The 56750-nt window shown below is 69.6% G+C and carries 53 protein-coding genes, 3 pseudogenes and 1 riboswitch (1 of these 57 running past the window's edge); of the genes and pseudogenes, 38 read left to right on the forward strand and 18 right to left on the reverse strand.

Going from position 1 to position 56750, the window contains the following annotated elements:
* Window positions 1-172 precede the first annotated feature (172 nt).
* The 10 genes from clsA to GFH49_RS16505 all read left to right on the forward strand — a co-directional run bounded on the left by clsA (window position 173) and on the right by GFH49_RS16505 (window position 10480).
* Window positions 173-784: a cardiolipin synthase ClsA gene (gene clsA / locus GFH49_RS16460; RefSeq protein ID WP_155056640.1), complete on the forward strand. Its 612-nt coding sequence runs from the start codon at window positions 173-175 to the stop codon at window positions 782-784.
* A gap of 115 nt (window positions 785-899) precedes the next feature.
* Window positions 900-3395 carry a mannose-1-phosphate guanyltransferase gene (locus GFH49_RS16465; protein ID WP_155056641.1) on the forward strand — a complete coding sequence of 832 codons (2496 nt, stop codon included), beginning with the start codon at window positions 900-902 and terminating at the stop codon, window positions 3393-3395.
* Between the two features lie 167 nt (window positions 3396-3562).
* On the forward strand, window positions 3563-4393 hold the full coding sequence (locus GFH49_RS16470) for a DUF881 domain-containing protein (protein WP_230396333.1): 831 nt from the start codon (window positions 3563-3565) through the stop codon (window positions 4391-4393).
* The gene (locus GFH49_RS16475) at window positions 4390-4722 is read left to right on the forward strand and encodes a small basic family protein (protein ID WP_003988855.1); all 333 of its coding nucleotides are present in this window, start codon (window positions 4390-4392) and stop codon (window positions 4720-4722) included. Before GFH49_RS16470 ends, GFH49_RS16475 begins: the two co-directional genes overlap by 4 nt.
* Before the next feature lie 5 nt (window positions 4723-4727).
* Entirely contained in the window at window positions 4728-5591 is an 864-nt protein-coding gene (locus GFH49_RS16480; protein ID WP_155056643.1) for a DUF881 domain-containing protein, read from the forward strand.
* Window positions 5592-5721: 130 nt separating this feature from the next.
* A complete protein-coding gene (locus GFH49_RS41500) occupies window positions 5722-6612 on the forward strand; it encodes a zinc-ribbon and FHA domain-containing protein (protein ID WP_408055913.1) in 891 nt (296 codons plus the stop codon).
* Window positions 6613-6654: 42 nt separating this feature from the next.
* The gene (ftsR, locus tag GFH49_RS16490; protein ID WP_155056645.1) at window positions 6655-7392 is read left to right on the forward strand and encodes a transcriptional regulator FtsR; all 738 of its coding nucleotides are present in this window, start codon (window positions 6655-6657) and stop codon (window positions 7390-7392) included.
* A gap of 85 nt (window positions 7393-7477) precedes the next feature.
* Window positions 7478-7951, forward strand: coding sequence for a bifunctional nuclease family protein (locus GFH49_RS16495; RefSeq protein ID WP_004002801.1), 474 nt, complete (start codon window positions 7478-7480; stop codon window positions 7949-7951).
* Between the two features lie 258 nt (window positions 7952-8209).
* Window positions 8210-8893, forward strand: a complete 684-nt coding sequence (locus GFH49_RS16500; protein WP_196218018.1) for a MerR family transcriptional regulator — start codon at window positions 8210-8212, stop codon at window positions 8891-8893.
* A 57-nt stretch (window positions 8894-8950) separates the two neighbouring features.
* Window positions 8951-10480, forward strand: a complete 1530-nt coding sequence (locus GFH49_RS16505) for a DNA polymerase IV (protein ID WP_155056646.1) — start codon at window positions 8951-8953, stop codon at window positions 10478-10480.
* Here GFH49_RS16505 and GFH49_RS16510 read toward each other — a convergent pair.
* On the reverse strand, window positions 10402-10773 hold the full coding sequence (locus tag GFH49_RS16510; RefSeq protein ID WP_196218019.1) for a PRC-barrel domain-containing protein: 372 nt from the start codon (window positions 10771-10773) through the stop codon (window positions 10402-10404). The two genes, GFH49_RS16505 and GFH49_RS16510, sit on opposite strands and share 79 nt — an antisense overlap.
* Before the next feature lie 113 nt (window positions 10774-10886).
* Window positions 10887-10982, forward strand: a riboswitch (glycine riboswitch).
* 175 nt (window positions 10983-11157) lie between these two features.
* On the opposite strand from GFH49_RS16510, the gene gcvP reads away from it, so the two are divergent.
* The gene (gene gcvP, locus GFH49_RS16515; protein ID WP_155056648.1) at window positions 11158-14043 is read left to right on the forward strand and encodes an aminomethyl-transferring glycine dehydrogenase; all 2886 of its coding nucleotides are present in this window, start codon (window positions 11158-11160) and stop codon (window positions 14041-14043) included.
* 51 nt (window positions 14044-14094) lie between these two features.
* Here the strand turns inward: gcvP and GFH49_RS16520 are convergent, their stop codons facing one another.
* The 7 genes from GFH49_RS16520 to GFH49_RS16550 form a co-directional block, all read right to left on the reverse strand.
* Window positions 14095-14514: a TOBE domain-containing protein gene (locus GFH49_RS16520; RefSeq protein WP_155056649.1), complete on the reverse strand. Its 420-nt coding sequence runs from the start codon at window positions 14512-14514 to the stop codon at window positions 14095-14097.
* A gap of 27 nt (window positions 14515-14541) precedes the next feature.
* On the reverse strand, window positions 14542-15633 hold the full coding sequence (locus tag GFH49_RS16525; protein WP_155056752.1) for an ABC transporter ATP-binding protein: 1092 nt from the start codon (window positions 15631-15633) through the stop codon (window positions 14542-14544).
* A gap of 176 nt (window positions 15634-15809) precedes the next feature.
* The gene (gene modB, locus GFH49_RS16530; protein WP_230396337.1) at window positions 15810-16583 is read right to left on the reverse strand and encodes a molybdate ABC transporter permease subunit; all 774 of its coding nucleotides are present in this window, start codon (window positions 16581-16583) and stop codon (window positions 15810-15812) included.
* 56 nt (window positions 16584-16639) lie between these two features.
* Window positions 16640-17458, reverse strand: a complete 819-nt coding sequence (gene modA, locus GFH49_RS16535; RefSeq protein ID WP_155056651.1) for a molybdate ABC transporter substrate-binding protein — start codon at window positions 17456-17458, stop codon at window positions 16640-16642.
* Between the two features lie 177 nt (window positions 17459-17635).
* Window positions 17636-18031: a TOBE domain-containing protein gene (locus tag GFH49_RS16540; RefSeq protein ID WP_196218020.1), complete on the reverse strand. Its 396-nt coding sequence runs from the start codon at window positions 18029-18031 to the stop codon at window positions 17636-17638.
* Window positions 18032-18189: 158 nt separating this feature from the next.
* Complete coding sequence (locus GFH49_RS16545; protein ID WP_155056653.1) at window positions 18190-18717, reverse strand: hypothetical protein; 528 nt, start codon at window positions 18715-18717, stop codon at window positions 18190-18192.
* Window positions 18718-18893: 176 nt separating this feature from the next.
* Entirely contained in the window at window positions 18894-20843 is a 1950-nt protein-coding gene (locus GFH49_RS16550; protein WP_155056654.1) for an APC family permease, read from the reverse strand.
* A 396-nt stretch (window positions 20844-21239) separates the two neighbouring features.
* Between GFH49_RS16550 and GFH49_RS41505 the strand changes: the two are divergent.
* The 14 genes and pseudogenes from GFH49_RS41505 to GFH49_RS16615 form a co-directional block, all read left to right on the forward strand.
* A pseudogene (locus GFH49_RS41505) lies at window positions 21240-21350 on the forward strand (hypothetical protein); the annotation flags it as partial.
* 59 nt (window positions 21351-21409) lie between these two features.
* Window positions 21410-22176: pseudogene (locus tag GFH49_RS41825) on the forward strand (DUF4118 domain-containing protein); the annotation flags it as partial.
* Window positions 22177-22446: 270 nt separating this feature from the next.
* Window positions 22447-22536: a K(+)-transporting ATPase subunit F gene (gene kdpF / locus GFH49_RS16560; RefSeq protein ID WP_016434100.1), complete on the forward strand. Its 90-nt coding sequence runs from the start codon at window positions 22447-22449 to the stop codon at window positions 22534-22536.
* Between the two features lie 8 nt (window positions 22537-22544).
* Window positions 22545-24209, forward strand: coding sequence for a potassium-transporting ATPase subunit KdpA (gene kdpA, locus GFH49_RS16565; protein ID WP_155056655.1), 1665 nt, complete (start codon window positions 22545-22547; stop codon window positions 24207-24209).
* On the forward strand, window positions 24206-26335 hold the full coding sequence (kdpB, locus tag GFH49_RS16570; protein WP_155056656.1) for a potassium-transporting ATPase subunit KdpB: 2130 nt from the start codon (window positions 24206-24208) through the stop codon (window positions 26333-26335). Before kdpA ends, kdpB begins: the two co-directional genes overlap by 4 nt.
* Before the next feature lie 24 nt (window positions 26336-26359).
* Entirely contained in the window at window positions 26360-27028 is a 669-nt protein-coding gene (locus GFH49_RS16575; protein ID WP_155056657.1) for a potassium-transporting ATPase subunit C, read from the forward strand.
* A 45-nt stretch (window positions 27029-27073) separates the two neighbouring features.
* Window positions 27074-27757: a response regulator gene (locus tag GFH49_RS16580; RefSeq protein ID WP_155056658.1), complete on the forward strand. Its 684-nt coding sequence runs from the start codon at window positions 27074-27076 to the stop codon at window positions 27755-27757.
* A 350-nt stretch (window positions 27758-28107) separates the two neighbouring features.
* Entirely contained in the window at window positions 28108-28320 is a 213-nt protein-coding gene (locus tag GFH49_RS41520) for an SAV_915 family protein (RefSeq protein ID WP_408055915.1), read from the forward strand.
* 28 nt (window positions 28321-28348) lie between these two features.
* Window positions 28349-28784, forward strand: a pseudogene (locus GFH49_RS41730) (diaminopimelate decarboxylase); the annotation flags it as partial.
* 537 nt (window positions 28785-29321) lie between these two features.
* A complete protein-coding gene (locus GFH49_RS16595; RefSeq protein WP_155056753.1) occupies window positions 29322-30842 on the forward strand; it encodes a glycoside hydrolase family 43 protein in 1521 nt (506 codons plus the stop codon).
* Between the two features lie 146 nt (window positions 30843-30988).
* The gene (locus tag GFH49_RS16600; RefSeq protein ID WP_155056659.1) at window positions 30989-32281 is read left to right on the forward strand and encodes an extracellular solute-binding protein; all 1293 of its coding nucleotides are present in this window, start codon (window positions 30989-30991) and stop codon (window positions 32279-32281) included.
* Window positions 32282-32287: 6 nt separating this feature from the next.
* The gene (locus GFH49_RS16605) at window positions 32288-33286 is read left to right on the forward strand and encodes a carbohydrate ABC transporter permease (RefSeq protein ID WP_155056660.1); all 999 of its coding nucleotides are present in this window, start codon (window positions 32288-32290) and stop codon (window positions 33284-33286) included.
* Between the two features lie 56 nt (window positions 33287-33342).
* Window positions 33343-34107: a carbohydrate ABC transporter permease gene (locus tag GFH49_RS16610; protein WP_230396338.1), complete on the forward strand. Its 765-nt coding sequence runs from the start codon at window positions 33343-33345 to the stop codon at window positions 34105-34107.
* 64 nt (window positions 34108-34171) lie between these two features.
* A complete protein-coding gene (locus GFH49_RS16615) occupies window positions 34172-35212 on the forward strand; it encodes an endo-1,4-beta-xylanase (RefSeq protein WP_155056662.1) in 1041 nt (346 codons plus the stop codon).
* A 117-nt stretch (window positions 35213-35329) separates the two neighbouring features.
* On the opposite strand, the gene GFH49_RS16620 is transcribed toward GFH49_RS16615, so the two are convergent.
* The 3 genes from GFH49_RS16620 to GFH49_RS16630 form a co-directional block, all read right to left on the reverse strand.
* Window positions 35330-36373: a LacI family DNA-binding transcriptional regulator gene (locus GFH49_RS16620; protein ID WP_155056663.1), complete on the reverse strand. Its 1044-nt coding sequence runs from the start codon at window positions 36371-36373 to the stop codon at window positions 35330-35332.
* 244 nt (window positions 36374-36617) lie between these two features.
* The gene (locus GFH49_RS16625) at window positions 36618-36812 is read right to left on the reverse strand and encodes a DUF5999 family protein (protein ID WP_155056664.1); all 195 of its coding nucleotides are present in this window, start codon (window positions 36810-36812) and stop codon (window positions 36618-36620) included.
* A gap of 445 nt (window positions 36813-37257) precedes the next feature.
* On the reverse strand, window positions 37258-37842 hold the full coding sequence (locus tag GFH49_RS16630; protein ID WP_155056665.1) for a hypothetical protein: 585 nt from the start codon (window positions 37840-37842) through the stop codon (window positions 37258-37260).
* A 565-nt stretch (window positions 37843-38407) separates the two neighbouring features.
* Here GFH49_RS16630 and GFH49_RS16635 point away from each other — a divergent pair.
* Window positions 38408-39925, forward strand: a complete 1518-nt coding sequence (locus GFH49_RS16635; RefSeq protein WP_155056666.1) for a glutamate-cysteine ligase family protein — start codon at window positions 38408-38410, stop codon at window positions 39923-39925.
* A gap of 302 nt (window positions 39926-40227) precedes the next feature.
* Complete coding sequence (locus tag GFH49_RS16640; protein ID WP_155056667.1) at window positions 40228-41028, forward strand: CPBP family intramembrane glutamic endopeptidase; 801 nt, start codon at window positions 40228-40230, stop codon at window positions 41026-41028.
* A 24-nt stretch (window positions 41029-41052) separates the two neighbouring features.
* Here the strand turns inward: GFH49_RS16640 and GFH49_RS16645 are convergent, their stop codons facing one another.
* Entirely contained in the window at window positions 41053-41862 is an 810-nt protein-coding gene (locus GFH49_RS16645) for a PhzF family protein (protein ID WP_155056668.1), read from the reverse strand.
* 223 nt (window positions 41863-42085) lie between these two features.
* On the opposite strand from GFH49_RS16645, the gene GFH49_RS16650 reads away from it, so the two are divergent.
* Window positions 42086-42703, forward strand: a complete 618-nt coding sequence (locus GFH49_RS16650) for a PadR family transcriptional regulator (protein ID WP_155056669.1) — start codon at window positions 42086-42088, stop codon at window positions 42701-42703.
* A 66-nt stretch (window positions 42704-42769) separates the two neighbouring features.
* Here the strand turns inward: GFH49_RS16650 and GFH49_RS16655 are convergent, their stop codons facing one another.
* The gene (locus tag GFH49_RS16655; protein WP_155056670.1) at window positions 42770-43198 is read right to left on the reverse strand and encodes a type II toxin-antitoxin system Rv0910 family toxin; all 429 of its coding nucleotides are present in this window, start codon (window positions 43196-43198) and stop codon (window positions 42770-42772) included.
* Between the two features lie 124 nt (window positions 43199-43322).
* Window positions 43323-43511: a hypothetical protein gene (locus tag GFH49_RS16660; RefSeq protein ID WP_155056671.1), complete on the reverse strand. Its 189-nt coding sequence runs from the start codon at window positions 43509-43511 to the stop codon at window positions 43323-43325.
* Between the two features lie 188 nt (window positions 43512-43699).
* On the opposite strand from GFH49_RS16660, the gene GFH49_RS16665 reads away from it, so the two are divergent.
* Both GFH49_RS16665 and GFH49_RS16670 read left to right on the forward strand, forming a co-directional pair.
* Window positions 43700-44230 carry a Clp protease N-terminal domain-containing protein gene (locus tag GFH49_RS16665; protein WP_155056672.1) on the forward strand — a complete coding sequence of 177 codons (531 nt, stop codon included), beginning with the start codon at window positions 43700-43702 and terminating at the stop codon, window positions 44228-44230.
* Window positions 44231-44311: 81 nt separating this feature from the next.
* Window positions 44312-45313 carry an EamA family transporter gene (locus GFH49_RS16670; RefSeq protein ID WP_155056754.1) on the forward strand — a complete coding sequence of 334 codons (1002 nt, stop codon included), beginning with the start codon at window positions 44312-44314 and terminating at the stop codon, window positions 45311-45313.
* 439 nt (window positions 45314-45752) lie between these two features.
* Here the strand turns inward: GFH49_RS16670 and GFH49_RS16675 are convergent, their stop codons facing one another.
* A complete protein-coding gene (locus tag GFH49_RS16675; RefSeq protein ID WP_155056673.1) occupies window positions 45753-46460 on the reverse strand; it encodes a pyridoxamine 5'-phosphate oxidase family protein in 708 nt (235 codons plus the stop codon).
* A 35-nt stretch (window positions 46461-46495) separates the two neighbouring features.
* Between GFH49_RS16675 and GFH49_RS16680 the strand changes: the two genes are divergently transcribed.
* The gene (locus GFH49_RS16680; RefSeq protein ID WP_155056674.1) at window positions 46496-47827 is read left to right on the forward strand and encodes an aminotransferase class I/II-fold pyridoxal phosphate-dependent enzyme; all 1332 of its coding nucleotides are present in this window, start codon (window positions 46496-46498) and stop codon (window positions 47825-47827) included.
* Window positions 47828-48162: 335 nt separating this feature from the next.
* On the opposite strand, the gene GFH49_RS16685 is transcribed toward GFH49_RS16680, so the two are convergent.
* A complete protein-coding gene (locus tag GFH49_RS16685) occupies window positions 48163-48630 on the reverse strand; it encodes a pyridoxamine 5'-phosphate oxidase family protein (protein WP_155056675.1) in 468 nt (155 codons plus the stop codon).
* A 142-nt stretch (window positions 48631-48772) separates the two neighbouring features.
* Here GFH49_RS16685 and GFH49_RS16690 point away from each other — a divergent pair, with 142 nt between their 5' ends.
* On the forward strand, window positions 48773-49423 hold the full coding sequence (locus tag GFH49_RS16690) for a cysteine hydrolase family protein (protein WP_155056676.1): 651 nt from the start codon (window positions 48773-48775) through the stop codon (window positions 49421-49423).
* On the opposite strand, the gene GFH49_RS16695 is transcribed toward GFH49_RS16690, so the two are convergent.
* A complete protein-coding gene (locus GFH49_RS16695; RefSeq protein ID WP_155056677.1) occupies window positions 49410-49844 on the reverse strand; it encodes a Rieske (2Fe-2S) protein in 435 nt (144 codons plus the stop codon). The genes GFH49_RS16690 and GFH49_RS16695 overlap by 14 nt on opposite strands.
* A gap of 711 nt (window positions 49845-50555) precedes the next feature.
* Window positions 50556-50933, reverse strand: coding sequence for a hypothetical protein (locus tag GFH49_RS16700; RefSeq protein WP_155056678.1), 378 nt, complete (start codon window positions 50931-50933; stop codon window positions 50556-50558).
* Window positions 50934-51680: 747 nt separating this feature from the next.
* Between GFH49_RS16700 and GFH49_RS16705 the strand changes: the two genes are divergently transcribed.
* From GFH49_RS16705 to GFH49_RS16730, 6 genes are all read left to right on the forward strand, one after another.
* Window positions 51681-53498: a bifunctional metallophosphatase/5'-nucleotidase gene (locus tag GFH49_RS16705; RefSeq protein WP_155056679.1), complete on the forward strand. Its 1818-nt coding sequence runs from the start codon at window positions 51681-51683 to the stop codon at window positions 53496-53498.
* A gap of 236 nt (window positions 53499-53734) precedes the next feature.
* Window positions 53735-54490, forward strand: a complete 756-nt coding sequence (locus GFH49_RS16710) for a HipA family kinase (RefSeq protein ID WP_155056680.1) — start codon at window positions 53735-53737, stop codon at window positions 54488-54490.
* Complete coding sequence (locus tag GFH49_RS16715; RefSeq protein WP_155056681.1) at window positions 54487-54900, forward strand: DUF3037 domain-containing protein; 414 nt, start codon at window positions 54487-54489, stop codon at window positions 54898-54900. The genes GFH49_RS16710 and GFH49_RS16715 overlap by 4 nt, the downstream gene beginning before the upstream one ends.
* Window positions 54901-55003: 103 nt before the next feature.
* A complete protein-coding gene (gene fabG, locus GFH49_RS16720; protein WP_155056682.1) occupies window positions 55004-55765 on the forward strand; it encodes a 3-oxoacyl-ACP reductase FabG in 762 nt (253 codons plus the stop codon).
* Window positions 55766-55776: 11 nt separating this feature from the next.
* Window positions 55777-56541 carry an SDR family oxidoreductase gene (locus GFH49_RS16725; protein WP_155056683.1) on the forward strand — a complete coding sequence of 255 codons (765 nt, stop codon included), beginning with the start codon at window positions 55777-55779 and terminating at the stop codon, window positions 56539-56541.
* Window positions 56542-56733: 192 nt separating this feature from the next.
* Window positions 56734-56750, forward strand: partial view of an ABC transporter substrate-binding protein gene (locus GFH49_RS16730; RefSeq protein WP_155056684.1) — the start only. It continues 1567 nt past the right edge of the window; 17 of the gene's 1584 nt are visible here — the first part of the coding sequence; it begins with the start codon at window positions 56734-56736; the stop codon falls past the right edge of the window.

Consider the following 56750-nt stretch of genomic DNA (forward strand, 5'->3'; position numbering starts at 1 on the left):
AAGCCTTACAGCGCCGATGGTACTGCAGGGGGGACCCTGTGGGAGAGTAGGACACCGCCGAACTTCCTTTAGAGCTCTGGCTCTTGGGCAATGAGCCCAAGAGCCAGAGCTTTTTTGCGTTGAGGTAAGGTCAGGGGGCATCATCGGCACGTTTCCCACAGGAGGCCCCCGGGTGGAGGTCCAGGAGACTCGCATCCAGACGGAGCGGGTCCTCACCATCCCCAACATCCTCAGCATGTCGCGGCTCGTCGGTGTGCCGCTCTTCCTGTGGCTGATCCTCAGGCCTGAGTTCGGTGGGCCGAAGAGCGATGGTTGGGCATTGTTGGTGCTGGCGCTGAGCGGCATCAGTGACTACCTGGACGGCAAGCTCGCCCGCCGGTGGAACCAGATCAGCAGCCTCGGCCGGCTTCTTGATCCCGCTGCGGACCGGCTCTACATTCTCTCGACGCTCGTCGGACTCACCTGGCGGGAGATTCTGCCTATCTGGTTGACCGCTGTACTTCTGGCGCGAGAGTTGATCCTGCTGGTCATGGTGGGCGTCCTCAGGCGCCATGGCTATCCGCCCCCGCAGGTGAACTTCCTGGGCAAGGCGGCGACGTTCAACTTGATGTATGCCTTCCCTCTGCTGTTGCTCAGTGACGGAAGTGGATGGATCGCGTCACTCGCTGCTATTTTCGGCTGGGCGTTCGCTGGATGGGGTACAACGCTGTACTGGTGGGCAGGAGTCCTCTACGTGGTACAAGTCCGCCGTCTGGTCCGTGCGGACGCAGCCATGGCCGATTGAACTCGCGGATTGAGGCGGGCGTAGCGCCGCGATGGCCCGCGACGGAAATGTGCGGGACAATCTGGACGGGTGAAGTCGGCTAGACCGTCGTCTCTTAGAGGAGGACGCTTCCGACATGAAGGCCGTCGTGATGGCCGGAGGCGAAGGCACGCGCCTTCGTCCCATGACCTCAAGCATGCCCAAGCCGCTCCTGCCTGTGGCCAACCGCCCGATCATGGAGCATGTTCTGCGGCTGCTCAAAAGGCATGGGCTCACCGAAACCGTCGTCACCGTCCAGTTTTTGGCTTCGCTGGTCAAGAACTATTTCGGCGATGGTGAGGAGCTCGGAATGGAGCTCACCTATGCCAACGAGGAGAAGCCACTCGGTACTGCCGGAAGCGTCAAGAACGCCGAAGAGGCGTTGAAGGACGATGCTTTCCTTGTCATCTCCGGCGATGCACTGACCGACTTCGACCTCACCGAACTGATTCGTTTCCACAAGGAGAAGGGCGCGCTGGTCACCGTATGTCTGACACGGGTGCCCAATCCGCTGGAATTCGGTATCACCATCGTCGACGAAGAGGGCCGGGTCGAGCGGTTCCTTGAGAAGCCGACCTGGGGTCAGGTCTTCTCGGACACCGTGAACACCGGCATCTATGTCATGGAGCCCGAGGTTTTCGACTATGTCGAGCCCGATGTGCCCGTCGACTGGTCCGGCGATGTCTTCCCCCAGTTGATGAAGGAGGGCAAGCCTGTCTTCGGCTATGTCGCCGAAGGGTACTGGGAGGACGTCGGCACCCATGAGAGTTATGTGAAGGCGCAGGCCGACGTGCTGGAGGGCAAGGTCGACGTCGAGCTGGACGGCTTCGAGATCTCTCCTGGCGTGTGGGTGGCGGAGGGCGCCGAGGTGCATTCCGACGCCGTGCTGCGCGGTCCTCTTTATATCGGGGACTATGCCAAAGTCGAGGCCGACGCCGAAATTCGAGAGCACACGGTCGTGGGCTCGAACGTGGTCGTCAAGAGTGGGGCCTTTCTCCACAAAGCCGTTGTGCACGACAACGTGTACGTGGGGCAGCACAGCAATTTGCGTGGCTGTGTCGTCGGCAAGAACACCGACATCATGCGTGCGGCCCGGATCGAGGACGGCGCCGTGATCGGCGATGAGTGCCTGATCGGTGAAGAATCGATTGTTCAGGGCAATGTTCGCGTCTACCCCTTCAAGACGATCGAGGCCGGTGCCTTCGTCAACACCTCGGTGATCTGGGAGTCGAGAGGCCAGGCACATCTCTTCGGTGCTCGTGGGGTCTCCGGAATCCTGAACGTGGAGATCACACCCGAACTCGCAGTGCGTCTCGCCGGCGCCTATGCAACGACCCTCAAGAAGGGGTCCACGGTCACCACGGCCCGCGATCACTCCCGTGGTGCCCGGGCGCTGAAACGGGCGGTCATCTCCGCGTTGCAGGCCAGCGCCATCGACGTACGAGACCTGGAGAACGTCCCGCTGCCCGTGGCACGGCAGCAGACCGCGCGGGGCAGTGCCGGTGGAATCATGATCCGGACCACTCCGGGGGTGCCGGACTCCGTGGACATCATGTTCTTCGACGGGCAGGGCGCCGATCTTTCGCAGGGCAGCCAGCGGAAGTTGGACCGGGTGTTCGCGCGGCAGGAGTACCGGCGGGCGTTCCCGGGTGAGATCGGTGATCTGCACTTTCCGGCCAGCGTGTTCGACTCATACACCGGGTCGCTGTTGCGGAATGTCGACACGACCGGGATCACCGAGTCCGGGCTCAAGGTCGTCGTGGACGCGTCGAACGGCAGTGCCGGGCTCGTCCTGCCGAGTCTGCTCGGAAAGTTGGGCGTGGACTCGCTGACCATCAATCCCGGTCTGGACGAGTCCAGGCCCACGGAGACGGCGGATGCACGGCGGTCGGGGCTGGTGCGGCTGGGAGAGATCGTGGCGTCCGCCCGGGCCGCGTTCGGGGTGCGGTTCGATCCCGTCGGCGAGCGGCTTTCGCTGGTCGACGAGAAGGGGCGGATCGTCGAGGACGACCGGGCATTGCTCGTCATGCTCGACCTGGTGGCCGCGGAGCGACGCAGCGGGCGGGTGGCGCTGCCGGTGACGACCACGAGGATCGCCGAACAGGTGGCGGCGTACCACGGGACGCAGGTCGAGTGGACGACCACCTCGCCCGACGATCTGACCCGGGTCGGACACGACGACTCGACGATCTTCGGCGGGGACGGCCGAGGTGGGTTCATCGTGCCGGAGTTCAGCAGTGTCTTCGACGGTACGGCGGCCTTCGTGCGCCTGATCGGACTGGTCGCACGAACGCAGCTCACGCTCAGCCAGATCGATGCGCGAATTCCGCGGGCGCATGTCCTCAAGCGGGATCTGGCGACTCCCTGGGCAGTCAAGGGCCTGGTGATGCGGCGGGTCGTGGAGGCGGCCGGAGACCGCTTCGTGGACACCACGGACGGTGTGCGGGTGGTGGAGACAGACGGGCGCTGGGTGATGGTCCTGCCAGCCCCGGCCGAGGCAGTCACGCATCTGTGGGCGGAGGGCCCCGACGACGCCTCCGCGCAGGCCCTGCTCGACGAGTGGTCGGCGGTCGTGGACAGCGCCGGGCGCTGAAAAGCTCAGCACGCGCGCGTGCCGGACAAGTCTCCCCGAGGGGGCCTGTCCGGCACGCCGGTGGGGCCATTCGGAGGTAGTGGCCGCGACATGCGACGATGTGCGGCATGCCGCAGCAGCCCCCCGTTCGGAGCACACCCACGCGCCCTGCGCGTCCGGATGCCTCCATGTCGCTGCTCACCAACGTGATGGACCACAGCCTCGATGAGGGGTACGCCGAAGCGGCAGCCCGGAAAGAGGCCGCGGGCGGCATGCCCAAGACCCTGCGGGCGAAGCTCGGACTTGCCGTCGGACTGGTGCTGGCGGCTCTGGTGGTGACCGTCGGAGCGGTACAGGCGCGCGTCGCGGCTCCTGTCGTGGCGAAGGAGCGCGAGGAACTGATCGACCGCATTGACCGGGAGACCACGGCCGCGGACGAACTTGAGGGCAGTGTCGACGAGCTGCGCGCCGAAGTGAGTGCGCGGCAACGGGAGGCTCTGAAGCAGAGCGGCGGCAGTGATCGGGCGGAGTTGGTGGGTTTGCTGTCCGGGGCCACGGACGTGCACGGTCCCGGTGTGAAGCTGGTCGTCGACGACGCCGAGGAATCGTCGAGCGGCGGTGACGGCGACCCGCGCGAGACCTCCGGGTTCTCCGATACCGGGCGGGTGCGCGACCGCGACATGCAGCGTGTGGTGAACGGGCTGTGGGAGTCGGGGGCCGAGGCCGTCTCCATCAACGGGCAGCGGCTGACGGCGCTGTCGGCGATCAGGGCCGCCGGCGACGCGATACTGGTGGACAACAAGCCGCTGGTGCCGCCGTACACGGTACTCGCGGTCGGGGACGGGGACCGGCTGAGCAGCAGGTTTCAGAACAGCGCCGACGGGCTGTATCTGGATGCCTTGCAGGAGAACTACGGCATCCGGACGTCCATCTCCGTGGAGGACGACCTCCGGCTGGCTGCCGCGCCGCGCGTGACCGTACGAACAGCACAGCCGAAAACCGAGAAGGGCACATCGTGATCGCCGTACTGGGCCTCGTCGTGGGCGTCGTGGCCGGCCTGTTGGTCCGGCCGGAGGTTCCGGCGGTCGTCGAGCCTTACCTGCCGATCGCCGTCGTGGCGGCGCTCGACGCCGTCTTCGGGGGTCTGCGGGCCATGCTCGACGGCATCTTCGACGACAAGGTCTTCGTCGTGTCGTTCCTGTCCAACGTCGTCGTGGCCGCGTTGATCGTCTTCCTGGGCGACAAGCTGGGCGTCGGGGCCCAGCTGTCCACCGGCGTTGTCGTGGTCCTCGGCATCCGCATCTTCTCCAACGCCGCCGCGATCCGTCGGCATGTGTTCCGGGCGTGAGGTCGATGAGCGACAAGGACGAGGCGGCGGAGAACAGGCTGCGCAAGGAACTCCCCGAAGAACTTCCCGCGGTGGCCGTGCAGACCGAGGAAAAACCCGCTGAGACGGTGACGGCTGAGGACACCCCCGCTGAGGCGCGGCGCGAGTTGACCGGACGGCAGCGGCTGGTGCAAGGGATCTGGCCGCCGCGCGTCACCCGGGCCCAACTCATCGTCGCTCTGCTGCTGTTCGGCCTCGGCTTCGGCCTGGCGGTGCAGGTCGCCTCCAACAGCGACAGCGACAGTGCCCTGCGCGGTGCCCGTCAGGAAGATCTGGTTCGCATCCTCGATGAACTGGACGACCGTACACAGCGTCTTGAGGACGAGAAGCAGGGGCTTGAGAAGCAGCGCGACGAGTTGGAGAACAGCTCGGACCAAGCCGAGGAGGCCCGTAAGCAGACACTTGAGAAGGAGCGGCAACTCGGAATCCTGGCGGGCACGGTAGCCGCGCAGGGACCCGGGATCACGATGACCATCGACGACACGAAGGGGACGGTCGAGGCGGACATGCTGCTCGACGCGATCCAGGAGCTGCGCGCGGCCGGCGCGGAGGCGATCCAGGTGAACGGCGTACGGGTCGTCGCCGGCACCTATCTGACGGACTCCGGCAACAGCGTGAGCGTCGAGGGGAACAAGATCAACGCTCCCTATCGTTTCAAGGTCATCGGCAAGCCGCAGGACCTCGAACCGGCGCTCAACATTCCAGGAGGCGTGGTGCAGAAGCTGGAGAAGGAGCAGGCCACCGTGACGGTCGAGCGTTCCAGCGAGATCGTTGTGGACGCCTTGCGAGCGGCGAATCGGCCTGACTACGCTCGGTCGTCCTCCCGGTGAACCGGCGGTGCATGGGGGGCGTCCGGCGAGGGCAAGAGGTTGCGGGGGGTCGGCGCACCGAATGGGTGGTGCGTGGTGGAAACTGTCTGGTGGTTACGGACGTTGTGAGGATGTCCGGATCGACCGGTGAGTGCAATCAGGGTTCGTCCTGCCCCACGGGCGGGTCTGTTTCGGTCAAGGGGAATCGCCCGTGAAGTTGTTTGCAAAGTTGTTCGGCAAGAGTGCGCGAGAGGGTCGTGAAAACGCCACGGCTCGCCATCGTGCGCAGCCTGACGCGGAAGGTCAGCGCCCGCTGTTCCGGGACCAGGTAGCTGGTCCGGGAGGTGACATTTCGGGAGGTCAGGGCGTGCCGTCTGTTGACCCTGCGCAGTCTGGCGGCATAGGTTTCGGGCAACCGTCAACCTCAGGTGCGGGTGGTGGATTCTCCGCCGGCCCGTACGCGTCCAACGCCCCGGCGGGGCAGCCGCGGCAGGAGGATCCGTCCATGTCGGCCCTGGTATGTACGAGGTGCGGTAACCGCAATGCGGAGAACAGCCGGTTCTGCTCCAACTGCGGCGCCCCGTTGCGCCCCGGGGCCGTAGCCGAGCGTCCGTCCGAGACGACCTCCACGATCTCCATCTCCGGCCTTGAGGCGTACGACGCCGAGGTCACCGGCCAGACTCAGATGCCGATGCTCTCCCCGGAGGCGCAGGCGGCTGTGGACGCCCTGCCGCTGGGCTCGGCGCTGCTGGTGGTGCGCCGTGGGCCGAACTCCGGCAGCCGCTTCCTCCTGGACAGCGACCTGACCACCGCCGGGCGGCACCCGCAGAGCGACATCTTCCTGGACGACGTGACGGTCTCCCGGCGGCATGTGGAGTTCCGGCGCAGCCACGACGGCTCGTTCACGGTGGCCGACGTGGGCAGTCTGAACGGCACGTATGTCAACCGGGAGCGCATCGACCAGGTCGCCCTGTCGAACGGTGACGAGGTGCAGATCGGCAAGTACCGGCTGGTCTTCTACGCGAGCCAGCGGGGTTACTGACCCTCCCCCGGGCGCCGTCCGGGGGGACCCCAGGGAAGGTCCATGCTTCAAACACCGAGCGGCGGTGCCGGAGCCGGTACCGCCGCCACGGACAGTGGGCTGATGAGCATCGGCACGGTGCTGACTGTGCTGCGCGACGAGTTTCCGGAAGTCACCATCTCCAAGATCCGTTTCCTGGAGTCGGAGGGGCTGATCGAGCCGCAGCGGACCCCCTCGGGGTATCGCAAGTTCAGTGCCGAGGACGTCGACCGCCTCGGCCATGTGCTGAGGATGCAGCGGGACCACTATCTGCCCCTCAAGGTGATCCGCGAGCACCTGGACGCGATAGCCCGCGGAGAGGCCGTACAACCGCCTGCGCTGAGCCGCCAGCACGACGGTGAAGCCGTGGCCGAGGCCTGCGATGCTCCCACGGCGGCCCGGATCGGCCGGGCCGAGCTGCTTGCCGCCGCGGAGATCTGTGAGCGGGATCTGGCGGAGTGGGAGGCGTACGGCCTGATCGCGCCGCTGCCGGACGGGGCGTACGACGCGGAGGCGGTCACCGTCGCGTCGCTCGTCTGCGAGCTGGGGCGGTTCGGGATCGAGCCGCGCCATCTGCGGGTCATGAAGGCCGCCGCGGACCGTGAGGCGGGGCTGGTGGACCAGGTGGTGGCCCCACTGAAGCGGCATCGCAATCCGCAGACCAGGGCACATGCGGAGGCTCGTACGAAGGAACTGGTGGGGCTCACGGTGAGGCTGCACGCCGCGCTGGTGAAGACCGCGCTGGGAGTGCGGTTGCCCTGAGACGTCCGGGCCGCGGGCGTTCGGATGCGGCACCCGTTTTCGGCCCGACTACCCAAACGTCCCGGGCACGGCCTAGGGTTACTGTGTGAACGAGCTCGATGTCGTAGGTGTCCGGGTGGAAATGCCCTCCAACCAACCGATCGTGCTCCTGCGCGAAGTGGGAGGCGACCGTTACCTCCCCATCTGGATCGGGCCGGGGGAGGCGACGGCCATCGCTTTCGCCCAGCAGGGCATGGCCCCGGCACGACCGCTGACCCACGACCTGTTCAAGGACGTGCTGGAGGCCGTCGGCCAGGAGCTCACCGAAGTGCGCATCACGGATCTGCGTGAGGGCGTCTTCTACGCCGAGCTGGTCTTCGCCAGCGGCGTCGAGGTGAGCGCCCGCCCGTCCGATGCCATAGCGCTGGCCCTGCGCACCGGGACGCCGATCTACGGCAGCGACGGCGTGCTCGACGACGCGGGCATCGCGATCCCGGACGAGCAGGAGGACGAGGTGGAGAAGTTCCGCGAGTTCCTCGACCAGATCTCGCCCGAGGACTTCGGCACCAGCAGCCAGTGAGGCGCGGCCGTCCTGCGGACGCAGCCCCCTGCCGGGTCGGTCGAACTCAGACGGTGGCGCGAAATGCCGGCATGTGCCATGGGCGCATGAGAGCGTCGGGCGCCCCCTCAGAGCACATTCGGCTAGCCTTTCCCCGCGGTGGGGTACGGGAAACCACTCCTAGGGTGATTATCACTCGGCGTGCCGAGTGTGGCGATCGTTGACGCACCCCTGGTGACTGCCTACCGTCGAGAGGGCAGGTCAAGGACGGAGGTCGGCGTGAGAAGCAGCGGCGACGGTACGGCTGGGGGTGCTCCCGGACGCGGTCCGGGGGCGAGCGGTCCGTACCCTCCCCCAAGCTCTCAACTGCGTTCGAGTTGGGGGGACCCCCATCACGGCAGCGCGGCCGATCACGTTCCGCAGCGACCGGCGGCCGTGCCGAGCAGCGGAGGGGCGACGTCCATGGCGTCGGAGCAGATCGGCTACCGCGGTCCGACGGCCTGTGCGGCCGCGGGCATCACCTACCGGCAACTCGACTACTGGGCGCGTACCGGGTTGGTCGAGCCGAGTGTGCGGCCCGCGCACGGGTCCGGGACACAGCGTCTGTACAGCTTTCGGGACGTTGTCGTCCTGAAGATCGTCAAGCGCTTCCTCGACACCGGAGTGTCGCTGCAGAACATCCGCACCGCCGTCCTGCACCTCAGGGAACGCGGCTTCCGCGACCTGGAGCGCATGACGCTGATGAGCGACGGCGCCACGGTCTACGAGTGCACCTCGCCCGACGAGGTGCACGCGCTGCTCCAGGGTGGCCAGGGCATCTTCGGAATCGCCGTGGGCGTCGTGTGGCGGGACGTCGAGAGCGCGCTCTCGCAGCTGCACGGGGAGCGGATCGACACCGGCGAGACGCTCGTCGGGCTCAATCCCGCCGACGAGCTGGCGCGGCGGCGGAACCGGGCGGTCTGAGCTCCGCTCCACAGCGGTTCGGGGGCATTGTCAGTGGCGTAGGGCAGCATCGGACATGTGAGAAAAGCGCCCACGATCCTGCATCTCGACATGGATGCCTTCTTCGCCTCGGCGGAGCAGGCGTCCAAGCCGAGCCTGCGCGGGAAGGCCGTCATCGTGGGCGGGCTCGGGCCTCGCGGTGTGGTGGCGACGTGTTCGTACGAGGCGCGCGTCTTCGGGGTTCACTCGGCGATGCCCATGGCGCAGGCCCGCCGCCTCGCGCCGAACGCCGCGTATCTCGTGCCGCGGTTCGGGTTCTATCGGTCGATCAGTGAGCAGGTGATGGGGTTGCTGCGGGCCTTGTCGCCGCTGGTGGAGCCGCTGAGCCTGGATGAGGCGTTCGTCGATCTGGAGGCCGGTGGAGCGGCTTGGGACGAGGCGTCGGCGCGGCTGGCCGGCGGGAAGCTGCGGGCCGACATACGGGCCGTCACCGGGCTCACCGGGTCGGTCGGACTCGCCGCCTCCAAGATGCTCGCGAAGATCGCCTCGGAGCAGGCCAAGCCCGACGGTCTGGTGCTGATCGAGCCGGGGACCGAGCGGGCGCTGCTCGGGCCCATGTCGGTGCGGACGCTGCCGGGGGTCGGACCGGCGACGGGCGACCATCTGCGGCGGGCCGGGATCACCACGGTCGGCGAGATCGCCGAGGCGGGTGAGGACGAGCTCGTAAGACTGCTGGGCAACGCTCATGGCCACGCGCTGTACGCCATGGCGCTGGCGCACGACGACCGGCCTGTGGTCGCCGAGCGGGAGACCAAGTCGGTGTCGGTCGAGGACACCTATGACGTGGACATCCACGACCGGATTCGGGTGGGTCTGGAGGTGCAGCGGCTCGCCGACCGGTGTGTGCGGCGGTTGCGCGGGGCGGGGCTGTCCGGGCGGACCATCGTGCTGAAGGTGCGGAGGTACGACTTCTCCACACTGACGCGGTCGGAGACGCTGCGCGGGCCCACGGACGATCCGGCGGTGGTGCGGGAGGCGGCGGCCCGGCTGCTGGAGTCCGTGGACACCACGGGTGGGGTGCGGCTGCTGGGGGTGGGCGTCAGCGGGCTCGCCGACTACACGCAGGAGGACCTGTTCGCGCAGGCGGCGGGGGAGCACGCGGAGAGCGAGGTGGAGGAGCCTTCGCCCGGCGAACCGGCCGAGGCGCAGTCGGCGCCCGTGGAGCGGCGGTGGCCGGCGGGGCACGACGTACGGCATGCCGGGTACGGGCACGGATGGGTGCAGGGCAGTGGGCTCGGGCGGGTCACCGTGCGGTTTGAGACGCCCGACTCCGAGCCCGGGAGGGTCCGGACCTTCCGGGTCGACGATCCCGAGCTGGAGCCGGCGGATGCGCTGCCGCTTGTGCCACTCCTGCCGCTTGTGCCGCGAAGACCCGAAGAGTCCGAGGCGTCCAACGAGCCCGAGGCGTCCAACGAGCCCGAGGCGTCCGACGGACCCGGGGTGCCGGAAGAGCCCGTGGTGACACCGGTTCAGGCGTCGTCCGTGCCGGCCAGTTTGCCGAAGTCGCGGTCCGGGAGCGAGGGCGGTGGGGCAACGTCGAGGCCGTAGTGGTGGTAGAGCTGGAGTTCCTGCTCCGGTGAGAGGTGGCGGCCGACGCCGAAGTCGGGGGCGTCCTTGATCAGGGCGCGCTCGAAGGGCACGTGCAGGGCCCCCTCGACCAGTTCGCTGGGCTCCAGTGGGACGAAGGCGTCCCTGCTGAACAGGCCGGTGCGTATGGCCGCCCACTCCGGCACTCCGGTGGCGTCGTCGAGGTAGACCTCGTCGATGGTGCCGATCTTGGTGCCACTGCGGTCGAACGCCTTGCGGCCGATCAGGTTGCGCGGATCGATGTCGGTCTGCACGGGCCCTCCAAATGGTGGCAACTCATCCGTAAGCACTACAAAAGAGCAGATTCACCAAGGTGGCCACTCGAAGGTTCCGGCGCTGACCTCGCTGGTACGCTGGCAGCGGCTGCTGACCCCGTGCGGGAGAGTCCTCCGGACACCACCGGAGGCGCCGAAGGAGCAAATCCTCCCCGGAATCTCTCAGGCTCACGTACCGCACGGACGAGGTCACTCTGGAAAGCAGGGCGGGTGTCGACGGCTTCCGCTCTCACCGACGGTGAAAGCCGGAAGCCCGCGGGCGGCCGGTGAAGCTCTCAGGTTGAGATGACAGAGGGGGAGGCCGTCCGGGCACCAGCGCCTTGGTGCCCCTCGAAGGTCGCGTCAGACCAGGAGGCCTCCGCAATGACCGCCCATCGCATTCCGCTCTCCGAGCTCGAACAGGGCACCCCCTTCGAGCAGCGCCACATCGGGCCCGACCAGGAGGCGCGGGCCAAGATGCTCGCGCAGGTGGGCTACGGCTCCCTCGACGAGCTGACCGCCGCCGCGGTGCCGGATGTGATCAAGAACACCGACGACCTTGAGCTGCCGGGCGCGCGCACCGAGGCCGAGGTGCTGGCCGAGCTGCGCACGCTGGCCGACCGTAACCAGGTGCTCGGCTCCATGATCGGACTCGGGTACTACGGGACCTTCACGCCGCCCGTGATCCTGCGCAACGTGATGGAGAACCCGGCCTGGTACACGGCCTACACGCCGTACCAGCCGGAGATCTCCCAGGGGCGGCTGGAGGCGCTGCTGAACTTCCAGACCATGGTCGCCGACCTCACCGGGCTGCCGACCTCCGGTGCCTCGCTGCTCGACGAGGGCACGGCCGCCGCCGAGGCGATGGCCCTGTCCCGGCGGATGGGCAAGAACAAGAAGGGCCTGTTCCTGGTCGACGCGGACACGCTGCCGCAGACCGTCGCCGTGATCGAGACCCGGGCCGAGCCGGTCGGCGTCGACGTCGTCGTCGCCGACCTCAGCGAGGGCATCCCGGCCGGGCTGGCCGAGCGTGAGATCAACGGCGTGCTGATCCAGTATCCGGGCGCCTCCGGTGCCGTACGCGACATCAAGCCGGTCATCGACCAGGCGCACGAGCTGGGCGTGCTCGTCACCGTCGCCGCCGATCTGCTCGCGCTGACGCTGCTGAAGTCGCCGGGTGAGCTGGGCGCCGACATCGCGATCGGTACGACGCAGCGGTTCGGTGTGCCGATGGGCTTCGGCGGGCCGCACGCCGGATACATGGCCGTACACGAGAAGTTCGCGCGCAGCCTGCCCGGACGGCTGGTGGGCGTGTCCGTCGACGCGGACGGGCACAAGGCCTACCGGCTCGCGCTGCAGACGCGTGAGCAGCACATCCGGCGTGAGAAGGCGACCAGCAACATCTGCACCGCGCAGGTGCTGCTCGCCGTGATGGCCGGGATGTACGCCGTCTATCACGGTCCCGAGGGGCTGAAGGTCATCGCCCGCCGGACGCACCGGTACGCCTCGATCCTCGCCGAGGGGCTCAGGAGCGGCGGTGCCGAGGTCGTCCACGGCGCGTACTTCGACACCGTCAGCGTGCGGGTTCCGGGCCGGGCCGCCGAGGTCGTCGCCGCCGCGCGCGAACACGGGGTCAATCTGCGGCTCGTGGACGCCGACCTCGTGTCGATCGCCTGCGACGAGACCACGAACCGGGCCCAACTGGCCGCCGTATGGACCACGTTCGGGGTCGAGGCCGATATCGAGGCGCTGGACTCCGCGACGGATGACTCGCTGCCGGAGGCGCTGCTGCGCGCCGACGAGTATCTGACCCACCCGGTCTTCCACCAGCACCGCTCCGAGACCGCGATGCTGCGCTATCTGCGCCGGCTCGCCGACCGGGACTACGCGCTGGACCGCGGCATGATCCCGCTGGGTTCCTGCACCATGAAGCTCAACGCAACGACCGAGATGGAGCCGGTCACCTGGCCCGAGTTCGGGCAGCTGCACCCCTTCGCGCCCGCCGAGCAGGCGCAGGGCTACCTCACGCTCATCCGTGAGCTGGAGGAGCGGCTCGCCGAGGTCACCGGGTACGACAAGGTGTCGCTGCAGCCCAACGCCGGTTCGCAGGGCGAGTTCGCCGGGCTGCTCGCCGTACGCGGATACCACCGGGCCAACGGGGACGAGCAGCGGACCGTGTGCCTCATTCCGTCCTCGGCACACGGGACCAACGCCGCCAGCGCCGTCATGGCCGGGATGAGGGTCGTCGTCGTGAAGACCGCCGAGGACGGCGAGATCGACGTGGCGGATCTGCGGGCGAAGATCGAGCGGTACCGCGACGAGCTGTCGGTGCTGATGATCACGTACCCGTCGACGCATGGTGTGTTCGAGGAGCACGTCGCCGACATCTGCGCGCAGGTGCATGAGGCGGGCGGCCAGGTGTACGTCGACGGCGCCAACCTCAACGCCCTTGTGGGGCTTGCCAAGCCGGGGCACTTCGGCGGTGACGTCTCGCATCTGAATCTGCACAAGACCTTCTGCATTCCGCACGGTGGTGGCGGTCCGGGCGTCGGTCCCGTCGGTGTGCGTGCGCACCTGGCGCCGTATCTGCCGAACCACCCGCTGCAGCCTGCCGCCGGTCCGGAGACGGGTGTCGGGCCGATCTCGGCCGCGCCCTGGGGTTCCGCGGGGATCCTGCCGATCTCGTGGGCGTACGTCCGGCTCATGGGCGGCGAAGGGCTCAAGCGGGCCACGCAGGTGGCGGTGCTCAGCGCCAACTACATCGCCAAGCGGCTCGAACCGCACTACCCGGTGCTCTACACCGGTCCCGGCGGGCTGGTCGCGCACGAGTGCATCATCGATCTGCGGCCGCTGACCAAGGCGACCGGGGTGACGGTCGACGATGTCGCCAAGCGGCTGATCGACTACGGATTCCACGCGCCGACGATGTCGTTCCCGGTGGCCGGGACGCTGATGATCGAGCCGACCGAGTCCGAGGACCTGACCGAACTCGACCGGTTCTGCGAGGCGATGATCGCCATACGGGCGGAGATCGAGAAGGTCGGTTCGGGCGAGTGGCCCGCCGACGACAACCCGCTGCGGAACGCGCCGCACACCGCCAGCGCGCTGGGCGGGGAGTGGAAGCACGCGTACACGCGCGAGGAGGCCGTCTTCCCGGAGGGCGTCTCGGCGTCCGGGAAGTACTGGCCGCCGGTGCGCCGGATCGACCAGGCCTTCGGTGACCGGAACCTGGTGTGCTCCTGCCCGCCGCTGGACGCGTACGAGGACTGAGCCGTACGTCGTCGGGGGGCTCCGCCGGTCGTGGCGGCGCCCCCCGATTCGTCATGCGGTCGCCAGTGAGACCTCGGTCGACTTGATCAAGGCGACCACCGGCGTGCCGGGTGACAGGGCCAGTTCCGCGGCGGCGTCCTTGGTGATCGCGGCGGTCAGTTCGCCGCCCTCGACGCCGATCTTCACGGTGGCCATCGCGTTGCCGGTGGCGATGTCGGTGACCATGCCGGGGAGCTGGTTGCGGATGGACAGGCCCTCGACCGGGGCGGTGGCCAGGGAGACTTCCGTCGACTTCGCGAGGGCGTGTACGGCGGAGCCCGGGGCGAGGCCGAGGTCGGTCACGGCTTCCAGGGTGATCGCCGCGGTGAGGGTGTGGCCGCCGGTGAGGCGGACGCCGACGGTGGCCATCACCTCGCCTGGCGTGACGGTGACGACGGTGCCGGGGAGCTGGTTGCGGATGCTCAGGGTCATGGGCATCAACCTAGGGCCCCGGGGGGCTTATGCCGGGTATGCATGTGTCTGCGTCGCCTTGACCGTTGCCCACACGGCGGCGCCCGGGTGCAGATCGAGTTCGGCGGCGGCGACCGTGGTGAGATCGGCGGCGAGCGGGAGTTCGCCGGTGAGGTCCGCGCGGATCTGGTCGGCGTGGGTTTCCAGGCCGGCCACCTCGCAGCGCCACAGGTTGCGGGCGCTGGAGCCGGTGGGGCGGTCGCGGTGCAGCGTGACCGCGCTGGGCGGGAAGGCGACGAAGACCGGGCCGGCCAGGTCTTCCGTCGTGGTGATGGCGGGGCCGCTGTCGAGCTGGACCGTGTGGCCCGCCGCCTGTCCCTTGTAGAGGTTCAGGCCGACCAGTTGCGCGATGTAGTCCGTACGGGGGCGGCGGGCGATGTCGGACGGGGTCCCCTCCTGGACGATTCGGCCGTGCTCGATCACGACCAGCCGGTCGGCCAGCACCATGGCGTCCAGCGGGTCATGGGTGACCAGGACGGCGACTGCCTCGAAGTCGGCCAGGTGGCGGCGGAGTTGGGCACGGACTTCGAGGCGGGTACGGGCGTCCAGGGCGGCGAGGGGTTCGTCGAGGAGCAGCAGGCGGGGGCGGGTGGCGAGGGCCCGGGCGAGGGCGACGCGCTGGGCCTGGCCGCCGGAGAGGTTGCGGGGCTTGGCGGTGGCGTGTGCGGTGAGGCCCATGCGGTCCAGCCACTCGGCCGCCTGTGCGCGGGCCGCGGGCTTCGTGGCGCCTTGGCAGCGGGGGCCAAAGGCGACGTTGTCCAGGGCGGTGAGGTGGGGGAAGAGGAGGTAGTCCTGGAAGACGACGCCGACCGGGCGGGATTCCGGGGGCGTGTGGTGCAACTCGGTGCCGTCCAGGTGGAGATGGCCGGCGGTGAGGGGGGTGAGGCCGGCGAGGGCGCGGAGGGCGGTGGTCTTGCCTGCGCCGTTCGGGCCGAGCAGGGCGACTACCTCGCCGGGGGCGGCGGTGAGGGTGATGTCCAGGTGGAAGGGGCCGCGGGTGACGACGAGGTGGGCGTCAAGGCCGTCGGTGTGCGTGCGATGGGTGAGCTGGTCGGGGGGTGTGCTGTCGAGGTCGGTCATGGGGTGCACGTCCGAGGGGTGGGTGTGGTGCGGGGAGTTTTCGTGATGGTGCGGGTGCGGGTGCGGGTGCGGGTGCCGGGGGGTGGGGGGTGGGTTTTGCTTGCCCGCGCCGGCGGGGTGCCGCTGCGCCCACCCGTGCCGCCCCAGCGGCACGACTGCCCGCAGCTGCGGCGGGGTCATGATGGTGTCATCCAGCGGTCCCGTAGGCCGGCCAGGACTGCGATGGAGACGGTGAGGAGGACCAGGCTGAGGGCGATTGCCGCTGCTGGGTCGTTTTGGAGGGCCAGGTAGACCGCGAGGGGCATGGTCTGGGTGCGGCCGGGAAAGTTGCCCGCGAAGGTGATGGTCGCGCCGAACTCGCCGAGTGCCCGGGCCCAGGCCAGCACGGAACCCGCCGCGATGCCCGGGGCGATGAGGGGCAGGGTGACCCTGCGGAACGCCGTGAAGCGGGAGGCGCCGAGTGTGGTGGCTGCCTCCTCGTAGCGGGGGTCGGCCGCCCTGAGGGTGCCCTCGACGCTGATCACCAGGAACGGCATCGCCACGAAGGTCTCCGCCAGGACCACGCCGGTGGTGGTGAAGGGGAGCGTGATGCCGAACCACTCGTCCAGCCATTGACCGGCCACGCCGTTGCGGCCGAGCGCCATCAGCAGGGCCACGCCGCCCACCACCGGGGGCAGGACGAGCGGCAGGGTGACCAGCGCGCGGACCAGGCCGCGGCCGGGGAAGTCCGTGCGGGCCAGCAGCCAGGCCAGTGGAACGCCGATGACCAGGCTCAGCGCCGTCGCCGCCGTGGCGCACACCAGCGACAGGCGCAGCGCCTCCCACACCTCGGCGCTGGTCAGCTGCTCGGGCAGGGTGCGCCAGGGCGCCCGTATGAGCAGGGCGACGAGGGGGAGCAGCAGGAACGCCAGACCGAGGAGGGCCGGGACCAGCAGGGGAAGCGGCACCATGCGGGTGCGGGTGCGCGTACGGTCGCGCCCGCCCTTGATCGTCTCGGCCTGTCCGCTCACGGCTTGAGGAACCCGGCCTCGGTCAGGACACGCTGGCCCGCGGCGGACTTCACCAGCTCCATGAACGCCCTCGCCGCGTCGGGGTTGGGGGCGTCCTTGAGGCGGGTGATCGGGTAGTCGTTGACGGCCTCGGCCGACTCGGGGAAGTCCACGCCCTCCACCTTGTCACCCGCCGCCTTCACATCGGTCTTGTAGACGACGGCGGCGTCCGCCTCCTTCAGCTCGACCTTCGTCAGGGCGCTCTTCACGTCCTGCTCGTACGAAACGGGGGTGAGCTTCAGATCGCTGGCCTGCAGGGCCTTCTCCGCGGCGGCGCCGCACGGCACCGACTTGTCGCACAGGACCACCTTCAGGCCGGACTTGGTGAGGTCCTTGAGCGAGGCGATCTTGTCGGGGTTGCCCGGCAAAGTGGCGATCTCCAGCTGGTTGCGGACGAAGGTGGACGGGCTGCCGACCGCGGCCTTCGCGTCCGTGACGATCGCCATCGTCTTGGGGCTGGCCGCGGCGAAGACGTCGGCCGGTGCGCCGCCCGTGATGCTCGCGGCGAGGCTGTCGCTGCCGCCGAAGCTGAAGGTGACCTTCGTGCCCGGGTGCTCCTTCTCGAACTCCTTGCCCAGGGCCGTGAAGCTCTCCTGGAGGGAGGCGGCGGCGAAGACGGTGACGGTGCCGGACAGCTTCGGCGACCCCGATGACGAGGGGCCGGAATCGGCTTCCGAATCGGACGAGGAGGAACACGCGGTCAGAGCCAGCAGCAAGGCGGCTCCTGCGACGGCCACCTGCGGGGTACGGCGGGTCCGGCGCGCGGAACGGGTCATCACGGGTCCACTCCCTCTGTCTCCCGGGGAAGGGTTCGGGGTTCCGAAGGGCCCCCGGGCTCTTCCGATGCGTCGATCATCATACTGGCGCATATGCGAGGCGTAAGTCCCCTGTCGCATGGCATGAGCGGGGAAGAGTGGGTGTTGATGTTCGTATGTGCGGAGGTCCGGCTGTGCTCAGGCGCGGTCGATGTGCACGTTCGTCGACTTCACGCGGGCCGTGGCCTCCATGCCGACCTCCAGGCCCAGTTCCTCGACGGCCTCGCGGGTGAGCAGGGAGACGAGTCGGTGCGGGCCGGCCTGGATCTCGACCTGGGCGGCGACGTCGCCGAGTTTGATCGCGGTGACGATGCCGGGGAACGCGTTGCGGACCGAGGTGTACGGGGTCTCCTCGTCGCCGGTCCCCGCCTTCGCGAGTTCGACCGAGAACGCTGCCAGATCCCGTCCGTCGATGAGCCTCCGCCCGCTGTCGTCGCGATGGGTCGCCATCCGGCCCGCGTCCGCCCAGCGGCGTGCGGTGTCCGGGCTCACGCCGAGCAGCCGAGCCGCCTGGCCGATCGTGTAGGACTGCATGCCGGTCACGATAGGGCGGGGAGCGGGTGGTGGTGGACGTGGGGTTGGAGGATGTCGTGCGGATCGGGCGGCGGGGGAGGCGGGCACCCGGCGCGACGACGGGTGGGGCGTACCGCGTCGGATGGAGTGCGTGGTGCGTCCGCCGCGGCGGGGGATCCTCAGGAAATCCCCGAAGCCCTGAGTACGGCCTGCGCCGTCTCGTCGTCGATACGGTGCCGGAGTCGGCCCAGGACGTCCGAGTCCTTGGAGTTCCGGGACAGCGTGCCGCATTCGAGGGAGCGCCGGACGCCGGTGTCGAGTTCGTGCCAGATGAGCGGGTTGGCGATCAGGACGCGGGGATCGAGTTCCAGGCGGTGACCGTGGGCGTCGCGCAGGATCAGGTGCGCGGAGACGTCGCCGTACTGCCGTACGGCCACCAGCGCGTCCGTGTGGACCGTGTGCCTTGTCAAGGGGCCGCGGGCCGTGAGCCAGCCGGGGCCCGCTGTGACGCGCTGGGGGAGCAGGACCGCGAAGACCGTGGCCGCCAGCGTGAGCCACAGCAGGGTGCGCGGCGGGTTGAGCGTGTGCGCGTCCCAGTCGACAGCCACGGCCATCGCGCCGAAGGCGAGGGCACACGCTGCCGCGAACCGGACGTTTCCGCGCCAGTGGCGGTCGGCGGCCGGGCTGGGCGGTCCGTTCGGTCGCATGGGGCTGACGGTAGGTCCCCGGTCGTACGGCCGCGGTGTCGTTGACGTGGTCCTGGCGCCGTACGACCGCATTTTGACGCGATCGCAGCGCCCGGCAGCGCGATGGCGACGCCCGCGGTTCCGTCCCGCCGTCCGTAATTCGGTCCCGGCGCCCGCGTCGCGAACCGGGCGTGCCCTCAGCCCGTGTGCACGCGCGGTCGGCGGGCGCGGTCCGGTTCTGCCTCGCGCAGGACCTCGCGGGTGACCGGGGCGACCTCGCCCTGGCCGAAGAGGAAGAAGCGGAGGAAGTTGGCGAAGGGGTTGCCCTCGGTCCACTCGAAGTAGATGTGGGGGAGGCAGCCGGTGGTGTCGCGGACGTGGAGGAGCAGGGCGGCCAGGGCGTTGGAGACGGAGGAGGACTCCAGGGTCAGGACGCGGTAGCGGTTGTGCATGACCTCGCCGCGCACGGTCAGGCCGGACTCGAACTCGGAGGGGTCGGTGACCGTGACCTCGACGAAGACGAAGTCCTCCTGGTCGGGGACGTCGTTGTCCTGCCGGATCTGCTCGATCTTGTCCCGGTACTCGGTGATGTCGCGTGCGTCGGGCTCGTTGGCGATGAACCGGATCTTGCGGCTGGCGATGTCCCGGACGAATCGTTCCGCCATGTCGTCCATCGTCACGCTGGTCACGCGGAGTTCGAAGGCGCGGGCCAGCCGGGAGGCCAGGGAGAGGATGATGATGCCCGCGATGAAGCAGGCGCCGATCTTCACGCCGTCCGGGCGCTCGAAGACGTTGACGACGGTCGTGTAGAGGAAGACCGCGGAGATCACCGCGAAGGCGATGGTCCAGTTCCGCTGTCCGGCCTTGCGGGCGGCGATCGTCACGGCGATCGCGGCGGAGCTGATCAGTACCAGCACACCGGTGGCGTAGGCGCCGCCCTGCGCGTCGACGTCGGCGTCGAAGATCCAGGTCACCAGGAAGGCGATCAGGGTGAAGACGATGACCATCGGGCGGACCGCGCGGGCCCAGTGCGGGGCCATGCCGTAGCGGGGCAGGTAGCGGGGCATCAGGTTGAGCAGGCCGGCCATGGCGGAGGCGCCGGCGAACCAGAGGATGGCGATGGTCGAGACGTCGTAGACCGTGCCGAAGGCGCCGCCGAGGTAGTCGTGCGCGAGGAACGCGAGGGCGCGGCCATTGGCCTGGCCGCCCGCCTCGAACTCCTTCTCGGGGATCAGCAGCGTGGTGATGAAGCTGGTGCAGATCAGGAAGCAGCTCATGATCAGGGCGGCCACGGTGAGCAGCTTCTTGGTGCCCCGGATCCTGCCCTTCGGGTCCTCCTCGGTGTCCCCCGCGTCGCCCCTGACGTGCGGCATCACGGCGACGCCGGTCTCGAAGCCGGACAGGCCCAGGGCGAGCTTCGGGAAGACGATCAGGGCCATGCCGATCATGACGAAGACGTTCCCGTGCTCGGCGGTCAGGGCGCTCGACCAGTCGGTGACGACATGTCCCTCGGTGATGACGTGCCAGAGGCCGACGATCACGACGACGACGTTCAGCGCGAGGTAGAGCCCGACCAGGGCGACGGCGACACCGATCGCCTCCAGGAAGCCCTTGAGGAACACCGCGCCGAGCAGGGCGACGAGCACGAGGGTGATCAGCATCTGCCTGTCGTGCAGGGCGCTGTGCAGATGGGGGTTCTCCACCAGGTGGGTGGAGGCGTCCGCGGCGGAGAGCGTGATGGTGATCAGGAAGTCGGTGGCGGCGAAGCCGAGCAGGGTCAGGACGAAGAGCTTGCCCCTCCAGAAGGGAAGCAGCCGCTCCAGCATCGAGATCGAGCCCTGCCCGTGCGGGCTCTCCTCGGCCACCCGTCGGTAGACCGGCAGCGCGCCCGCCAACGTGACGATCACGAGCACGATGGTCGCGATGGGCGAGAGCAGGCCGGCCGCGAGCGCGGCGATGCCTGGCTGATAGCCGAGGGTCGAGAAGTAGTCGACGCCCGTCAGGCACATCACGCGGTACCAGGGCTGGCCCTCCTGCGCCTTCGGCTCGGCGAGCGAAGGGTGCTGGGTGCCGCCCTTGCCCATGTCGGACAGGCCCTCCAGCATCCAGACCCGCAGGCGACTGGGCGGCTGTTCCGTGGTGGCCATCGGCGTTGCTCCTGGTGTGCTGCTCAGCGTGCGATTTCAGCCATCACGCGGACGGCCGCACCAGCGTAAGCGGAGAGTGACGCCCGGGCCCACGGATGAGGGGGCAGGGGGCGTCAAGCTTGCGTTAAAGCCGGCCGTGTCGGCGGGGGCGGCGCATCAAGAAACGAGCTTCAGGCGCCCATTCGCCGCTCTTGCGCTGTATGGGGGGGCGCGGGCCCGGTGATCAGATACGGACACCCGGTGTCGTACACCGTGACGAGGTAGCGCAGCGTAAAGGAGTCGTCCGCGCTGTCCGCAGGGTGCCGGCCCGGCACTTCGCCTTGCGATGAGTGACGTACGGCCCGGACGACTGAAGGTCTACCTCGGGGCCGCCCCGGCGTCGGCAGGACCTACCGGATGCTCGACGAGGGGCGGCGGCGCGCTGCCTGCGGGGCGGATGTGGTGGGGTTCGTGGAGTGCCACGGGCGCCCGCGCACGGAGCGGATGCCGGACGGGCTGGAGGGCATCGCCCCGGCCCGGTGCGAGCACCGAAGTGGCGTGTTCGCCGAGATGGACGTGGACGCAATGGCTCCAGCCGGCGCGGGCGTCTGGAGCGGTTCCTCGCGGGCTCGGCACAGGCGAGACCGTCGTCGCACTCTCCGGCGACATCGACGTGCACCGGGTCACACACGAGCGCGCCGGGCGGGGCACGCCGCTGCCCTCGCGCCGCCGCACGCTGTCGAAGTCCCGGCCGATCGCGGGGCCCGTGGCCGGACTGGTGTTGCCCGTGCTGCCCACCCTCGGTCCGGCTCAGGTGCGCGACACCGTGAACCTCACCGGCGACGCCCTGCTGTTCCTGCTCGCGGTCGTGGGCGTGCCTGCACAGGGGGTGTGGTATCGGCGGTGATCGCGTCGGTCACGGCGTCCCTGCTGCTGAACCACTGGTTCATCCCGCCCATCGGCGGCTTCTCCCTCGACGACCTCAACGCGCTGCCGGCGTCGGGAGTCTTCGCGGTGGTGGCCGCCGGCGTCGTCGACCGGTCCCTGCGCCTTGTCGCGCCGGGCGGCGCGCGCCGCCGCCGAGGCGGAGACGATGTCCTCGCTCGCGGGCAGCATCGTGCGCGGCGCGGAGGCCGCCCTCGGTGCCGTGCTCGGCGTGCCGCTCATCGGCCTGTCGGTGCTGATTTCCCGCTTCCACTTCCAGCCGGCCGACGGCGTCACCGTCCTCGCCCGGCTCGCGGACGCGTCACTCGGCCACAACTGGGCTTTATACGTCATCCAGTTCGCGACGATGATCCTGCTGGCCCTCTCCGCGAACACCTCCTTCGGCGGCCTCCCGGTGCTGCTGAAGCTGCCGGGCTGTCGCAGAACCAGCGGGGGCCGTCGCCGCGCATGCCGTACGGCGCACCGCAAGCGCCGTAAGAGTCACGTCAAAGGCGTGTGCGTCGCCGTATGGGATCCGTCAACGACGGCCGGATCCGGCGAGGAAGACGGTTTCCTCTAACTGTCCCAGTCCAATCCGAACCTCATTCCAGGAGCTCACGATGGCCGATCTGGCCTTCGTCGTCACCACGATCGCGCTCTTCGCGCTGGTGGCCCTTGCCGCCAAGGGGGTGACGAAGCTGTGACTGCCGAGAACATCGTCGGTCTGGTCGTGGCCGTCGCCCTGCTGGGCTATCTCGTCCTCGCCCTGATCTTCCCGGAGAGGTTCTGAGAGAGGCTATGGGTCCCGTACTCGCCGGCATCCTCCAGCTGCTCGCCCTGATGGCGGCGCTGGCGCTCGCCTACGTCCCCCTTGGCACCTACATGGCCAAGGTCTACTCCTCCGACCAGCACTGGCGCGTCGAGAAGTGGATCTACAAGGGGATCGGAGCCGACCCCGACACCGAGATGCGCTGGCCCGCGTACCTGCGCGGATTGCTCGCCTTCTCCGCGGTCGGCGTTCTCTTCCTCTACGCGCTCCAGCGGCTCCAGGGCGTTCTGCCCGGCTCGCTCGGCTTCTCGTCGATCGACCCGGACCAGGCGTTCAACACCGCCGTGTCCTTCGTGACCAACACCAACTGGCAGTCGTACTACGGCGAGCAGGCCATGGGCCACGTCGTGCAGACCGCCGGCCTGGCCGTGCAGAACTTCGTATCGGCCGCGGTCGGTATCGCCGTCGCCGTCGCGCTGGTCCGTGGCTTCGCCCGGTCCCGCACCGGTGAGCTGGGCAACTTCTGGTCCGACCTGGTGCGCGGTGTCGTGCGCATCCTGCTGCCGGGAGCCGCCGTCGCCGCGGTCGTCCTGGTCGCCTGCGGCGCCATTCAGAACTTCTCCGGCATCCACGAGGTCGGCCAGTTCTTGGGCGGCCCGCAGCAGTGGAACGGCGGCGCGGTCGCCTCTCAGGAGGCCATCAAGGAGCTGGGCACCAACGGCGGTGGCTACTTCAACGCCAACAGCACCCACCCGTTCGAGAACCCCACCCCGTTCACCAACCTCTTCGAGATCTTCCTGCTCCTGGTGATCCCGTTCTCCCTGACCCGGACCTTCGGCGTCATGGTCGGCTCGGTCAGGCAGGGTTACGCGATCCTCGCCACCATGGCCGGCATCTGGGCCGGCTTCGTCGCCCTGATGATGTGGACCGAGTTCGCCCACCACGGCCCGGCGTTCGAACTCGCCAACGGGGCGCTGGAAGGGAAGGAGACCCGCTTCGGGGTCGGCGCCTCGTCGATCTTCGCCGTGTCGACCACCCTGACCTCGACGGGCGCGGTGGACTCCTTCCACTCCTCCTACACCGGCCTCGGCGGCGGTATCACCATGCTCGGCATGATGCTCGGCGAGATCGCGCCCGGCGGCACCGGCTCCGGCCTCTACGGCATGCTGATCATGGCGGTCATCGCGGTGTTCATCGCCGGACTGATGGTCGGCCGTACACCCGAGTACCTGGGCAAGAAGATCGGCACCCGCGAGATCAAGTTCGCGGCCTGCTACATCCTCATCACCCCGGCGCTGGTGCTGATCTTCACCGCGTTCGCCATGGCCCTGCCGCCCCCGGGCAACTCGATGACCAACAGCGGGGCGCACGGATTCTCCGAGATCCTCTACGCCTACACGTCCGCCGCGAACAACAACGGCTCGGCCTTCGCCGGTCTGAACGCGGACACGCAGTGGTTCAACACCACGCTGGGTCTGGCCATGGTGCTCGGCCGCTTCCTGCCGATGGTGTTCGTGCTGGCCCTGGCCGGCTCGCTCGCCGAGCAGAAGCCGATCCCGGCCACCGCAGGAACCCTGCGCACCGAGAAGCCGCTGTTCACCGGCCTGCTGGTGGGCGCGATCCTGATCATCGCCGGTCTGACCTACTTCCCGGCCCTCGCGCTGGGGCCGCTGGCCGAGGGGCTGGCGTCATGACCGCTCGTACAGAGAAGCAAGAGGACTCCATGTCCACAGCCACCCCGACCCGGGCGCCGCACAGCGACGTACCCAGTGGGCACAAGGCCGCAGAAGGACGTGTCGGCGCGGGTCTCTTCGACCCCGGGCAACTGCTGAGGTCGCTGCCGGACGCCGTCCGCAAGCTCGATCCGCGGGTGATGATCAAGTCCCCCGTGATGTTCGTGGTGCTCGTCGGCTCGGTACTCACGACGATCTTCTCCTTCGAGGACCCGGGCGACTGGTTCGGCTGGACGATCAGCGCCTGGCTGTGGCTGACGGTGATCTTCGCGAACCTCGCGGAGGCCGTCGCCGAGGGCCGCGGCAAGGCGCAGGCGGACACCCTGCGCAAGGCCAAGACCGGCACGGTGGCGCGGCGGCTCGACGACTCCGTCGAGGAGCAGGTGCCCGGCACCGAGCTGAAAGTCGGCGACCTGGTGGTCTGCGAGGCGGGCGACACCATCCCCGGCGACGGGGACGTCGTCGAGGGCGTGGCCAGCGTCGACGAGTCGGCCGTCACCGGTGAGTCGGCTCCGGTCATCCGTGAGTCCGGCGGCGACCGCTCGGCCGTCACCGGCGGTACGAAGGTGCTCTCCGACCGCATCGTCATCAAGATCACGACAAAGCCGGGCGAGACCTTCATCGACCGCATGATCAACCTGGTGGAGGGCGCCGCGCGCCAGAAGACCCCCAACGAGATCGCGCTGAACATCCTCCTCGCGTCTTTGACCATCGTCTTCCTGCTCGCCGTGGCCACCCTGCCGCCGCTCGCCGACTATGCGGGCACCGACCTGACCATGGTCGTCCTGGTGGCCCTCCTGGTCTGCCTGATCCCGACCACCATCGGCGCCCTGCTGTCCGCGATCGGCATCGCGGGCATGGACCGTCTGGTGCAGCGCAACGTCCTGGCGATGTCCGGCCGTGCGGTCGAGGCCGCCGGTGACGTCTCCACGCTGCTGCTCGACAAGACCGGCACCATCACCCTCGGCAACCGGCAGGCCGCCGAGTTCGTGCCGGTCAGCGGCGTCACCGAGGCCGAGGTCGCCGACGCGGCCCAGCTCTCCTCGCTGGCCGACGAGACGCCCGAGGGCCGCTCCGTCGTCGTACTCGCCAAGGAGAAGTACGGGCTGCGCGAGCGGCACCGGGGCGAGCTGGCGCAGGCCGAGTGGATCGCCTTCACCGCCCAGACCCGGATGTCGGGTGTGGACGTCGACGGGCGCAGGATCCGCAAGGGCGCGGCCGGTTCGGTCATCAGCTGGGTCCAGGATCAGGGCGGCGGTGTCGCGGACGACGCGGACACCCTCGCCAACCGGATCTCCGAGGCTGGCGGTACTCCGCTGCTCGTCGCCGTCGAGGACGACAGGGGCGCCCGAATCCTGGGCGTCATCCACCTCAAGGACGTCGTCAAGGAGGGGATGCGCGAGCGGTTCGACGAGCTGCGCCGCATGGGCATCAAGACCGTCATGATCACCGGCGACAACCCGCTCACCGCCAAGGCGATCGCCGAGGAGGCGGGCGTCGACGACTTCCTCGCGGAGGCCACGCCCGAGGACAAGATGGCGCTCATCAAGCGGGAGCAGGCCGGGGGCAAGCTGGTCGCGATGACCGGCGACGGCACGAACGACGCCCCGGCCCTCGCCCAGGCGGACGTCGGCGTGGCGATGAACACGGGCACGTCGGCCGCCAAGGAGGCCGGCAACATGGTCGACCTCGACTCGAACCCGACGAAGCTCATCGAGATCGTCGAGATCGGCAAACAGCTGCTGATCACGCGTGGCGCGCTGACGACGTTCTCCATCGCCAACGACGTCGCGAAGTACTTCGCGATCATCCCGGCCCTGTTCGCGGCGGTCTACCCGGGCCTGGACAAGCTCAACATCATGGACCTGTCCTCACCCGACTCGGCCATCCTGTCCGCGGTCGTCTTCAACGCGCTGATCATCATCGCGCTGGTCCCGCTCGCCCTGCGGGGTGTGCAGTACCGGCCGGTGAGCGCCGACAAGATGCTCCGCCGCAACCTCGGGATCTACGGCCTCGGCGGACTGGTCGCGCCCTTCGTCGGCATCAAGGTCATCGACCTGCTCATCTCCCTCATCCCTGGGCTGTAACTCTCTGAAGGCGTGCTGATCGTCATGAACAACTCGGTTACGAACACTGCCCGGTTGCTCGGGGCGGGCCTGCGTGCCCTCCTCGTGCTGACCGTGGTGACGGGCATCATCTACCCGCTGGTGATCACCGGTATCGCCCAGGGGCTGTTCGGCAACAAGGCGAACGGCTCCGAGATCAAGGCGGACGGCAAGGTCGTCGGCTCCTCCCTGATCGGGCAGTCCTACAACCTGCCGCTGAAGGAGGGCCAGGAGACCCCGGCGCCCGACCTGAAGTGGTTCCAGGGACGTCCGCAGAACGGCCTCGGCACCAACAGCGTCAACACCCAGTACTCGATCATCCTCTCCGGCGCGACCAACCGGTCGGGCGACAACAAAGAGCTGATCCAGTGGGTGAACGACGCCAAGGCCGCGGTCATCAAGGACAACTCGACCGCCGACTACAAGGTCAAGGCCTCCGAGGTACCCGCCGACGCGGTGACCTCCTCCGGTTCCGGCCTGGATCCGGACATCTCTCCCCAGTACGCGGACATCCAGGTCCACCGGATCGCCGAGCGCAACGGCCTGCCGGTCGACCAGGTCCAGAAGCTCGTCGACGAGCACACCGAGGGCCGCACCCTCGGCTTCATCGGCGAGCCCCGCGTGAACGTCCTCGAACTCAACGTCGCCCTCAAGGAACTCGTGGCGAAGAGCTGATGGTCTGTGCCCAAGCCCGATGTACGACCGGAAAGGCGCACACCGATGACCCGCGTACTGGTGGTGGAGGACGACCCACAGCTCGTCCGGGCCCTCGTGATCAACATGCGGGCACGCCGGTACGGAGTGGACGCGGCACCCGATGGCGCCACCGCGCTCCGGCTGGCCGCCGCCCGCCAGCCCGATGTCGTGATGCTCGACCTCGGACTGCCTGACATGGACGGCGTCGATGTGATCAAGGCCCTGCGCGGCTGGACCCGCGTGCCGATCCTCGTGCTGTCCGCCCGTCAGGCGTCCGACGAGAAGGTCGCCGCCCTGGACGCGGGGGCCGACGACTATGTCACCAAGCCGTTCAGCATGGACGAGCTGATGGCCAGGCTGCGGGCGGCCGTCCGTCGCACCGAGGACACTCCGGCGACGTCCGGGACGACTCTGGTGGAGACGGCGGAGTTCACCATCGACCTGCTGGCCAAGAAGGCCGTCCGCGGCGGACGCGATGTGCGCCTGACGCCCACCGAATGGCACCTGCTGGAGATCCTGGTCACCAATCCCGGCCGGCTCATCACCCAGAAGTACCTCCTTCAGGAGGTCTGGGGGGTGTCCCGGCGCGACAAGACCAACTACCTGAGGGTCTACATGGCCCAGCTGCGCCGCAAACTCGAAGCGGACCCCTCGCACCCCTGTTACCTGATCACCGAACCCGGCATGGGTTACCGCTTCGAAGGATGACTGCGGCTCGCGGCACACTTCGCATCGGAGGTGTCAACGATCCGTCAGCGTCGGCCCGATCGCCGTCAGCATCCCGTCACGGGACGCGCCGATCACGAGGCCGGCGGCATGGCGTCGGCGATTGCCCCGGTTCGCCTCCCCGCGTCCGGGGCCGCCGACCCTCAGGAGACATCCCATGACAGACCTCTTGTCCAGCGAGGACCCGGAGCCTTCCGATCGGTTCCCGGCCGGACCACTGTTCGTCCCGGTCCGATCGGTTCCCGGCCGGACCACTGTTCGTCCCGGTCCGGCCGGGCCCGGCACGATGCACGATCCGGATCTTCCGCACCCCGCTCGGTGACCGCACGGCCGTGGGTTTCACGTCGGCGAGCAGGCTCACCGACGCACTCGGCGCCGGTCAGCCCTGGATCAGGCTCGCCGAGCCCGCCCTGCGCGCCCTGATCGCGCCGCTCGGCGTCACCACCGTCACGATCGACCCCCGGATCTCCGCACCGGCCCCCGAGACGCTCCACCACCGGGCACCCGAAGTCGCCCTCGTCCCGGCCGAAGGGACCGCACGATGACGACCCGCCACGACCCGTACGCACCGACCTGTCGGGCGTGGCCGGCTTCCGTCGCGAAGCACCGCGCCGGCGACCTCGCCGTGGCCGGCGTACCCCTCACCGAGATCGCGGACCGCTTCGGCACCCGTCTGCGTCCTCGACGAGGGCGAGGTGCGTGAAGGCCGCCGCACCCACCGGCACGCCTTCGGGGACGCCGAGTGCCGTACGCCGCCAAGGCATTCCTCTGCCGGGCGATGGTCCACTGGATGGCCAGGAAGGGCCGCGGGCTCGACGTCTGCTCCGCCGGCGAACTGGAGGCGGCGGTCACCACCGGATTCCCGCCCGAGCGGATCGTGCTGCACCGCAACGCCAAGTCCCCGCGCGACCTTGACACCGCGCTGCGCCCGGCCGTCGGACGCGACGTCATCGACAGCCCGTCGGAGATCGCGCGGCTCGCGGCGGCGGTCGGACCGCAGGGCCACCGGGCGGGCCGTGCGGCGTCAGGTGCGTGCGCTCGGCGTACCCGGCTCTGACGTGGGGGAGCCGCGCGTGGTACCGCGCGGGCGGTGGGCGGGAATTCGACGACCGGGCCAGCGCGCCCCGCATGATCGGCCGACGCGGCACGGCGGACCCGGCTCGGGTCACTGTCGTGGGCCGGCACGGCGAGGCGGGCGACATCCTCGCCGCCGATGTCCAACTCGCGTCCGTCACACGCCCCGGAGACCTGCTGGCCGTGCCCCCCCGCCGACGCCTGCCGCCTGCCACCTGCCCATGGCCTCCGGCCGCAGCCTGGTCGCCGTCCGCTCGTGGTCGCCGTGGTGGCGGGAGTCGTACGGCTTCTCGTGTGCCGTGGGTCTTTGGGCGGCTTTCGTGGCCGCGATGTGCGCCTGTGGACGGTCTCGGGGATGTGGGGCAGGCCCCAGGCTCCCTTCACAGCCGTTGTCTGCCGCTTACAGTGCCGCTCCGTAATGTTCGTCACGGAGGTCGAAAGTTTCGTTCGACCTGTGGGAGGGCTGACGCGTATGCGGACGTACGACAACCCGGTGATCGGTGGCTTTCATCCCGACCCGAGTGTGTGCCGGGTCGGCGAGGACTACTACGTCGTCTGCTCCAGCTTCGAGTACTTTCCCGGCGTGCCGCTCTTCCACAGCCGGGACCTCGTGCACTGGCGGCAGATCGGCAACGTACTCGACCGGCCGGGGCAGTTGGAGATCCCGGACGGTGCGCCGGCCTCGGACGGCGTCTACGCGCCGACCCTTCGGTATCACGACGGTCGGTTCTACATGATCACCACCAACGTCAGCGCCGGCGGCAACTTCCTGGTCACGAGCGACCGTCCCGGGGGGCCGTGGTCCGACCCGGTGTGGGTGGATGTGCCCGGCATCGATCCCGACCTGGCCTGGGACGAGGACGGCAACTGCTGGTGTGCCGTCGCGGGCGTGGCGGTGGCGCGTATCGACACGGAGAGCGGGAAGGTGCTGGAAGGGCCGTTCCGGGTGTGGTCCGGGACGGGGCTGCGGGACCCGGAGGCGCCGCACCTCTACCGCGTCGGCGAGTGGTGGTACCTGATGCTGGCCGAGGGCGGCACCGCAGACGCCCACTCCGTCTCCGTCGCCCGCGCCCGCTCGCCCCGCGGCCCCTTCGAACCGGCGCCCGCCAACCCGCTCCTGTCCCACCGCGGCACCGGCCTGCCGATCCAGTGCACCGGCCACGCCGACCTGGTCCAGGCGCCCGACGGGACCTGGTGGATGCTGCTCCTCGGCACGCGCCCGCGCGGCCACTTCCCTGCCTTCCACGTCCTCGGCCGGGAGACCTTCCTGACGCCCGTGGAGTGGGCGCACGGCTGGCCGCGGGTCGGCCCGGTGCGCGAATCCCATCCGGCGCCGTCGTCCCTGAGTCCCCTCCAACCCGAGCCCACACGGGACGACTTCGACACCGCCGACCTGGCACCGCACTGGATCTCGCCCCGTCGCAGGCCGCAGGGCTCCTGGTCGCTGGGCGAGCGCCCGGGATGGCTGACGCTCAACGCGACCGGCGACAGCCTGGACCGCCCCGGCCACACCTTCGTCGGGCGCCGCCAGCAGCATCACGACTGCCGGGCCGCGGCCCGTCTGGATGCCAGAACGGGCCGCGCGGGACTCTCCGTACGCATGGACGAGGCCCACCACTACGACCTTGAGGTCTCCGGGGGAGAGGCGAGCGTGATCGCCCGGATCGGCCCGCTGCGGCAGCGAGTCGCCGTGCACGCGCTGCCGTCGGGACCGGTCACGCTCGTCGCCCGGACCCGCACTTCGGACCTCGTACCGCCGACCGGCCGGGACGCGCTCGGCGTCCGGGCCGGCGGCCCCGACACGGTCGCCTTCTCGCTCGAAAGCCCGGACGGCACGGTCCCGTTGGCCGAACTGGACGGCCGCTATCTGTCCACCCAGGTCGCGGGCGGCTTCACGGGACGGGTGATCGGTATGTACGTCACGGAGGGCAGCGCGGCCTTCGACTGGTTCGAGTACGTCCCCGCAGGCGGCCCCGGACGCTCCGGCTCCTGACCGCAGATTCGCCGTGTACGAGGGGTTGCCACGCTTTGGCAGCGGTCTCTAGGGTGCGGCAACAGCGAAGCTTTCTGGAATGGTTCCGAAACTTTCGGTCCAGCGGACGGACGCGGGTGCGCCGTCCCGTACCCAAGGAGCGCATGATGGGCGACCGGGCACTGTCCCGCCGCGGCTTCCTGACGGCCTCGGCCGCGGCCGGTCTGGGCATGACGGCACTGAGCGGCTGCGGCGGCGACTCGGACGGAGGATCCTCGGGGACGACCACGGTCGAGTGGTGGAACATCTCCACCGCTCAGCCGACCAAGGATGTCTGGGCCGGCCTCGCGAAGAAGTTCGAGGCCCAGAACCCCAAGGTCAAGATAAAGATCGTCCAGCTGGAGAACGACGCCTACAAGTCGAAGATGACGGCGCTGACCGCCTCCGGGGAGCTGCCGGACATCTTCCACACCTGGGGCGGCGGCGTCCTGAAGCAGCAGGTCGACGCCGGGCTCGTCGAGGACCTCACGGACCGGACGAAGCCGTGGGCCGACGGTCTGCTGGCGGTCGCGAAGGAGCCGTATCTGCTCGACGACCGGGTGTACGGCATCCCGTTCGACATCGGCATGGTCGGCTTCTGGTACAACAAGGCGCTGTTCAAGCAGGCCGGCATCGCCACGCCGCCCACCACCTGGAGCGACTTCCTCGACGCCGTCGGCAGGCTGAAGTCCGCCGGCACCACCCCCCTCGCCCTCGCGGGCAAGGAGACGTGGACCGGCATGTACTACTGGGCGTACCTGGCGATGCGCACCGCGGGCGCCGACGCGCTGGAGAAGGCAGGCGACGACAAGGACTTCACCGGCGCCGAGTTCGTCCAGGCCGGACGGCACCTCAAGGATCTCGTCGATCTCCAGCCGTTCCAGAAGGGCTTCCTCGGCGCCGCCTACTCCAGCCCCACCGGCCAGGCCGCAGCCGTCGGCAACGGCAAGGCGGCGATGGAACTCATGGGCCAGTGGGCGCCGTTGGTGCAGGCGGACGCGGGCAAGGGCCTCGGCGACGACCTCGGGTTCTTCCCGTTCCCGGCGGTCGAGGGCGGCAAGGGCGCCATCACCGAGGTGTTCGGCGGGGGTGGCGGACACGCCCTGCGGCAGGGCGCCCCGCAGGCCGCCGTCGACTTCCTGAAGTTCTTCGCCTCCGAGACGACGGACCTGGAACTGGTCCGGAAGACCGGCGTCCTTCCGGTGGTGCCCGGAGCCGAGAGCGCCATCACCGACCCCAACATCGAGGCCGTACAAGCGCAGTTGAAGGGCTCGACCGGCTTCCAGCTCTACCTCGACCAGGCGTACGCGCCCGCCCTCGGCCAGGAGGTCAACGACAGCGTGGCCGGGCTGATCGCCGGGTCCAAGTCGCCCGAGCAGGTCACCGAGTCGATCACACAGACCGCGAAGGAAGAGCAGTAGGCCCCGATGACCTCCACGTTCCTTCCGGACAAGCGGACCGGCCCCGAAGCCGGTCCTCCGCCCCCGGCCCTCAGGGTGGGCCGGGGGCGGTCCCGGCGGCGGATCCGCAACTGGCTCACCGCGGTCGGCTTCCAGTTGCCCGCGCTGGTGCTGTTCCTGGTGCTGGTCCTGCTGCCGATCCTGTTCGCCCTGTACGCGGCCTTCTTCCGCTGGGGCGGCTTCGGCATGCCCTCCGACTACATCGGCGCCGACAACTTCACCCGCCTCTTCGACGACCCGGTCTTCCTGGGCGACCTGTGGCGCTGTCTCGTCCTGGTCGGGCTGTCGCTCGCCATCCAGCTGCCGTTCGCGCTCGCCATGGCCGTCCTGCTCAACCAGCGGATCCGCGGCCGGGCCGTCTACCGGACGCTGTTCTTCGCGCCGTACGTGCTGTCCGAGGCCATCACCGGCATCCTGTTCGCGATGATCTTCGCCCCGGACAGCGGTCTCGCCGACCAGGTCCTGGGCAGCGTGGGCCTGGACGGGCTCGGCGGGACCTGGTTCGCGGATCCGTCCACCGTCATGGCGACCCTGTTCCTCGTCATGACCTGGAAGTACTTCGGCTTCCACATGATGCTCTACCTGGCCGGCCTGCAGTCCATCCCGGCCGAGTTGACGGAGGCGGCGCTCATCGACGGGGCCAGTCCCTGGCAGCGCTTCCGCCATGTCACCCTGCCGCTGCTCGCGCCCACCCTGCGCATCAGTGTGTTCCTGTCCGTCATCGGCTCCATCCAGCTCTTCGACCTGGTGTGGGTGACGACGGCGGGCGGCCCCGACCATCACTCCGAGACCATGGCCGTGACCATGTTCCAGTACGGGTTCAAGCGCTATCAGGTCGGCTATGCCAGCGCGATCAGCGTGGTCATGTTCGGCATCAGCCTCGTCTTCGCCCTCGCCTACCAGCGGTTCGTGCTCCGCCGCGACCTCGAAGGGGCGACCACGACCATGCGGGGAGGCCAGAAGTGAAGACACGTGCGCGGAATCTCCCGGTCCACGTCGTCCTCGTCCTCGTCGGCGCGGTGATGGCCGTACCGCTGGTCTATGCGGTCATCTCCGGCTTCAAGTCCACCGACGAGCTCTCCCGTAACCCGATCGGGCTGCCCGAGTCATGGGTGACCTCCAACTACACCGACATCCTCGGCTCCGGTTCCTTCTGGCGGCTGGTCGGCAGCAGCACGTTCATCGCCATCGGTACGACCGTTCTCGTCGTCGCGGTGTCCGCGCTCGCCGCCTTCTCCTTCGCGCGGTTCGCATTCCGCGGACGCGAGTTCTTCTTCACCCTGTTCACGATGGGGCTGATGTTCCCCTTCGCGGTGGCGGCCCTGCCGCTGTTCCTGCTGCTGCGCTACCTGGGCCTGCTGGACAACCCGCTGGGCGTGATCCTGCCGCAGGCCGCGTTCGGGCTGCCGATGACCATCATCATCCTGCGCGGCTTCTTCCGGGAGATCCCCGGCGAACTGGAGGAGGCGGCCACCCTCGACGGGTGCAGCCCGCTCGGCTTCTTCTGGCGGGTCCTGCTGCCGATGGCGCGGCCCGCGCTCGGCACCGTCTCCGTGCTCGCCGTCGTCACCAGCTGGAACAACTTCTTCCTTCCGCTGCTGGTCTTCACCGACTCCACGTGGTGGACCGTCCCGATCGGCGTCCAGCAGTTCCAGGGCCAGTACTCCGCGGAGTACGCCAGGGTCTTCGCCTACCTCGTGCTGGCCATGGTCCCCGCACTCGCCTTCTACTCGGTCGCCGAGCGCCAGCTCGTCGGCGGCCTCACCGCCGGTGCCACCAAGGGATGACACGCGCCGGAGGACGTACACCGCGTCTGCCGTATCCACCGTATCCACCGTGAGGAGTCGCACCATGCGCAGTACCCGCACACGGCTCAGACTCACCGGCGCCCTCGTCGCCCTGCTCCTGTCCGCCGGCGTACCGGCCGCCCAGGCAGTGGACGACCAGCCGACGCTCGCCGAACTCGCCCAGCGCCACGGCCGCTACTTCGGCAGCGCCACCGACAACCCCGAGCTGACCGACGAGCCGTACAAGGCGATCCTCGGCACCGAGTTCGACATGATCACCCCCGGCAACGGCATGAAGTGGTACGCCACCGAGCCCCAGCAGGGCGTCTTCGACTTCTCCAAGGGCGACGAGATCGTGAACCTCGCCCGCGCCAACCACCAGCGCGTGCGCGGGCACACCCTGGTCTGGCACAGCCAGCTGCCCGGCTGGCTCACCTCCCGGGACTGGACGGCCGACGAGCTGAGGGCCGTACTGAAGAAGCACATCCAGACGGAGGTACGCCACTACAAGGGCAAGGTCTATGCCTGGGACGTGGTGAACGAGGCCTTCAACGAGGACGGCACCTACCGGGAGACGATCTTCTACAAGACCCTCGGACCGGGCTACATCGCCGACGCCCTGCGCTGGGCCCACCAGGCCGACCCGAAGGCCAAGCTCTACCTCAACGACTACAACGTCGAGGGGACCGGCCCGAAGAGCGACGCCTACTACCGCCTGGTCAAGGAGCTCCAGGCGCAGGGCGTCCCGATCCACGGCTTCGGCATGCAGGCCCATCTCGCGCTCCAGTACGGCTATCCGAGCACCCTGGAGGACAACCTCCGCCGCTTCTCCCGGCTCGGTCTGGACACCGCGCTCACCGAGGTGGACGTGCGGATGTACGTGCCCGCCGACGATGCCGAGCTGGCCACGCAGGCGCAGTGGTACCGGGACATGACCGAGGCATGCCTGGCCGTGCGGCGATGCGTGGGAATCACGCTGTGGGACTACACCGACAGATACTCCTGGATCCCGGCGTTCTTCGACGGTGAGGGCGCCGCCCTGCCGTGGGACGAGGAACTGCGGCCGAAGCCCGCGTACTTCGCGATCCGGGACGCGCTGCAGTAGGGGGTGCACTGTCCGGCCGGGCATGGCGCGCTGTCCGGCGGGGCATGGCGCGCTGTCCGGCGGGGCATGGCGCGCTGCCCGATGGGGCATGGCGCGCTGTCCGATGGGCATGGCGCCCTATCCGGTGGGTGCCGTGCTCGACCGCACCACCAGCTCCGTGCCCAGCTCCACCCGCGGCGAGTCCGGCTGCTCGCCGCGGGCCAGGCGCAGCACGGTACGGACGGCGAGCTTGCCCATGTCGGCGAGCGGCTGGCGGACGGTGGTCAGCGGCGGGGCCGACCAGCGGACTTCCGGAAGGTCGTCGAAACCGACCACGCTCATGTCCTCCGGCACCCGCAGGCCCCGCCGGCGCAACGCCTCGATCGCGCCGAGCGCCATCTGGTCGCTGGCCGCGAAGACGGCGGTGGGCGGGTCGGGCAGGTCCAGGAGGGTGTTGCAGCCGGTGAATCCGGACTCGGGGTGGAAGTCGCCGGGCACGACGAGGGTCTCGTCGAGCGCGAGCCCGGCGCTTTCCAGGGCCGTGCGGTAGCCGTCCAGCCGGGCCCGGGAGCACAGCAGCCGGGGCGGCCCGGCGATCAGGCCGATCCTGCGGTGGCCGAGGGCCAGCAGATGCTCGGTGGCCGCCATGCCGCCCGACCAGTTGGCGGCGCCGATGGTGGGGGCGTCCAGGGCGGGCGAGCCGGCCGGGTCGACGACCACGAGCGGGACGCCGAGGATGCGCAGTTCATCGTGGAGCACCGGCTCAAGGGCCGAGGTGACGAGGATGACGCCGTCGGAGGCGCGGGCCCGCAGATTGCGCATCCACTCACGCGCGTGGCCCGAGCGTCCGTGGATCGCCGACACCACGGTGCCGACCCCGGCCGCCTGGGCCACCTCCTCCACGCCCCGGATGATCTCCACCGCCCAGGGGCTGTCGAGGCTGTTGAAGACCAGGTCGAGCAGGGCGGCGCGGGCGGCGGACGCCGCGAGGCGCTTGCGGTAGCCGTGCCGGCGCAGCAGGTCCTCCACGCGGGCGCGGGTCTTCGGCGACACGTCCGAGCGGCCGTTGACGACCCGGGACACGGTCGGCACCGAGACCCCGGCCTGCCGGGCGATCTCCGTGATCGTGACCCTGCTCCCGTCCGTCGGCGCCTGCTCGGCGTCGGCCTCGCGTGCTGCCAATTGCCCACCTCCGTCGACCGGTTGCGCATCCGTCACCGTCGTACCGGACGCGCGCATCGAAACTTCCAGGAGTCTTCCGGAAAACGGGTGGCCATGGGAAGGGTGCGAGCGGCTCGGACCTGATCACGCACGGGGGACTACAGGGAGTGACCGCCCTCCGACATGCGTCGGGGCCGGTTCGCAGAGTGTGTCTGCGTCCGGCCCCTCAGGTCTCCGGGCGGGATGTCGGTCCGCCCGGTACTGCTCAGGCGGCGGTCGTCACCAGTGCGCGGTGCGGGGCGATGATCTGGCCGTCGGGCAGGAGCTCACCGGTGTCCTCGAAGAGCAGAACGCCGTTGCACAGCAGGCTCCATCCCTGCTCCGGGTGGTGCGCCAGGAGACGGGCGGACTCCCGGTCGGCTGATTCGGCTGTCGGACACGGCGGCTGGTGCTGGCACATGGGTGGGATCTTTCGCTTTGTCGTGTGGAGTGAGTGGGTTGTCGGTTCTGTCCTGTGGCGTGAAGCCTCGTTCATGACCGCCCCCGTTTGGATAAGTCGGTCGAACCAGTGTTGCCCTGCGGGCGTCAATCCGCAGGGATTTGGCCGCACCGCTTCTCACAGGTTCAGGACGCATCACCCGGGCGAACGGTTCATCCCAACTGCGCTGCCAGTTCGGGTGGTTCGGGATGGTCGGATGGGGCTAGTCAGGGCGGCGACGGCGACCCTTTTCGGCTCGTTCGAGCGTGGTTTTGCTCTTGAGAGCGGGATAAGGCTGGAGGGGCGTTCCAGCGTGTGCAGGTGTTTCTGTGGCGTATGCGAGCGTACGCGTCCCGGAAACAGCGTCGTACCCCGCTGCCCGGAGTTACGGCGGCGGGGTACGAGGGTGTTTCGCGGGGCCGGTCGGTCAGACGGGCTGGCCGAGCAGCGGGGCCGGCGTCACCCGGTGGGTGAGCATCGGGAGGAGCTCGGCGACCTGGTGCGGCCGGTGCGCCGCGATGCCGGGCGGGGCCGGCGCCAGCGGGATGAGCAGATCGGTGGCGGCTGGGTGGCCGGTAATGCCGTCCGAGGAGCAGTCGCCGTGCAGCCACAGCGTGAGCATGTACAGGCCGGGCAGGGACAGCAGGCGCGGCTGGCACGCCTGGGTCACGGACTCGGCCTGGCGCAGCGCGCGCTCCGTGGAGGCGATGTACGGGCCTTCGAAGAAGTGCGAGAAGGCCCAGCCGTCGGGGGTCAGCATGGTCTCGGCCGCGGCCACCGCGCGGTCGCCGCAGCGGATCAGGAAACGCCACCCGGCCAGCCGTGTCGCGGACACGCCCTCGGAGGTGATGCGGTCGAGTACGTGGACGGGCAGCGGGAGCTCGGGGGCGGCGGTGCCCTGCGCGGTGCGCAGGGAGGGCGTCCGGGCCTCGCGGACCGCGGTGGGGGAACCCAGCGCGGTGAGGACGGAGCGAAGGGCGGGCGCTGGAGCCTGGGGGACATGCAGCGGCATGGTGGGTCGCCTCTCATTCGACAGGCACGGTGGCGCGAGGGCGTGGCGTGGCGTGGCGGACGGCGCTGTCAGCTCGCGTGGTCAGAGAGGCGGGGGCCGGGGTCTGGGGGTGCGTGGTGTGCGTGAGGCTGCCGTCCGTCACCCGACGGCAGGAACCCGGACCGTGGGCGCCAACCCTCTGCCTTGATTGCGGAGTTTATACGACACGTGTTCACATTGTGTTTCGTCTAGCTGTTTCCGGGGACTTCGGCAAGAGTCTATTCGGTCGGCGACGAGCGGGAATCTTCCCGGTTCCCAACCTGTCGCCCAGTGATGACCTCGGGAAATGCCGCTGAAGCGGTCGGCCGATACTCGTCGGTGTTTTTCACGAGTTGGCAAGGTGCCGGAAACTTCATGATGTTCCATGCCCGGTGAATGTGCCGCCGGTCACGTCCGTCAGAGTAGCGCGCGCCTGGCCCGCGCGCGACGTTATCGATCGCCTCGGCTGGGCATCATCCCACCTGACCCGGGACAGCGGCGGCCGGGCCGGATCTTCGGCCTGCCCATTCGAGGAAGGGACGCTTCGATGGGGGAGAAGGTCGTGGCAGGTGGGTTCGACCTGTCCGATCGGCAGCGGTACCGCGGCAAGCTCCGGGAGTGCCTGAGAGGCCTGGAGCGGCTTCTGGCGGAGCGGCGGTTCGATCGCCCGAAGAACCTCATGGGGCTGGAGATCGAATTGAATCTCACCGGCGCCGACGGCACGCCGAAAATGCTGAATGCGCAAGTGCTGGAGAGGATCGCAAGCCGAGATTTCCAAACAGAACTCGCCATGTTCAATCTAGAAGTCAACATAGCCCCACATCGCTTGGCCGGGCGGGTATTCGACCGGCTCGCCGAGGAACTGCGCACCTCGCTGGCATATGCCGACCGGAAAGCGCGCGAGGTCGACGCGGGCATCGTGATGATCGGTATTCTGCCGACGCTCGACCGTGACGACCTGGTCTCCACGAATCTCTCCGACGTCGACCGCTACGCCCTGCTCAACGACCAGATCGTCGCCGCCCGGGGAGAGGACTTCCTGCTCGACATAGCGGGTGTGGAGCATCTGCGCTGCACCTCCAGGTCCATCGCGCCGGAAGCCGCCTGCACCTCCGTCCAGCTGCACCTCCAGGTCACGCCGGGCCGCTTCGCCGCCGTGTGGAACGCCGCGCAGGCCGTCGCCGCCGCACAGATCGCCGTGGGCGCCAACTCGCCCTTCCTCTTCGGCCGCGAGCTGTGGTGCGAGTCCCGGCCGCCGCTGTTCCAGCAGTCCACCGACACCCGCCCGCCCGAACTCCAGGCCCAGGGGGTCCGGCCGCGCACCTGGTTCGGCGAGCGATGGATCTCCTCGGCGTTCGACCTCTTCGAGGAGAACCTTCGCTTCTTCCCGGCCCTGCTGCCCATCTGCGACGACGAGAACCCCCTTGAGGTCCTCGACGCGGGCGGCACCCCGAAACTCGCCGAACTCGTCCTGCACAACGGCACCGTGTACCGCTGGAACCGGCCCGTCTACGGCATCGCCGACGGCGTCCCGCACCTGCGCGTCGAGAACCGCGTCCTGCCCGCCGGACCGACCGTCACGGACGTCCTCGCCAACGCCGCCTTCTTCTACGGTGTCGTCCGCGCCCTCGGCGAGGAGTCACGCCCGGTGTGGTCCCGGCTGCCGTTCGGGACGGCCGCCGCCAACTTCGAGGCCGCGAGCCGGCACGGCATCGACGCCCGGCTGATCTGGCCCCGGCGCGGGCGCTACGGCGGCACCACCGAGGTCGACGCGGTGAGTCTCGTACGCGATGAACTGCTGCCGCTCGCCGAGGCCGGGCTGGACGCGTGGGGCGTCGATCCGGCCGACCGGGACCTGTACCTCGGCGTGATCGACGAGCGCTGCCGCCGCCGGGTCAACGGGGCGGCATGGCAGTCGGCGACCTTCCACCGGGCCCTGGAGACAGGGCTGTCCCGGGAGGCCGCGCTGGCGGCCACCACGAAGCGTTACCGCGAGCTGATGCACCACGGGGAGCCGGTGCACACCTGGCCGGTGGGGCTGCCGGAGACGGTGCCGCTGGGGTGAGAGCCGTCCATCACCGCCGGCTTCCAAACGGCCACCGTGCGGCGGCGGGGGCGTAAACGGGGGCAGGTGGAAGGGGCGCGTCGGGTGGGGATGCGTGGGCGGGATGCGTCGGGCGGGGGCGTGTGGGCGGGGATGCGGCGTTGGACGGGGGCGTGTGGGCGGGGATGCGGCGTTGGACGGGGGGTGCTGCCGCCCGCCCCATACTGATCGGGCAAGCTGTGACGTCCGATGGCGGTGGTGCCCCTCCCCGTCGGCCCAGTGGCGGGAAACGGCGCGGCGGGATTACTCAACTGGAGGCAGGTGTGCAGTCGGAGGCGGGCCCGGTGGCCGATTCTTTTCCTCGGGAGCGCCCCCCACGGCGGGTTCTCCGTTCCGAGGTGCTGCTCGTCCTGGGTGTCTCGCTCGGTGCGAGTGGTGTGTCCGCCCTGATCAGCTTTGTCGGATCGGTCACCAAACCGGGAGGTCTCAAGGACCAGGCAGCCACCCTCAACGCCTCGGCCGCGCCGGGCCGTCCCTGGCTGGATCTCGCCTGGCAGCTCTTCGGCATCACCACGGCACTCGTACCCGTCGCGCTGGTCGCGCACTTCCTGCTGCGCGAGGGCGAGAGCCTGCGCACTCTCGGCTTCGACCGGACCAAACCCTGGCCGGACCTCGGCCGCGGCGCGGCGGTGGCGGCGGTGATCGGAAGCACCGGAATCGCCTTCTACCTGGCCGCCCGCGGACTCGGCTTCAACCTCACGGTGGTGCCCGAGGACCTGCCCGACGTGTGGTGGAAGTACCCCGTCCTGATCATGTCCGCCATGCAGAACGCGATCCTCGAAGAGGTCATCGTCGTCGGCTATCTGCTGCGCCGACTCGGCCAGTTGGGCTGGACCCCCGGGGCGGCGCTGATGGCCAGTTCCGTACTGCGCGGCTCCTACCACCTCTACCAGGGCATCGGCGGCTTCATCGGCAACCTGGCGATGGGCGTGGTGTTCGTCTACCTCTACCGGCGCTGGGGCCGGGTCGGCCCTCTCGTGGTGGCGCATTCGCTGCTCGACATAGGGGCGTTCGTCGGCTACGCGCTGCTGGCCGGGAAGGTGGACTGGCTGCCGACGGCGTGAGGGCTTACCCGCCGTCAGGTGCCGTTACGCCAGCAGCTCCCCGTCGATGACGGTGACCGCCCGTCCGGTGAGCAGCGTGCGGTCGCCGCGCAGCTCGGTGCGGACGCGGCCGGAGCGGGGTGAGGCCTGGAGGCCGGTGAGGCCGGGGCGGCCGAGGCGCTCGGACCAGTAGGGGGCGAGGGCCGTGTGAGCGCTGCCGGTGACCGGGTCCTCGTCGATGCCGACGTTCGGGAAGAAGCAGCGGGAGACGTAGTCGTAGCCCCGCGTGGGGTCTTCGGCGCGGGCGGTGGCGATGATGCCGCGCTCGGAGTAGGCGGCGAGGGCCTTGTGGTCCGGCGTCAGGACGTGGACGGTCTTCTCGTCGGCGAGTTCGAGGAGCAGGTCACCGACGTTCGGACCGGTGTGGAAGGCGGCGCGCGGCTCGGCGCCCAGCGCATTGGCGACCCCGTCCGGCACCTCGACCGGCGTGAGCGGTGCGGTCGGGAAGTCCAGCGTGATCGAGCCGTCCTCGCCCGCCGTCGCGACCAGCACACCGCTGCGGGTGGCGAAGCGCACCGGACCCTGCTGAGCGCCGGTGGTGTGCAGGACGTGGGCCGTGGCGAGCGTGGCGTGGCCGCACATGGCGACCTCGGTGACGGGCGTGAACCAGCGCAGCGCCCAGTCGGCCTCCCCGCCCTCGGGCAGCCGGTGGGCGAACGCCGTCTCGGCGTGGTTGACCTCCCTGGCCACGTGCTGGAGCCAGGCGTCGTCCGGGAAGGCGTCCACGAGCAGGACGCCGGCCGGGTTGCCGGCGAAGGGGCGGTCGGTGAAGGCGTCGACGATTCGGATCCGCATGCCGCAGACGCTAGGCGTGGCACGAAGCGGCAGGCCAAGGCCAATTCCGGGGTGCTGGCCCGATTTCGGTCCGGGCCGCTCGCTGAGTCGTCTTCTGGGCCGTCTTCAGGGCCGCTTTTGGGCCGCTTCTGGGCCGTCTTCAGGGAGTAGGGTTGCTAGGCGAACTATTCCGATATATCGTTGAGGCATCGCGACTGATCAGCGACTGAATGGAGTGATGGAGATGGGTTCCTTTGGATTTGAGCGTGGACAAGGTGGGCGCGACCCGCGCGACCGGGGTGGCTTCGAGGCGCTGCGGAGTGCCTTCGGGCCTTTCGGGCCGGGCGGCCCCGGCTTTGGCGGACCGGGCTTCGGTGGGCCGGGGCCGTGGGGTCAACGTGGGCGCGGTGGGCCGCGGGGGAGGGCGCGGCGCGGCGATGTGCGCGCGTCGATCCTCGCCCTGCTGAAGGACCGGCCCATGCACGGTTACGAGATGATCCAGGAGATCGCCGAGCGCAGCGGCGGGGCGTGGAAGCCCAGCCCCGGCTCGGTGTACCCCACCCTCCAGCTGCTGGAGGACGAGGGCCTGATCACCAGTGAGTCCGAGGGTGGCAAGAAGCTGTTCTCGCTCACCGAGTCCGGTCGTGCGGCGGCCGAGGAGGGCTCCGAGGCGCCCTGGGAGGAGGCCTCCCGCGGCGTCGACTGGGAGGCTCTCAACGAGATCCGCCAGGCCGGCTTCGGTCTGATGGATGCCTTCGGCCAGGTCTGGAAGACCGGCAGCGCGGAGCAGCGCGAGAAGGCGCTGGCCGTCATCAACGAGGCCCGCAAGAAGCTCTACCTGATCCTCGCCGACGAGGACTGAGCTTCCGGCCCGGCGCAGGGCGCCCTCGTGGAGAGATCCGTGGGGGCGCCGTCGCGCGTCCGGGTGTCAGGTCACCAGCCCTGCCAGCTTGCGCAGCGACTCGTTCAGCGCGGCCGTCGCGGAGTCCTTCAGCCGACCCGCCATCAACGACACCGCGGCGCCCGTGAACTCGCCGTCGATGCGGACCGAGGTGGCGTCGCCGTCCGGTGTCAGGGTGTAGCGCGTGGCCAGGTCGACCGCCATCGGGCCCTTGCCGCGGATGGCCAGCAGCCGGGCCGGCTCCAGTTCCTCGATGGTCCAGTCGACCTCGGCCGGGAAGCCCATCAGCTTCATGTTCTCCTGAAAGGTCCCGCCCACTTCGAGGTTCTCGGGACCGCCCTTGGGGAAGCCGGTGTGGGTCGCGTTCCACTCGCCGTACGCGGACCAGTCCGTGAGCTGCCCCCACACCTTCTCCGCGGGGGCATCCATGCGTGCCTCCGCGCTGACTTCGGCCATGCGACCACCCCTTCGTGTCGGGCTACGGTGTCGCGGAACGTAGCCGCAGGGCCTGGAACATTCAATACTGATGAACCGTCAGGAAATGTGGAGGCGGGCGGGCGAGCGGTCTGCCGGTCCGGCCTCAGCCGACCAGTCGTATCTCCGCCGCGTCGAACAGGTCCCACGCGCGCGGGAAGGCGCTCTCGTCGTGGCAGTGCCAGGCGTCCCAGAACAGGTCGGCCGGCAGTGCGTCCTCCGGGGCGTACACCCGGTAGACGTACTGCCTGCCGTCGACGGCCGGAAGGCTCACCAGCCAGCACCTGCTCCCCATCTTCGTATGGGACGTGCGACGGGGCGTCGCGGTTGCGTGCGGGGCGGGAGATGCGCGCTCCCGTAGGCGCAACAGCCTGATCTCATCCGTAAGGAGGAGATTCCGGCCGCCCGGCTCCACTTTGTGTGGGAGCAAAGATGCTTCCCTCCGGGGATGTCCTGATCTGAAGGGACTGATGGGGTAAGGGTGTGCAACCTCGAATCCCCCGGCAGGCCGCCCGCGAACAGGGCGTCCACCGAACGGACAACGATGCCGCGTTCAGTGACGAACTGGCAGCGGTGTTCTCCGGTGCCCGCCGCCGGGCCGTGCGGGACGGGGACCGGCAGATCGACACGGCCCATCTGCTGCACTCGCTGCTGGAGGCCGACCCCGAGGCGCGTGCCGTCTTCGAGGACGGGCCGCAGGTGGCCCGGCTGCTCGGCTATCTGGTGCAGCGCAGCATCGGTTACGGCCTGCGCTGGCAGGGTGCCGTCGAGGACTCCGGCGCCGTACCCGTCGTGGCGGGCGAGGCGGGCTTCTCCCCGCTCGCCGCGGGCGCCATGGAGTACGCCCGCGAACGCGCCGCCCGGCGGAGTGGCGAACCGGCTCTCGGGATCGATCTGCTCGCCGCCATCGTCGTGGACCCGCAGGCACGCGCCGTCGAGGTGCTCGACCACGCCGGGGTCGACGCGCACGCGCTCTTCGTGCGGATCGAGAGGCACTTGGAGAAGGCCGGCTGACCGGTCGGCGACCGAGGTTCCCGTCCAAGCGCTGAGACAGGTGTCATGAGGGGTGACGCTCATGTCATCGCCTGTCATCATGTGCCGGTGCATACGTCAGCCAGCAGCAGCGGCAGCGGTGGAAAGAGCGTGGGACTCGGTCTCGCGCTCGTTTCCGCGCTCGCCTTCGGTGGATCCGGTGTCGCGGCCAAGCCGCTGATCGAGGCGGGGCTCGACCCGCTCCATGTGGTGTGGCTGCGGGTGGCGGGGGCGGCCCTGGTGATGCTGCCGCTCGCCGTGCGGCACCGTGCGCTGCTGCGCCGGCGCCCCGCGCTGCTCGCCGGCTTCGGCCTGCTCGGCGTCGCCGGTGTCCAGGCCTGCTACTTCGCCTCGATCTCCCGGATCCCCGTCGGAGTCGCCCTGCTCGTCGAGTACTTCGCTCCCGCCCTGGTTCTCGGCTGGGTGCGGTTCGTGCAGCGGCGGCCGGTCACGCGTGCGGCCGCGCTCGGCGTGGTTCTCGCGGTCGGGGGGCTCGCCTGTGTCGTCGAGGTCTGGTCCGGCCTGAGCTTCGACGCCCTCGGGTTGCTGCTCGCGCTCGGCGCCGCCTGCTGCCAGGTCGGCTACTTCGTCCTGTCCGACCACGGCGGCGACTCCGGCGCCGAGGCGCCCGACCCGCTGGGCGTCATCGCCTACGGCCTGCTGGTCGGCACCGCCGTGCTGACCGTCGTCGCCCGCCCGTGGAGCATGGAGTGGTCCCTGCTCGCGGACAGCGCGGACATGAACGGCACGCCGGTCGCCGCGGGTCTGCTGCTCGCGTGGATCGTGCTCGTCGCCACGGTCGTTGCGTATATGACCGGCGTGGTGTCCGTGCGGCGGCTGTCTCCGCAGGTCGCGGGTGTGGTGGCCTGTCTTGAGGCGGTCATCGCGACCGTGCTCGCGTGGGTCCTGCTCGGTGAGCACCTTTCCGCTCCGCAGATCGTCGGCGGTGCGGTGGTGCTGGCCGGGGCGTTCATCGCGCAGTCTTCGGCGCCCGCGAAGGGCTCCGCCGAGCCAGTGGCGAGTGGGGGCGCGGAAACGCGGGTCTCGGCTCGCGGGAATGCGTGAGCGGTTTCATCTGCGGGTCCGTTGCGGCTGGTCGCTCCCTCAAGTTCTCGGCTTCTCCCGTACTCCCGTACTCCCGTACTCCCGTACTCCCGTACTCCCGGGCTTCGCTTGAGCGGGGGACTCGCGTGAATCCGGGATCCCGTGAACTCGGGTCCCCGTGAATCCGGGATCCCGTGAACTCGGGTCCCCGTGAACTCGGGTCCCCGTGAACTCGGGTCCCCGTGAACTCGGGACTCCGTGAACCCGGGCGACCCTCATCGCGGCGGAGCCGCATACCGACACAGCCCCGCGCCCCTTCGGGGCGCTGCCCGACCCGGCTCGCCCGACCCGGCTCGCCTGCGCCGGACATGCCTGCGCCGGACATGCCTGCGCCGGACATGCCTGCGCCGGACGTGCTTGCGTGTCGCCGCGTCGCGTGGATCCAGACCGTCGGGGTGAATCACCCTCGCAAGACCGCGAGGTGGTCGGGGAGTTCGGTGCCGGGGGCCAGCCGGGCGTCCGCGATCGGGGTGTCGTAGCCCTTGTGCAGGGGGACGACTCCGGCCCAGTGCGGGAGAGAGAGGTCCTCGGGCTCGTCGTTCGCGCCGCCGGTGCGGGCCTTGGCGGAGACCTCGTCGAGGTCGAGGCGGATGACGGCGGTGGCGGCCAGTTCCTTGTTGTTGGCGGGCCGGACGTCGTGGGAACGACCGGGCACGACATGGTCGACGAGGGCGTCGAGCGCGGCCCGCTTCTCCTCGGGGTCGGTCACGTCGTGGGCGACGCCGTGCACCACGACCGAGCGGTAGTTGATCGAGTGGTGGAAGGCCGAGCGGGCCAGGACGAGCGCGTCCACGTGCGTGACCGTCAGGCACACCGGAAGCCCGGGGTCGGTCCGGCCCGTCATGCGCAGAGGGCGTGAACCGGTCGAGCCGTGCACATAGAGCCGCTCCCCGACCCGGGCGTACAGGGTGGGCAGCACCACCGGCGCTCCGTCGCGGACGAAGCCGAGGTGGCAGACGTAGGCCTCGTCCAGTACCGAGTGCACCAGGTCCTTGTCGTACGACGCCCGGTCGGCGGAGCGCGTGGGAACGGTGCGGTCGGTCGGTGTGTAGGCGGCCCGGTGTTGCGGCGGCTGTCGCCGTGTCCCCTGCGTTGCACTCCCCTGCATTGCGCCCTCCATTGCACTAGTGCATAATCAGCTTTGTGCTAGAAGGATATCGGATCAGTGGGCGGCGTGCAGCCGAGATTGCGGCCAGCGTCGAGAGCGCGGTGGGCTCGGGAGGGCTGGAGCCGGGTCAACTGCTGCCGCCCATGCGTGAGTTGGCGGTCGAACTGGGAGTGAATCCCAACACGGTCGCGGCGGCGTACCGCATCCTGCGTGAGCGCGGGGTCATCGAGACCGCCGGACGTCGTGGCAGCCGGGTGCGGCCCAAGCCGGCCACCACGGGGCGCGAGTACGTCCGGGTGGACGTGCCCGAAGGGGTGCGGGACGTGGCGAGCGGCAATCCCGATCCCGCGCTGCTGCCCCCGCTGGCCGAGGCGTTCGCGGTCGCCGCCGAACAGGGCGACCGCGAGCCCGTGCTGTACGGAGAGGAGCCGGTGGAGCCGGAACTGGCCCGCCGCGCGCGGGCCGACCTGGATGCGGGCGGCGTGCCGGACGGGCCCCTCGCGGTGACCTCCGGCTCCCTCGATGCCATCGAGCGTGTCCTCGCCGCCCACCTCAAGCCGGGGGACACCGTCGCCGTCGAGGATCCCGGCTGGGGCAGCCTGCTGGACCTCGTCCCGGCGCTCGGGCTGCGCACCGCCCCCGTCGGCGTCGATGACGACGGCCCGCTCACCGATGACGTACGCCGCGTCCTTGAGGCCGGGGCCCGTGCCCTGATCGTCACCGACCGGGCGCAGAACCCGACCGGTGCCGCGATCGGCGCCGCACGCGCGCGTGCCCTGCGTGCCGTGCTGCGGGAGCACCCGGAGGCCCTGCTGATCGACGACGATCACGGCCACGGCATCGTCGATCTGCCGCTGCACACCCTCGCCGGTGCGACTCGCAGCTGGGCCTTCGTGCGCTCGGTCGCCAAGGCGTACGGCCCCGATCTGCGGCTCGCCGTGCTCACCGGGGACGCCGTCACCGTCGACCGGGTGCAGGGACGGCACCGGCTCGGGCCCGGCTGGGTCAGCCGGATCACCCAGCGGGCCGTGGTGAAGCTGTGGGCCGACGGTGCGGTGGACGCGCGCGTGGTGGCGGCGGCGTACGGGCGGCGCCGGGACGCGCTGATCGGCGCGCTCGCGGAGCGGGGTGTGGCCGCCTACGGGCGCAGCGGCCTGAACGTGTGGATCCCTGTGCCGGACGAGACCGGGGCCGTGGCCCGCCTGCTGCACGCCGGCTGGGCCGTCGCCCCCGGCGCCCGCTTCCGGATGAGCGCACCGCCCGGCATCCGGGTCGCCGTCTCGACGCTCGCGGCGGACGAGACCGCAGCGCTGGCGGACGAGATCGCCTCCGCCGTGGCCCCGGCGCCGATCCGCGGCTACGTCTGAGCGCTGCGCCGGCGCTGCCGCGCCGGGTCGTCGATCATCTGCGGGCCCGCCAACGCGCCCCCATGTGGCCGCACCACGCTCGCTGGGTGATCCGGCTGACCAGCCGGCCCGAGCTGGTGCCGTCCCGGCAGACGCTGCAGGAGGCGGCCCTCAAGGCCGGCTGAGCGGGTCGGGCGAAGTTCGCTGAGTGGGGCGAAGCACGCCCTGAGGGGCGCACGGCTGCGTCGATGTGCGGCTCCGCCCGCGACGGGGGAGCCATCAGCCACGACGGTGCGGCAGAGGATCGCCGGCATCACGAGGCCCCGCGGCGGAGCCCATCGACACAGCCGGCGGGGCTACGTGTTGCCCAGCTTGCGGAAGTCCCAGGAGACGATCTTCTCCGGCGTCAGCCGCACCCATGCGTGCCGCCCGTCGTGCGGGATCTCGTCGAGGCCGAAGTTCTTCCGCGCGAACAGGGTCTCCGGAACGTCGAGTTCCGCGCGCAGCTCGCCGGTGCGCGGGCTCTCGCCCACGAAGTCGACGGTCCCGGACAGCTCGACGCCGCGCAGTTCGCCGTACTCCTCGCCCGTGTCGACCACGATCGCGACCCGCGGATCCCGCCGCAGATCGGCCCAGCGCTTGCTGCGCACCACCGAGTACAGCCACATCGATATGCCGTCCCAGGCGAACCAGAGGGTGCTCACATGCGGGGCCCCGTCGGCGGACACGGTGGCGACCCTGCAGGTGCGCTGGCTGGTGAGGAACTCGTCCAGCTCACCCGGTGTCATCATGATCTTCCGGCCCCGGCGCTGAGTGGCGGTCATGTGCCCCTCTTCTCTTCTCCCACGTCGTGTCAGAGGAGAGATCCTCTGACATCACGTCAGAAAAGGATGAGCGGTCTTCCGTCCTCACGCAATGGTGGCTAGTCTCTCCCGCCCCGTCAGGTCGGTGGCAAGGGGGGGCACCATGCCGTCGCACGAAAAGCTTCGCGAACTTCTCGACCCCGTGACCACCGTACTGCTCACGGTCGAGTGTCAGCAGGGCGTCGTCGGCCCGGACAGCGCCCTGCCGGACCTCGCGAAGGAGGCCCGCTCCTCCGGTGCCCTCGCCAACGTCGCCCGGCTGGTGGCGGGGGCGCACGAGAGCGGGGTGCAGGTGATCCACGCGATCGCCGAACGCCGCCCGGACGGCCGGGGCGCGAGCCGTAACGCCCGGCTGTTCCGTGCCGCCGCACGGCTCCCCGTCCAGCAGTTCGCCGGCTCCACTGCGGTCCGGGTGGCGGCGCCGATCGAGGTCGCCGAGGAGGACTTCGTCGTACGACGGCTGCACGGGCTGTCGCCGGTCCAGGGCACCGAGGCCGACGCGCTGCTGCGCAACCTGGGCTGCCGCACCCTGATCGTCACTGGTGTCTCGGCCAACGTGGCCGTCCCCAACGCCGTCTTCGACGCGGTCAACCGCGGCTACACCGCCGTCGTACCGACGGACGCCATCGCCGGGGTGCCCTCCGACTACACCCCGGCGATGATCCGCAACACCCTCGCCCTGGTCGCCACGGTCGCGACCACGGACGAGGTGCTGAGCTGCTGGAAGCGACCGCGCCAGGTCACGCGAGCGTGATCGACTCCCCGGACACGGTGATCTCCTTGGCCTCCAGCGGCTTGGTGGCGGGGCCCTTCTGCACGCTGCCGTCGGCGATGGAGAAGCTGCTGCCGTGGCAGGCGCAGGAGATGATGTCCTCCTTCAGGTCCGTCATCGGACAGCCCTGATGGGTGCAGATCGTCGAGTACGCCTTGTAGTCACCCGCCGCCGACCGTGCGACCACGATCTTCTCGTCGCTGAAGATCTTGCCGCCGCCGTCCGGTATGTCGGAGGTCTTCGCGAGCGGGGCGCCGCGGGCGCCCTGCCCGGTGGACGAGCCCGACGTGTCGTCCTCCGATCCGCACGCGGTCAGCGCGACGGCGAGCCCCGTCGCGCCGACCGCCGCCATGACGGTGCGGCGGCTCGGTGCCGACCCCGGCTGAACTGATTCGCTGGTCATGCTGACGTCCTTCCAGGTTTTCGTCATCTGCCGAATCTGCCGAGAGGTACGGCCTATGTGAGTCGGCTGTTCAGACCCTGTGGGAATCCCGGCCTGCCCCCGGAGGGACGCTGCAAAGCGGAGCTGCCGGTCCGGGCACACCGCCGTGCCCCTGCGTGAGGGCGGCTCGCGGCCGGGGCTTCGGACAGCCAGGCCTTTGGGCCGGCCGCGCGACGAGGTGCGCGGCCGTGGGGCGAGGTGCACGGCCGCGCGACGAGGTGCGCGGCCGTGGGGCGAGTCCTGTTCCGCGCGGCCTCCCGCCGAATGGATGCGGTCGTGGCAGACGGCGCAGGCCATGACGTTTTGCGGCGCCGGTGAAGCATGACGCGCGCCCAGTCGGAAGGCTGCCATCCGCGTGTGCGAGGTCGGCGGCGAGCAGGCAGTACTGGACGACGCCCCGGTAAGACGGTCCCGAAGCCGCCCGGCGTCACTGACGGACCGGCAGCACGGCCCGCACGGCCCGGCCGGAGGTGCGGGGCGAGGGTGCCGGTGAGAGTGGATGAGGCGCGGGACATCCGCGGCGCGCGGGTGTCCCAGCGTGAGCGTGGTGCCCTGTGCGGTACGGGCCGTCGTACGTGTCGTACGGAGTGTGGCGATGGCCGGCCGCATCAGGTGGATGTGGTCCGCACTTCCGGGCTCGGCTCGCGTTGGGTCCGTTGGGGAAGGAAGATCTTATGGGTGTGCGATGTCGGTGATGACCTGGTCGTACCGCCGAACGTTCCCGGTGAGTGTCGAGTTCGGATACTGCTGCCGTAGGCGGACCAGTGCCGCGTCGACGAAGGCCCACATGTCGCCGGTGTCCGAGTGGGCGTCGAAAGTGGCATGGGCCAGCCATTCACCCTCGTCGCTGGCCACATAGGCTTCGTACTTCTGCTCTTCGATGGTGACGGCCATGGACGTATCGGTCTCCTGATCCGTAGCCCGCAGGGCGTATTCGCTGCTGTCGTGCGCGGTGTCGGCTGCCTGCGCTGTCCCTGCCGCGGAAAGGAGCGCTGCCGTCGCGGCCGTGCCGGCGGCGCCCAGCACGGTCCGCCGGGAAATCTCTGACACAGTTCCCCCCTGCGTTGCCCCTCCCGGTGAGGGGCCACAGCCGAAGGTACAGTCAAGTCCCGCTGTATCGTCAGCGGTTGGCACATATGTGCGCCCCCACCCTCGCGGAACGCTCGGTCTCCAAGGGGGCACGGCACCAAGCCCCACACGAGGTATACCGCGCGGCTGATCAAGCCGCCTCCGGCTGACGCAGGGTGCCAGACGGACGGCACGCGGCGCCCGGTACGTACTCATCGGCCGAGCACTACGCGCTGTGGCGCAGCGTCACCCCCGACTACGGTGATCCGGCGGTGCCGCCGAGGAACAGCCCACCCCGCGACAGCGGTTGACCGCCCTTGTACTCGTGCCAGGCAACCTGATCAGCAATACCGCGCCACGGAGAAGACAGTCGCGCGCCCGCGCGTCCGCGCACCCGATCCAGCCGACCGGCCGGTGGCCGGACCGCGACAAGGCCTACCACTCCCACAGGTGGCCGTGGGCAGCAGGGAGGGGATGTGCCGGAACCCCTGGTGAGGGTCCGTGATCTGGGCATCGATGGGGCGGTTGTCGCGCCGGAGCGGCTGACGGTGGAGCCTCGCCCCGTGACTCTTGCGGAGCAGAGAGGCACCGTCATTTCCGTTAACTGACCTGGACATGGACTGTTCCTGGTTCCCGGCGGCTCAGGGGGCCGGAAGTATCTACGCGTGTAGTCCCCGCCCGACCCGTCCGCCTGCTCGCGTCACGTCAGTCCACGTCCAGGAGATCCATATGCCCGTCAACCCCATGAACCGACGTGAGTTCGTGCAGAAGTCGGCCGTCACCGGTGCGGCCGTGGCCGTCGCGGGGACGGCTGCCGCTCCGGCGGCCCAGGCCGTCGGCCGGGGGTCCGAGAAGGCCCCCGAGACCTGGTCGTTCTCGATCCTGGGCACCACCGACCTGCACAGCCACGTCTTCGACTGGGACTACTACGACGACGCCGCCTACAGCGACAAGGCCGGCAACTCCGTCGGTGTCGCGCGCGTCGCCACCCTCGTCAAGCAGCAGCGGGCCGCGAAGGGCGAGGGGCACGTCCTCCTCGTCGACGCAGGCGACATCATCCAGGGCACCTCGCTCGCGTACTACTTCGCCCGCGTCGACCCGATCACCGGCACCGACGGCAAGAGGGGGCCCGAGCACCCGATGGCCGTCGCCATGAACGCCATGCGCTACGACGCCGCCGCCCTGGGCAACCACGAGTTCAACTACGGCATCGAGGTGCTGAGGAAGTTCGAGCAGCAGTGCCGCTTCCCGCTGCTCGGTGCAAACGCCCTGGACGCGAAGACCCTGCGCCCCGCCTTCCAGCCGTACACCGTGAAGCGCATCTGCGTCCCCGGAGCCCCCGACATCAAGGTCGGCATCCTGGGGCTCACCAACCCGGGCATCGCGCTGTGGGACAAGGACAACGTCAGCGGCAGGATGGTCTTCCCGGGGTTGGTGGAGCAGGCGAAGAAGTACGTGCCGCGCCTGCGTGCGCTGGGCTGTGACGTCGTCTTCCTGACGGACCACTCGGGCCTCGACGGATCCACCTCCTACGGCGACGCCCTGCCGTACGTCGAGAACGCCTCCAACCTCGTCGCCGCGCAGGTCCCCGGTATCGACGCGATCCTGGTCGGCCACACCCACGTCGAGGTGTCGTCGTACACGGTCAGGAACGAGGAGACCGGGGAGGAGGTCCTGCTCTCCGAGCCGTACTGCTGGGGCTACCGGCTGACCGTCTTCGACTTCGACCTCGAACTGCACCACGGTCAGTGGAAGGTGACGAGCAAGAAGGCACAGACCCTCAACCCGAACACGGTGGACGAGGATCCGGAGATCAAGAAGCTCCTGGAGGCCGACCACGAACTGGTCGTGAAGTACGTCAACACGGCGGTCGGTACCTGCGCCGAGGACCTCTCGGCGGCGGAATCCTGCTGGAAGGACGTCCCCGTCATGGACTTCATCCACGAGGTCCAGATGAAGACGGTGGCGGCCGGCCTGCCGACGTCGGACGCCGCCCTCCCGCTGATCTCGGTCGCCGCGCCCTTCAGCCGCACGGCCGCCATTCCCGCCGGCAGCGTCACGATCAAGGACATCGCCGGCCTCTACATCTACGACAACACCCTGTACGGCAAGAAGCTCACCGGCGCCCAGCTCAAGGACTACCTGGAGTACGCGGCGAGGTACTACCACCAGGTCCCGGCGGGCACAGCAGTCGACACCGCGACGCTGACGAACGCCAACAACTTCTGGGACTACATGTACGACACGGCGGCGGGTGTCTCGTATGACATCGACATCGCGCAGGCCGAGGGTTCCCGCATCAAGAACCTCACGTACAACGGCGCGGCGGTGACGGACGACCAGGTCTTCGTCGTCGCGGTGAACAACTACCGCGCCAACGGCGGCTCCGGCTACCCGCACATCGCGCTCGCCGACATCGCGTACAGCTCCACGAACGAGATCCGCCAGCTGATGATCGACTACGTCACGTCCACGGGCGTGCTGGACCCGGCGGACTTCGCGGTCACCAACTGGAAGCTGACCCAGGCCGGGACAGCGGTGTTCTGACCGCTCACGCCATAGCGGTGAACACGTGGAACGCCGACACCTGGAAACCCGCGGAACGAAACCCTGGCAGTGGGAGGCAGCGCCGAAGGACGGCTTCCCCGCGGGCGCGGTGGCTCGGGCGCTCCTCTCCGGCGATCACCCTCGGTTACTATGCTCACTTCATGCCGGAGGCCGGGAGCAAAGGGGCGCGCTGCCTTTGACCCCTGCAAGGCTGCAGGGACAGGTGGCCTGGGAAAATGCTGAGAGAAGTCACCGCCACCCGCTACATCACGCCCCTGCGGGAGGGCGGCTCGCTGCCGGGGCTCGTCGAGGCCGACGACTTCGGGACGTACGTCCTGAAGTTCACCGGCGCCGGACAGGGCCGCAAGACGCTCGTCGCCGAGGTCGTCTGCGGCGAACTGGCCCGCCGGCTGGGGTTCCGCGTCCCCCGGCTCGTGACGATCGACCTCGACCCGGTCCTCGGGCTCGGTGAACCCGACCAGCAGGTGCAGGAGTTGCTCAAGTCGAGCGGCGGCACCAATCTCGGCATGGACTTCCTGTCCGGCGCGCTCGGCTTCGACCCGCTTGCTTTCGAGGTGACCCCCGAGGACGCCGGGCGGATCGTCTGGTTCGACGCGCTGGTGGGCAACGTCGACCGGTCGTGGCGCAACCCCAACCTGCTGATGTGGCAGGGCGACCTGTGGCTCATCGACCACGGCGCCACCATGATCTGGCACCACAACTGGTCCGGCGCCGCCACCTCCACGGCCCGCCCGTACGACGCCTCGGACCACGCGCTGGCCACCTTCGCGCCGGATGTGCGGACAGCCGCCGCCGAGCTCGCGCCGCTGGTCACCGCCGACCTGGTCGCCGAGGTCACCGCAGGCATCCCCGAGGTGTGGCTGACGGACGAGCCCGGGTTCGAGTCGGCGGACGCGCTCCGGCGGGCCTATGCGCAGCCGCTGGTCGCACGGGCCGCCGTCATCCACGAACGCATCGAGGGGATCAAGTGAGCGACGCCCGCACCCTGTCGACCCGTCCCAGGGGCAAGGACGTGTACGAGTACGCGCTGCTGCGCGTCGTGCCGCGCGTCGAACGGGGCGAGTGCTTCAACGCCGGCGTGGTGGTGTACTGCCGCGCCCGGTCCTTCGTGGCCGCGCGCACCCATCTGGACGTCACCAAGCTGCTGGCGCTGGATCCGGCGGCGGACGTGGCGGGCGTACGGGCCGCGCTGCGTGCCGTCGAGGGCGTGTGTGCCGGGGGAGAGGCGTCCGGCCAGGCAGCGCGCGACGACGCCGGACGCCGCTTCCGCTGGCTTGTCGCGCCCCGTTCGACGGTGGTGCAGCCCGGACCCGTGCACACCGGGCTCAGCGCCGATCCGGCCGCGGAACCGGGCCGGCTGCTGGACCTGCTGGTGAGCTAATGGATCACAGCCCCCTCGTGGGGCGTTGACACCGCGTGCCAGGGCTTCTAGCGTCACGTCCAGCGAAGGTACTAAGCGGTTGCTCACCTGAGGAGAGTCATCCATGTCCACCACTGAGCAGCGGGTCGCCGTGGTCACCGGCGGAGCACGCGGCATCGGCGCCGCCACCGCCGTACGACTGGCCGCCGAGGGCCGCGCGGTCGCCGTGATCGACCTCGACGAGTCCGCCTGCAAGGACACCGTGGAGCAGATCACCGCGGCCGGCGGCAAGGCGATCGCGGTCGGCTGCGACGTCGCGGACGAGGCGCAGGTCGAGGCGGCCGTCGCGCGGATCGCCGACGAGCTCGGCGCACCGACGATCCTCGTCAACAACGCGGGCGTGCTCCGCGACAATCTGCTGTTCAAGATGAGCGTCTCCGACTGGGACACGGTCCTGAACGTGCATCTGCGCGGTGCCTTCCTGATGTCGAAGGCCTGCCAGAAGTACATGGTGGACGCCAAGTTCGGGCGGATCGTCAACCTCTCCTCGTCCTCCGCGCTCGGCAACCGCGGCCAGGTCAACTACTCCGCCGCCAAGGCCGGCATGCAGGGCTTCACCAAGACCCTCGCCATCGAACTGGGCAAGTTCGGCGTCACCGCCAACGCGGTCGCCCCCGGCTTCATCGCCACCGAGATGACCAAGGCCACCGCCGAACGCGTCGGCATGGGCTTCGACGACTTCAAGGCCGCTGCCGCCACCCAGATCCCCGTGCAGCGGGTCGGTGAGCCGGACGACATCGCGAACGCGATCGCCTTCTTCACCGGCGAGGACGCCGGATTCGTCTCCGGCCAGGTGCTGTACGTCGCCGGCGGACCGCTCGACTAGGGATCAGGGACATGACTTCGCAGCTCCCGGAGCTTTCGGGCAAGGTCGCGCTCGTCACGGGCGCCAGCCGCGGTATCGGCTACGGCGTCGCCGAGGCGCTCGTCGCGCGCGGTGACCGCGTGTGCATCACCGGCCGCAACGAGGACGCCCTCAAGGAGGCCGTCGAAGCGCTCGGCGCCGACCGGGTCATCGGCGTCGCCGGCAAGGCGCACGACGAGGCCCACCAGGCCGTCGCGGTCGAGCGCACCATGGAGGCCTTCGGCCGGGTCGACTTCCTGGTCAACAACGCCGGTACGAACCCGGTGTTCGGCCCGATCGCCGACCTCGACCTGAACGTGGCGCGCAAGGTGTACGAGACCAATGTGATCTCGGCGCTCGGCTTCGCGCAGAAGACCTGGTACGCCTGGCAGAAGGACAACGGCGGCGCGATCGTCAACATCTCCTCCGTCGCGGGCATCGCGCCCTCGCCCTTCATCGCCGCCTACGGCGTGAGCAAGGCCGCGCTGATCAACCTGACCGCGCAGCTCGCCCATGAGTTCGCGCCCAAGGTGCGGGTCAACGCGATCGCCCCGGCCGTCGTGAAGACCAAGTTCGCGAGGGCCCTGTACGAAGGCCGCGAGGAGGAGGCCGCCGCGGCCTATCCGCTCGGCCGGCTCGGTGTGCCCTCCGACATCGGGGGCGCCGCCGCGTTCCTCACCTCGGCCCAGTCCGACTGGATCACCGGCCAGACCCTCGTCGTCGACGGCGGCATCTTCCTGAACGCCGGCGTCAGCTGACTCGACCCGGCGGCGACACGGGCGCCCGTGGTCCGAAACGGCGCCCGTGTCGACGTACATGGGGCTCATGAGGCGATGACAACGTCGTCATGGGCGTATTGATCAAGAGGTGGGCCGCAGAAACGGTTCCGCCGCCGTGCGGCTGCGATATGGTCTGCCGACCCTTGGTACGGCAGATCGAGGAGCATGCGCGTGTTCAACCGGAACCG

Origin of the sequence: Streptomyces blattellae (assembly GCF_009709555.1) — a bacterium.
GTDB classification, from domain to species: Bacteria; Actinomycetota; Actinomycetes; order Streptomycetales; family Streptomycetaceae; genus Streptomyces; species Streptomyces blattellae.

Bases quoted from the DNA above. Each gene is read 5' to 3' on its own strand.
- GFH49_RS16465 (WP_155056641.1), top strand. From the start codon at position 900: ATGAAGGCCGTCGTGATGGCCGGAGGCGAAGGCACGCGCCTTCGTCCC.
- GFH49_RS16470 (WP_230396333.1), top strand. From the start codon at position 3,563: ATGTCGCTGCTCACCAACGTGATGGACCACAGCCTCGATGAGGGGTAC.
- GFH49_RS16480 (WP_155056643.1), top strand. From the start codon at position 4,728: ATGAGCGACAAGGACGAGGCGGCGGAGAACAGGCTGCGCAAGGAACTC.
- ftsR (WP_155056645.1), top strand. From the start codon at position 6,655: ATGCTTCAAACACCGAGCGGCGGTGCCGGAGCCGGTACCGCCGCCACG.
- gcvP (WP_155056648.1), top strand. From the start codon at position 11,158: ATGACCGCCCATCGCATTCCGCTCTCCGAGCTCGAACAGGGCACCCCC.
- GFH49_RS16520 (WP_155056649.1), bottom strand. From the start codon at position 14,514: ATGACCCTGAGCATCCGCAACCAGCTCCCCGGCACCGTCGTCACCGTC.
- GFH49_RS16525 (WP_155056752.1), bottom strand. From the start codon at position 15,633: ATGACCGACCTCGACAGCACACCCCCCGACCAGCTCACCCATCGCACG.
- modB (WP_230396337.1), bottom strand. From the start codon at position 16,583: ATGGTGCCGCTTCCCCTGCTGGTCCCGGCCCTCCTCGGTCTGGCGTTC.
- modA (WP_155056651.1), bottom strand. From the start codon at position 17,458: ATGACCCGTTCCGCGCGCCGGACCCGCCGTACCCCGCAGGTGGCCGTC.
- GFH49_RS16540 (WP_196218020.1), bottom strand. From the start codon at position 18,031: ATGCAGTCCTACACGATCGGCCAGGCGGCTCGGCTGCTCGGCGTGAGC.
- GFH49_RS16545 (WP_155056653.1), bottom strand. From the start codon at position 18,717: ATGCGACCGAACGGACCGCCCAGCCCGGCCGCCGACCGCCACTGGCGC.
- GFH49_RS16550 (WP_155056654.1), bottom strand. From the start codon at position 20,843: ATGGCCACCACGGAACAGCCGCCCAGTCGCCTGCGGGTCTGGATGCTG.
- kdpA (WP_155056655.1), top strand. From the start codon at position 22,545: ATGGGTCCCGTACTCGCCGGCATCCTCCAGCTGCTCGCCCTGATGGCG.
- kdpB (WP_155056656.1), top strand. From the start codon at position 24,206: ATGACCGCTCGTACAGAGAAGCAAGAGGACTCCATGTCCACAGCCACC.
- GFH49_RS16575 (WP_155056657.1), top strand. From the start codon at position 26,360: ATGAACAACTCGGTTACGAACACTGCCCGGTTGCTCGGGGCGGGCCTG.
- GFH49_RS16580 (WP_155056658.1), top strand. From the start codon at position 27,074: ATGACCCGCGTACTGGTGGTGGAGGACGACCCACAGCTCGTCCGGGCC.
- GFH49_RS16595 (WP_155056753.1), top strand. From the start codon at position 29,322: ATGCGGACGTACGACAACCCGGTGATCGGTGGCTTTCATCCCGACCCG.
- GFH49_RS16600 (WP_155056659.1), top strand. From the start codon at position 30,989: ATGGGCGACCGGGCACTGTCCCGCCGCGGCTTCCTGACGGCCTCGGCC.
- GFH49_RS16605 (WP_155056660.1), top strand. From the start codon at position 32,288: ATGACCTCCACGTTCCTTCCGGACAAGCGGACCGGCCCCGAAGCCGGT.
- GFH49_RS16610 (WP_230396338.1), top strand. From the start codon at position 33,343: ATGGCCGTACCGCTGGTCTATGCGGTCATCTCCGGCTTCAAGTCCACC.
- GFH49_RS16615 (WP_155056662.1), top strand. From the start codon at position 34,172: ATGCGCAGTACCCGCACACGGCTCAGACTCACCGGCGCCCTCGTCGCC.
- GFH49_RS16625 (WP_155056664.1), bottom strand. From the start codon at position 36,812: ATGTGCCAGCACCAGCCGCCGTGTCCGACAGCCGAATCAGCCGACCGG.
- GFH49_RS16630 (WP_155056665.1), bottom strand. From the start codon at position 37,842: ATGCCGCTGCATGTCCCCCAGGCTCCAGCGCCCGCCCTTCGCTCCGTC.
- GFH49_RS16635 (WP_155056666.1), top strand. From the start codon at position 38,408: ATGGGGGAGAAGGTCGTGGCAGGTGGGTTCGACCTGTCCGATCGGCAG.
- GFH49_RS16645 (WP_155056668.1), bottom strand. From the start codon at position 41,862: ATGCGGATCCGAATCGTCGACGCCTTCACCGACCGCCCCTTCGCCGGC.
- GFH49_RS16650 (WP_155056669.1), top strand. From the start codon at position 42,086: ATGGGTTCCTTTGGATTTGAGCGTGGACAAGGTGGGCGCGACCCGCGC.
- GFH49_RS16655 (WP_155056670.1), bottom strand. From the start codon at position 43,198: ATGGCCGAAGTCAGCGCGGAGGCACGCATGGATGCCCCCGCGGAGAAG.
- GFH49_RS16660 (WP_155056671.1), bottom strand. From the start codon at position 43,511: ATGGGGAGCAGGTGCTGGCTGGTGAGCCTTCCGGCCGTCGACGGCAGG.
- GFH49_RS16675 (WP_155056673.1), bottom strand. From the start codon at position 46,460: ATGCAGGGGAGTGCAACGCAGGGGACACGGCGACAGCCGCCGCAACAC.
- GFH49_RS16685 (WP_155056675.1), bottom strand. From the start codon at position 48,630: ATGACCGCCACTCAGCGCCGGGGCCGGAAGATCATGATGACACCGGGT.
- GFH49_RS16690 (WP_155056676.1), top strand. From the start codon at position 48,773: ATGCCGTCGCACGAAAAGCTTCGCGAACTTCTCGACCCCGTGACCACC.
- GFH49_RS16695 (WP_155056677.1), bottom strand. From the start codon at position 49,844: ATGACCAGCGAATCAGTTCAGCCGGGGTCGGCACCGAGCCGCCGCACC.
- GFH49_RS16705 (WP_155056679.1), top strand. From the start codon at position 51,681: ATGCCCGTCAACCCCATGAACCGACGTGAGTTCGTGCAGAAGTCGGCC.
- GFH49_RS16710 (WP_155056680.1), top strand. From the start codon at position 53,735: ATGCTGAGAGAAGTCACCGCCACCCGCTACATCACGCCCCTGCGGGAG.
- fabG (WP_155056682.1), top strand. From the start codon at position 55,004: ATGTCCACCACTGAGCAGCGGGTCGCCGTGGTCACCGGCGGAGCACGC.
- GFH49_RS16725 (WP_155056683.1), top strand. From the start codon at position 55,777: ATGACTTCGCAGCTCCCGGAGCTTTCGGGCAAGGTCGCGCTCGTCACG.